Source organism: Fodinibius sediminis, assembly GCF_900182555.1.
Classification (GTDB): domain Bacteria; phylum Bacteroidota; class Rhodothermia; order Balneolales; family Balneolaceae; genus Fodinibius; species Fodinibius sediminis.
Genome location: NZ_FXTH01000003.1, coordinates 230,687 through 288,357, shown reverse-complemented (window position 1 = coordinate 288,357; position 57,671 = coordinate 230,687). Strand labels below are relative to the sequence as shown.

General features: G+C 51.0%; 40 protein-coding genes and 1 pseudogene (2 of these 41 running past the window's edge). 14 read left to right on the top strand and 27 right to left on the bottom strand.

The genetic code is table 11. The annotated features are described in order from the left end of the window. The 27 genes and pseudogenes from FN808_RS05100 to FN808_RS04975 form a co-directional block, all read right to left on the bottom strand. Positions 1-739, bottom strand: partial view of a ThuA domain-containing protein gene (locus FN808_RS05100; RefSeq protein WP_142713472.1) — the 5' portion only. It extends 302 nt beyond the left edge of the window; the window shows 739 of its 1,041 coding nt (coding positions 1-739); the start codon lies at positions 737-739; the stop codon falls past the left edge of the window. A 139-nt stretch (positions 740-878) separates the two neighbouring features. Continuing rightward, complete coding sequence (locus FN808_RS05095; RefSeq protein WP_221929916.1) at positions 879-2,315, bottom strand: sulfatase family protein; 1,437 nt, start codon at positions 2,313-2,315, stop codon at positions 879-881. A gap of 49 nt (positions 2,316-2,364) precedes the next feature. Continuing rightward, complete coding sequence (locus FN808_RS05090; protein WP_221929915.1) at positions 2,365-5,538, bottom strand: PVC-type heme-binding CxxCH protein; 3,174 nt, start codon at positions 5,536-5,538, stop codon at positions 2,365-2,367. Positions 5,539-5,655: 117 nt separating this feature from the next. Then, positions 5,656-6,951, bottom strand: a pseudogene (locus FN808_RS05085) (RagB/SusD family nutrient uptake outer membrane protein). Between the two features lie 252 nt (positions 6,952-7,203). Continuing rightward, positions 7,204-10,314 carry a SusC/RagA family TonB-linked outer membrane protein gene (locus FN808_RS05080; protein WP_142713470.1) on the bottom strand — a complete coding sequence of 1,037 codons (3,111 nt, stop codon included), beginning with the start codon at positions 10,312-10,314 and terminating at the stop codon, positions 7,204-7,206. A 235-nt stretch (positions 10,315-10,549) separates the two neighbouring features. Further along, positions 10,550-13,963, bottom strand: coding sequence for a PVC-type heme-binding CxxCH protein (locus FN808_RS05075; RefSeq protein ID WP_221929912.1), 3,414 nt, complete (start codon positions 13,961-13,963; stop codon positions 10,550-10,552). Between the two features lie 167 nt (positions 13,964-14,130). Beyond that, positions 14,131-15,282, bottom strand: coding sequence for an SGNH/GDSL hydrolase family protein (locus tag FN808_RS05070; RefSeq protein ID WP_185958257.1), 1,152 nt, complete (start codon positions 15,280-15,282; stop codon positions 14,131-14,133). Between the two features lie 175 nt (positions 15,283-15,457). Next, on the bottom strand, positions 15,458-16,642 hold the full coding sequence (locus tag FN808_RS05065) for an FG-GAP repeat domain-containing protein (protein WP_221929911.1): 1,185 nt from the start codon (positions 16,640-16,642) through the stop codon (positions 15,458-15,460). A gap of 169 nt (positions 16,643-16,811) precedes the next feature. After that, positions 16,812-18,587 (bottom strand): RagB/SusD family nutrient uptake outer membrane protein, encoded by a 1,776-nt coding sequence (locus FN808_RS05060; protein WP_142713468.1) that lies wholly within the window; start codon positions 18,585-18,587, stop codon positions 16,812-16,814. A gap of 12 nt (positions 18,588-18,599) precedes the next feature. Beyond that, positions 18,600-21,692 carry a SusC/RagA family TonB-linked outer membrane protein gene (locus FN808_RS05055; RefSeq protein WP_221929910.1) on the bottom strand — a complete coding sequence of 1,031 codons (3,093 nt, stop codon included), beginning with the start codon at positions 21,690-21,692 and terminating at the stop codon, positions 18,600-18,602. 353 nt (positions 21,693-22,045) lie between these two features. Beyond that, positions 22,046-23,494, bottom strand: a complete 1,449-nt coding sequence (locus FN808_RS05050; RefSeq protein WP_142713467.1) for a sulfatase — start codon at positions 23,492-23,494, stop codon at positions 22,046-22,048. Between the two features lie 281 nt (positions 23,495-23,775). Next, entirely contained in the window at positions 23,776-25,185 is a 1,410-nt protein-coding gene (locus FN808_RS05045; RefSeq protein WP_185958256.1) for a sulfatase family protein, read from the bottom strand. Between the two features lie 49 nt (positions 25,186-25,234). Beyond that, positions 25,235-26,623: a sulfatase family protein gene (locus tag FN808_RS05040; protein ID WP_142713465.1), complete on the bottom strand. Its 1,389-nt coding sequence runs from the start codon at positions 26,621-26,623 to the stop codon at positions 25,235-25,237. A gap of 25 nt (positions 26,624-26,648) precedes the next feature. Beyond that, positions 26,649-26,855: a RagB/SusD family nutrient uptake outer membrane protein gene (locus FN808_RS19430; RefSeq protein WP_434084126.1), complete on the bottom strand. Its 207-nt coding sequence runs from the start codon at positions 26,853-26,855 to the stop codon at positions 26,649-26,651. Beyond that, positions 26,819-27,043: a RagB/SusD family nutrient uptake outer membrane protein gene (locus FN808_RS19425; RefSeq protein ID WP_434084127.1), complete on the bottom strand. Its 225-nt coding sequence runs from the start codon at positions 27,041-27,043 to the stop codon at positions 26,819-26,821. The genes FN808_RS19430 and FN808_RS19425 overlap by 37 nt, the downstream gene beginning before the upstream one ends. Positions 27,044-27,391: 348 nt before the next feature. Beyond that, positions 27,392-27,514, bottom strand: a complete 123-nt coding sequence (locus FN808_RS19340; protein ID WP_281280763.1) for a hypothetical protein — start codon at positions 27,512-27,514, stop codon at positions 27,392-27,394. Next, positions 27,514-28,464, bottom strand: coding sequence for an NHL repeat-containing protein (locus FN808_RS05025; protein WP_221929909.1), 951 nt, complete (start codon positions 28,462-28,464; stop codon positions 27,514-27,516). The genes FN808_RS19340 and FN808_RS05025 overlap by 1 nt, the downstream gene beginning before the upstream one ends. A gap of 61 nt (positions 28,465-28,525) precedes the next feature. Continuing rightward, positions 28,526-29,944 carry a DUF1501 domain-containing protein gene (locus tag FN808_RS05020; RefSeq protein WP_142713464.1) on the bottom strand — a complete coding sequence of 473 codons (1,419 nt, stop codon included), beginning with the start codon at positions 29,942-29,944 and terminating at the stop codon, positions 28,526-28,528. Between the two features lie 88 nt (positions 29,945-30,032). After that, positions 30,033-32,930 (bottom strand): DUF1549 domain-containing protein, encoded by a 2,898-nt coding sequence (locus FN808_RS05015; protein WP_142713463.1) that lies wholly within the window; start codon positions 32,928-32,930, stop codon positions 30,033-30,035. Positions 32,931-33,213: 283 nt separating this feature from the next. After that, entirely contained in the window at positions 33,214-35,835 is a 2,622-nt protein-coding gene (locus FN808_RS05010) for a PQQ-dependent sugar dehydrogenase (protein WP_185958255.1), read from the bottom strand. Between the two features lie 85 nt (positions 35,836-35,920). Beyond that, entirely contained in the window at positions 35,921-36,628 is a 708-nt protein-coding gene (locus FN808_RS05005) for a 3-keto-disaccharide hydrolase (protein WP_185958254.1), read from the bottom strand. A 212-nt stretch (positions 36,629-36,840) separates the two neighbouring features. Continuing rightward, positions 36,841-38,058 (bottom strand): cupin domain-containing protein, encoded by a 1,218-nt coding sequence (locus FN808_RS05000; protein ID WP_142713460.1) that lies wholly within the window; start codon positions 38,056-38,058, stop codon positions 36,841-36,843. Positions 38,059-38,152: 94 nt separating this feature from the next. Next, positions 38,153-39,205, bottom strand: a complete 1,053-nt coding sequence (locus tag FN808_RS04995; RefSeq protein WP_221929908.1) for an aldose 1-epimerase family protein — start codon at positions 39,203-39,205, stop codon at positions 38,153-38,155. A gap of 47 nt (positions 39,206-39,252) precedes the next feature. Further along, positions 39,253-40,407 (bottom strand): Gfo/Idh/MocA family protein, encoded by a 1,155-nt coding sequence (locus FN808_RS04990; protein WP_142713459.1) that lies wholly within the window; start codon positions 40,405-40,407, stop codon positions 39,253-39,255. A 43-nt stretch (positions 40,408-40,450) separates the two neighbouring features. Next, complete coding sequence (locus FN808_RS04985; RefSeq protein WP_142713458.1) at positions 40,451-41,497, bottom strand: sugar phosphate isomerase/epimerase family protein; 1,047 nt, start codon at positions 41,495-41,497, stop codon at positions 40,451-40,453. A 409-nt stretch (positions 41,498-41,906) separates the two neighbouring features. Next, entirely contained in the window at positions 41,907-42,497 is a 591-nt protein-coding gene (locus tag FN808_RS04980; RefSeq protein WP_142713457.1) for an RNA polymerase sigma factor, read from the bottom strand. Positions 42,498-42,611: 114 nt separating this feature from the next. Further along, positions 42,612-42,809: a hypothetical protein gene (locus tag FN808_RS04975; RefSeq protein ID WP_142713456.1), complete on the bottom strand. Its 198-nt coding sequence runs from the start codon at positions 42,807-42,809 to the stop codon at positions 42,612-42,614. Positions 42,810-42,966: 157 nt separating this feature from the next. On the opposite strand from FN808_RS04975, the gene FN808_RS04970 reads away from it, so the two are divergent. The 14 genes from FN808_RS04970 to FN808_RS04905 form a co-directional block, all read left to right on the top strand. After that, positions 42,967-43,872, top strand: a complete 906-nt coding sequence (locus FN808_RS04970; protein ID WP_221929922.1) for a sugar-binding transcriptional regulator — start codon at positions 42,967-42,969, stop codon at positions 43,870-43,872. 128 nt (positions 43,873-44,000) lie between these two features. Then, complete coding sequence (locus FN808_RS04965) at positions 44,001-44,453, top strand: RrF2 family transcriptional regulator (protein WP_142713454.1); 453 nt, start codon at positions 44,001-44,003, stop codon at positions 44,451-44,453. Positions 44,454-44,796: 343 nt separating this feature from the next. Next, positions 44,797-45,273 carry a c-type cytochrome gene (locus FN808_RS04960; RefSeq protein ID WP_142713453.1) on the top strand — a complete coding sequence of 159 codons (477 nt, stop codon included), beginning with the start codon at positions 44,797-44,799 and terminating at the stop codon, positions 45,271-45,273. 44 nt (positions 45,274-45,317) lie between these two features. Further along, positions 45,318-47,294, top strand: a complete 1,977-nt coding sequence (gene nosZ / locus FN808_RS04955) for a Sec-dependent nitrous-oxide reductase (protein WP_142713452.1) — start codon at positions 45,318-45,320, stop codon at positions 47,292-47,294. A gap of 83 nt (positions 47,295-47,377) precedes the next feature. After that, a complete protein-coding gene (locus tag FN808_RS04950) occupies positions 47,378-47,947 on the top strand; it encodes a hypothetical protein (protein ID WP_142713451.1) in 570 nt (189 codons plus the stop codon). Positions 47,948-48,003: 56 nt separating this feature from the next. Beyond that, positions 48,004-48,450 (top strand): nitrous oxide reductase accessory protein NosL, encoded by a 447-nt coding sequence (locus FN808_RS04945; RefSeq protein WP_185958253.1) that lies wholly within the window; start codon positions 48,004-48,006, stop codon positions 48,448-48,450. A 31-nt stretch (positions 48,451-48,481) separates the two neighbouring features. Beyond that, positions 48,482-49,726, top strand: coding sequence for a nitrous oxide reductase family maturation protein NosD (locus tag FN808_RS04940; protein ID WP_221929907.1), 1,245 nt, complete (start codon positions 48,482-48,484; stop codon positions 49,724-49,726). Continuing rightward, the gene (locus tag FN808_RS04935; protein ID WP_142713449.1) at positions 49,723-50,433 is read left to right on the top strand and encodes an ABC transporter ATP-binding protein; all 711 of its coding nucleotides are present in this window, start codon (positions 49,723-49,725) and stop codon (positions 50,431-50,433) included. The genes FN808_RS04940 and FN808_RS04935 overlap by 4 nt, the downstream gene beginning before the upstream one ends. Then, on the top strand, positions 50,430-51,221 hold the full coding sequence (locus tag FN808_RS04930; RefSeq protein WP_142713448.1) for an ABC-2 transporter permease: 792 nt from the start codon (positions 50,430-50,432) through the stop codon (positions 51,219-51,221). The genes FN808_RS04935 and FN808_RS04930 overlap by 4 nt, the downstream gene beginning before the upstream one ends. Positions 51,222-51,321: 100 nt before the next feature. Then, a complete protein-coding gene (gene hemN, locus FN808_RS04925; RefSeq protein WP_142713447.1) occupies positions 51,322-52,698 on the top strand; it encodes an oxygen-independent coproporphyrinogen III oxidase in 1,377 nt (458 codons plus the stop codon). An 11-nt stretch (positions 52,699-52,709) separates the two neighbouring features. Next, positions 52,710-55,358: a pyruvate, phosphate dikinase gene (gene ppdK / locus FN808_RS04920; RefSeq protein WP_142713446.1), complete on the top strand. Its 2,649-nt coding sequence runs from the start codon at positions 52,710-52,712 to the stop codon at positions 55,356-55,358. A 35-nt stretch (positions 55,359-55,393) separates the two neighbouring features. Further along, positions 55,394-56,464 (top strand): COX15/CtaA family protein, encoded by a 1,071-nt coding sequence (locus FN808_RS04915; RefSeq protein ID WP_142713445.1) that lies wholly within the window; start codon positions 55,394-55,396, stop codon positions 56,462-56,464. 63 nt (positions 56,465-56,527) lie between these two features. After that, complete coding sequence (gene ric / locus FN808_RS04910; protein WP_142713444.1) at positions 56,528-57,247, top strand: iron-sulfur cluster repair di-iron protein; 720 nt, start codon at positions 56,528-56,530, stop codon at positions 57,245-57,247. A 63-nt stretch (positions 57,248-57,310) separates the two neighbouring features. Continuing rightward, positions 57,311-57,671, top strand: partial view of a hypothetical protein gene (locus FN808_RS04905; protein WP_142713443.1) — the beginning only. The gene runs 1,460 nt beyond the window's last position; only the first 361 of its 1,821 coding nucleotides appear in the window; the start codon lies at positions 57,311-57,313; its stop codon lies beyond the right edge, outside the window.

The following is a 57,671-nucleotide window of genomic DNA, read 5'->3' as shown; positions in this document are numbered from 1 at the left end:
CTGTCGACTGTCCCCAAACCAGTACCTCAGGATCTCCGTCCAATTCCGTAACACCGTAGACGTCCGTGGGGCCCCATATATCGTGCACGCCTTGCAGGATGGGATGCTCCTTCCGCTCCTCAATGCCGTCAATAAGCCCCCTTGTTCCCTCTTCGCCGTGGACACCGTGATGATCGATCCACGTCTCGCCCAGGATCTGGCGGCCGAAACCGCCTTCCCAACCCTCTTTTTCACTTCTAAAATCGTATTTGGCATAGGGACTGTCCGTATTCCGCTTGTAATTAAACGCGTGCGTAGCCGTACGCAGCCCCACAACAGGCTTCCCGGCCGCAATATATTCATGGATGTATTTCATTTGCTCATCCGGCAGCTCCCGGAACCGCGTAAAAAGCACCATCAGGTCTGCCGAACGCAGCTGTGCAAGGCCCGGGATATTCGTCTGGTATTCCGGATCAACATTACCGGTTTCGGGATTTATGGCAAACAGTACGGTTGTCTTGAAGCCATGTTTTTCGGCTAAAATGCTCGCCAGCAGCGGCAGGGCTTCCTCCGACCGGTACTCCTCATCTCCACTGACCAGTACAATATGCTTTCCGTTGCCCGGCCCCGTCCCCGGTTCATAGGAGATCCACTGTTTACCTTCCTGTCCCAGGGCCGTTTCCATATTTACTGAAAGAAAGAAAAAAAATAAACCGCAGCATACTGCAGCCCTTGTGACACTGGCTTTTTTACATTTCATAGATGTAATCTGTTATTCTGTATTAGCATTTCCTGTGAACCGCACATTAGTCTCTCTGGGCAATGAGCCCCTGTTGTCGTTTCTAGGCAAAGCAGGTGCATGCTTTGATATAGCCTATTATTAGGTTTTATTCAAGATCTTATGACCAGCTGCTCAGATTTAAATCATCTCCCGTTTTTTTCTGAAGCTCCTCAAGACAATAGATGAGCCGCCGAACGGTGGATTTCATATCCTCATGCCCGGCCAGATCGTTGGTTTCAAGGGGATCCTCCTCCAGATTATACAACCGTATTTTGGAAATTTCGGGATACAGAATCAATTTATACGGCCATTCGATGACTGCACGCTGCTTGTCCATATAGGCTCCGTAGATGGCGGGGTGCAGCTGTATTTCTTTTCCGCGAATCAGGGGAACTAAAGACCTAAACTGATACGAATCCGGTACCCGGCCGCCGGCAAAGTCTATCGTGGTCGGTACTGCATCCTGCAGGTAGACGGGCGTCGTCCTCTTCTCACCCTCCGGAATCCCCGGTCCCGCTATGATAAGGGGAACCCGCAACGAATGCTCGTACATATTCTGCTTTCCCATTAGCCCGTGCTGTCCAACAGCCAGGCCATGATCAGCTGTAAAAACAAAAATGGTGTTATTATACCTGCCTTCGGACTTCAGCTGATCCAGGATCCTTCCGATCTGTTCATCCATATGTGATATAATCGCATAATATTCCTGTCGATGTACCCGGACGGCATACTCGGTCCGGGGGAAAGGCGCAAGACGCTCATCACGCAGTTTCCGGCCGGAACCCATCGCTTCGTTGTAGGGATACTCGGGAAGAAAATTTTGCGGAAGGGCCAGCTCATCCGGGTCATAGGATTCTACAAACGCTTTCGGTGACTGCCGCGGATCATGGGCTGCATTGAATGCCAGGTACATAAAAAACGGGTTCTGCTTTTCACGAGCATGCTCGATGAACATCTCAGCATCCTGCGCGAGCACTTCCGACCAGTGCGTGCCTCCTTCCCAGAAACCACCGAATTCAGGATCATATGGACTCCATTCATCTTTTTTTTCTTTCCTGGGACGGTCGTAACCGGCCTCGGTCTGCTTCGGCATGCCCGGGCGGACATGAACCACATGGTCAAACAATTTATTGGGATCCAGTCCGGGAACGTGCCACTTCCCGGTGAAATAGGTTTCATACCCCGCCTGCCTGAGCTGCTGGCTCCAGAAATTGCCTTCCTCCTGTATCTCTGCATACCCTTCGTCATAGGCCTCTTTGGCCTTCCACACATAGCGTCCCGTGTTCAACATGGTACGACTGGGCATGCAAACAGCCGGACTCCAGGACCCCATATTGTAGGCCCGGCTAAACATCACGCCCTCCCTGGCAAGGGCATCGATATTGGGCGTTCGAACTTCATGGTTACCATAGATGCCTACGTCGTGGTAACCAAGGTCGTCGGCAAAAATAAATACAATGTTGGGGGGCTGTGACTTTGCCCCTGCGTCAAATGGGAATGCCGAAAAGGCAAAACACGCCAGCACAATCATTGGTGTGGGCAGGTATCTCAGCACGTTATCAGATTATTGTTAAAATTGCTTTCCATCCCTGCATTGACAATTTCTAATCCTCAAAAGGATGTTCCTCAAGCAACTCCGCGGGGGTATACAAGCCTTCCTTGTCCTGAACCGCAGCCCGTATCTTCTTGACTTTATCCGGTGTTACAGGGGAGGCGTCATTACCAAAAGCGTTGCGGACATACGTCAGCACGGCCGCCACTTCTTCATCGTTTAACATCCCTCCAAAAGCGGTCATGGGAACCTGGCCGGGATACTTTTCCCCGCCAACCTCAATCGGCCCCTGCAGACCCTTTAACACAATTTTTGTAAGAAGCTCTTCCTGCCCTGTCACCCATTGGGATCCTTCGAGGGGCGGAAAACCAGAAGCTCCCTTGCCGTCAGGCTGGTGGCAGGTTCCGCAAAAACCATCCTGTTCATAGATAGCTTTACCCTTGATGAAAAGCTCCCTTGCCTCCCCTTCAAGATCAGTTTCTATCTTATTTTCCTCTTCCTCTTCTTCCGTCCGGTAGGCCTTGCCCTGGACGCGGGCTACCGCCGCTTTGAACGGTTCCTCCATCCACTTGTCCAGGGAATGTTTTTTGGCTTCATTCAAAACGGGCATGCCCTCCTCTTCACTCAGCCAGGATGCCGCGACAATAGCTTCCAGCCGAACCCGCCCGTGTTCATCCCGTGCGGCATCAACCAGCAATTTTTGCTGATCGGCAACCTGATGTCCCATGTAGCGGAGAACCCGAACCGCGGCCGCGCGCACCCGATGGTCCTCGGCCTTTAACAGCTGGCGAAGCAACGATTCATCCACCTTGTTGAGCCCCCAGGAGACCCATAATGCTTCAAGAAGATGATGCTCGTACTGCGGATCATTATCATCCAAATTCTGTGTCCACGTTTCAATATGATTGAGCACCTCGTTGGCGTCACGGCCTCTGAGCTCTCGCCGGGTCCGGTATCGGCTACGGTATTCGGGCAATTTCAGATTATCCAGCAGCTGGTCGATACCGGCTCCGGCTATCTCTGCGGGCTCCACCAACGGCCGCTCGGGATAGGTTACACGATAAATCCTTCCGTGCGAGTGATCACGAAGCGGATCCCGGGCATTATGCTGCATGTGTCCGATCAGCTTGTTGTGCCAGTCAACCAGATAGAGGGAGCCATCCGGGGCAAATTCAGAATCAACCGGCCGGAAATTGGGGTCCGACGACTGCACCAGATCCTGCCGATGCTCGGTGGTGTACCCGGTGCCATCGTCTATCACCTTATGCTGCTTGGTTCCCAAAAAACCGATGGTATTGTTGATGAGCAAATCACCCTGCACCTCCTCCGGGAAGTGCCGGCTTGATACAAATTCAAGTCCCGATGTGGGACGCACCATATGTTCGTCCTCGATCAGGTTTTCCGTCATGGGTGAGGCTTCGCCGTATCGCGACTGGATGGTAGACGGCATCATCCAGCGGACATTCGGGCTGGAGGTTTCCGCAAAAAAGTTTTGCCCCCACCGGTCAAAAGCAATGCCCCAGGGATTGGGAATCGAGATCTGGGCTGTCCGCTCGAGTCGTTTTCGGCTAGGGTTATACCGGTAAAATCCTCCATTCGTTGCCCGAACGGTTCCGTAGGATGTTTCAACATTCGTATGCAGGAACACCCCTTCCCCCATGTAGATCGCCCCTGAGGGATCGGCGGTATAGGCACTGTGGGCATGATGCGTATCGTGATCATCAAAGCCACTGAGCACCACTTTTCTCTGGTCGGCTTTATCATCCCCATCAGTATCCTTGAGCAGCACCATATCAGACCCCTGCGAGACATACACTCCCTCGGTCGCCAGCTCAAAACCCACAGGCAGATGCAGACTGTCCGCAAATACGATCTGCTTATCGGCCCGGCCGTCAGCATCCGTATCCTCATATATGAGAATTTTATCATTGGGCTTGTCACTGCCCGGCTTATAGTGGGGGTAACTGGGCATTACGGCCACCCACAGGCGACCTTCATTATCAAAGGATATTTGTACGGGATTGGCAAGCGTATTGAATTGTTTTTCGGAAGCAAAGAGCGATATTTCATAGCCGGGAGCCATATCGAACTTTTCCAGAGCCTCCTCGCCATACAGATATTCCGGATTTCCGTGACCATAGGCATCGGCCCGATAATTCGTTTTAACTTCCGGCAATTCTTTAGTTCTGGCATCCGCTGCCTCAAGGTCCATCTTCTCACCGTCAAGCGCCTTCCAGATGGCTGTGTCGCGAACAGCCGTCATTTCCCGTATCTTGGCAATCTCGTAGGGATAATTGTCAGGACCATACGGCTTGTATCTTCGTCCATAGGCATGAACGCCATTGGGAATCTTATAATCATTTTCCCACATCCAGTTTTTTTCGAGCACGGCATTGTGCACCTGCTTGCGATGCTCTTCAGCCTCCGGCTCTTTATCCCCGAATATGTTATCGGCCAGCAGCCTGGCAAATTGCTTATAGCCCTTCTCATTGAGCTGCGAGCCATCGATCGTCAACGCTTCATCACTGTTTTCCAGCCACTCTTTGGTCGGGGTATAGACATTTACGAAGGGCACGTTTTTCTTTTCAGCAATTTCCTTCATCCCATCCGTATAAAGCGAAAGATTTTTATTTATTTCTTCACCCTCCGGCAGGTCGAGACTGTCGGACAGGTTCTCAAACGCAATAGGGGAAACGATAACAAGCTTCGCCGGATTCTGCCCGTTGTACTCCTGTTTCCTGGTATGATCGATGAAAGCCTCCAATTCAGACTTGTACGTCTCAAGTCCTTCCTGTCCTTCGAAAGATTCGCTGTACCCAAAGAAGGCGATGATGATATCCGCCTTTAGCTCGGTGAGCCAGGCATCCGGCGTGGGATAATGTCCCACGCTGCTCGGCTCGGCCGCCAGCTCATCCTGAAATTTGGCTGCACCCGGAAAAGCCCAGGGAGAGTTGCGGGCCGCGTGGGGCCGGAAGCCTGGTGTATTCCCCGGATCCGCCATATTTCGAATGTACAGGAGGCTGTCGGGGTAGCGAAGGTGCATCTCCGTTTCAAAATGGCCAAAATCCATCATCCGGGACCCCAGATTATTCCCAATCAGGACGATATGGGACCCTTTCTCAACGCTAAGTTTTGGTTTTTCAGATCCCGAACAGCCTGCCAGCAGTGCAAGCACAAACAAGGATCCAATTAACGCGTTTACCGTTCGTGCAAAAGAACATTTCATATAATCCATGTATTAAGTAATAAGAGCCTGCTAATAAGTGTGGACCTTGCCGCAAGACAAGGGAACCCGTCTCATAAGTACTTTATAATTTTCTTTTTTTCCTAAAATCCTTTGTGCTTAATAACCCGGGTTCTGGGTGAGGTTCTCGTTATTCCTGCGCTCAGCTGCCGGTATGGGATACAGCAGTTCCCTTTCCGAGAGGGTGGGACCATAGACAAAGGTGTGCCCCACGTAATCCTCAAAGTCGCCCGTTGTCACGTCATAGGCCTTGCGAAGGCGAACCATGTCGAACCAGGTTTTATTTTAAAAACTGAGTTCATGCCACTTCTCTTCCCAGACGGCCTCCCTGAAATCGGCCTGGGAAAGGCCCGACAATTCATCAATCTCCGCTCTCCTCCGGATCTTATTGACGGCCTCGTAAGCTGAAGCCGTGGGCCCGTTAACTTCATTTTCCGCCTCGGCATAAATAAGCAGGACTTCGGCGTAGCGGAACAGCGGCCAATTGAGACCAGAAACTGCCGTTTCCGTATTGGCCTCGTGATCAAAAAACTTGTACAGGTACCATCCCCCCAGGTTCACCGGCGTGCTGCGATCGGAAACCTTGGTAAATTCATGATAGTAGAACTGTTTCTCCTCTGTCCGTTTGTCACCGGACTCATAGGAATTTACAAATTCCTCCTGGGCGAATATGCCTCCGGTCTCCGCAGAAAAAAGGGAAATATCCTGGTTATAGGGAAGCGTGACATACTGCAGGCCGTTATGGTCAACAATCTCGGCATCATATTGCACCATAAAGATATGTTCGCCCGAATTCTCGGTATCATAGCTGTGCAGATCGGCATAATCATCGAACAGCCGGTATTCCCCGGAATTGATAACCTCTTCTGCCTTATCTCTTGCAAGCTGGTAGTATTCCTCGCCCCCCTGCAGCGGGTGGCCCGCCATGGTCAGATAGACACTTGACAAGAGCGTCTTCACGGCTCCCAGCGTTGCCCGGCCGCTCTGGCTGTTGAACGGCAGCGGTGCATTCTGCTCCACCCAGGTCAAGTCGCTGACGATGGCTTCGTATACCTCCGCCACCGGCGCTCGCTCCGGTTTCAGCTGCTCAGAATTCAGTCCCACGGGCTCCAGTATCAACGGCACGTCGCCAAACAGGCGGACAAGGTTGAAATAATAATACGCCCGTAAAAACCGGGCCTCTCCAAGCAGGCTGTTCTTCCGTTCTTCTGCTATCTGCGGTATGTCCGGGATGTTGGCAAGAGCTTCGTTGGCATTGGCAATGCCGCGATAGTGGCTGTTCCAGTAGGCCTGTCCATAGCCGTTGTCGGCACTGTTGTCGAGTGCCCGGATATCCAGGCTGTTGGTCGCCTGTCCCAGCTCGGTATTGGCAAGCCCGGTCTGGAATTCGGTCATCAGCCAGGCTGCGCCTCCAAAACCGCCGCCCCTGACTGCTCTCAGGTCTTCATATATGGCATTTACGACTGCTTCGGCGTGGGCCGGCTTGGTGTAATAGTTCTGGTCCGTAAAACTGGTGGGGTCCGACTGCGAGAGGAAACCGTCGCATCCGGCTGCCGTACTTACGATAAATGCCCCAAGTAACAGGTAGTGAATGAAATGTCTCATAGGTATGGTGCCAAATATTAATATTAATAGGTTGCGGAAGTCTTAGAAGCCGATATCCAATCCCAATACAAAGGTCCTCGACTTGGGATACTCAAAATATTGAGCCCGTCCACGAGAGAAAGGGGATCCTGACGTTGACACTTCAGGGTCGTAGCCCCTGAATTCCGTAATAACAAATAAATTCTGCGCCGCAGCGTATACCCTGATATTTCGGGCACCCCAGGGCTGGATCGTGGATTGCGGAAGATTGTAGGAAAGGGTGAAATTTCGCCCCCTGATAAAAGATCCATCCTGCATGCGGTGGGTATCATTGTCCGTATCATAACCGGCCTGTGTGGGACGCAGCTGGGCAATGGGGGTGTCCTGGTTCTCGGGAGTCCAGGCGTTCAGCACCGACCCCAGGCTGTTAGCTATCCCCACCCGGTCTTCGGTGGAGTGCACGGCCTCCCACATGACATCGTTACCATACATAAACTGAATATCCGCAGTAGCCTCGAAGTTCCTGTAGGTGAAACTGTTGATAAAGCTGCCGTAGCCATCCGGCACACCATTCCCGATGGGGACCCGGTCATCCTGATTGATGGCCCCGTCGTTATTGACATCCTTGTACTTGATGTCGCCCGGAAGCCGGTTGTACCGGGCCGCCTCTTCCGCTTCATCCGTATTCCAGGTACCCAGGGAAACATACCCCATGAACGTATTTACGGGTAATCCTTCCCGGATGATACTGCCTGCTCCGCCTCCGTGGACGCCACCGCCGGTTTCGATATCAGAGCCTCCATGTAATTTCAACACTTCATTCTCATTGATCGAAATATTGAATTCCGTGGTCCATGAGAAATCGGATTTCCGAATGTTGTTGGTCGTTAAGGCCAGTTCTATGCCCCGGTTTTCCATACTCCCGATGTTCTCGAAGACCGTGGCATAGCCGCTTGTTCTCGGAAGGGGACGCTGCAGCAACATATCCTCAGATTTCCTTCTGTAGACATCCGCTTCCAGGGCCACCCTGTTATTGAAGAGTCCCAGTTCAAGACCGATATCGAACTGCTTGTTGATCTCCCATTTCAAATCCGGGTTAGCCAACCGCTGCACACCCACACCGACATTTCTGGTCCCGTTGAAGATGGCCGTATAGGTACCCAGACCCGCCTCATACTGGTAATTGGCTATTTCGGAATTGCCCGTCAATCCATAGCTTGCGCGCAGTTTCAGGTTTGATATGGTGGCGTTGTCCTGCAGGAACCCCTCTTCGGATACCCGCCATCCGAGGGCCGCCGAAGGGAAAAAGGCGTACCTGTTGTTCGTACCGAAGCGGGATGAGCCGTCAACCCGACCCGTTACGGTTACCAGGTATTTGTCATCATAGGTATAGTTTAACCGACTGAAATAGGAGGACATGGTATACTTGCTCGACGTTGAGTTCGGCGGGCGCGGGTTGTCTGCAATGCCCAGGTTATTGTATTCAAAATAGTCGTCCAGAAAGCCCCAGGCAGAGGCGCTGGAACTTGACCGGCTGGACGTCTGGATGGATTGCCCCAGCAGAGCAGAAATGGAATGAACCTCATTCAGCTCATCGGTATAGTTGAGCAAGTTCTCAAACTGCCAGTTGTCGCTGCGCGAAGGTGAAATGCTGGCAACACCATCCTGGTCGCGCGACAGGAAAGGGAGCGTGCGTCCTGAATACCGGTCCTGCTCCTGGTTAATCACATTCGTACCAAGCATCGTCCGCAGCTCCAGCTTCTCGGAAAACTGTATGGTCGTATGGAGGTTGGCCAGGATATTTTGAGTATCCAGTATATGGATGCTCTCCTCCGATACCCTTCGCTGGTTGGGCCCTCCTTCCATCCCCGGATAATCCTCGTTGCCGGCCCATGTTCCATCCGGGTACTTGACCGGTACGATGGCAATCGATTCATAGAGCATTCGCATGGACCAGGGATGGAGCTCCTTCTGGGACTGGTTACTGTAGGTCATGCTTCCACCGGCGCTCAGCCATTCTGTGACCTGGGTTTCAATATTGAACTTGCCGGAGTAGCGTTCCAGCCAGGAGTCTTTCATCACACCCTCTTCATCGTTGTACGACACATAGACGCCATAGGTGGTCTGCTTGTCGCCCCCGGCAACAGACAAGTTGTGCTTCTGGGTTATCGCCTGCCGGAAAGCCTCATCCTGCCAGTCTGTATCGTAAATGGGATTCCCGTTCTGATCAAAGAGCCGGGGATCCGTTCTCTTCTCCACCGGGTTGGTATATTTGCCCGCCGCAAATCCCGCCGGATCATATTTTTCCGCATTGGAATAGGCAATTTCTTCAACTCTCAGAAATTCTTCGGCATTGAGCACATCAATCTTTTTGGCTACACTGCTGGTGCTCACAGAACCGCTGTAGTTGACGCGGGGCCCCTCCCGGCTGCCCTTTTTGGTTGTGATCAGGACAACGCCGTTTGCTCCCCTGGCCCCGTAGATGGCTGTGGCAGAGGCATCCTTGAGCACTTCAATCGATTCGATACTGCTGGGAGGGATGGAATTGATGGCATGGGTCCCCTGCTGCATGCGTTCAACATTCAGAATCACGCCGTCAACCACATAGAGCGGATCATTGGTATTACTCACCGAGCTGCTTCCCCGTATCCTGATCTGTGGCGAGCCCCCCGGCTCACCGGAGCTCAGCGAAACATCGACCCCCGAAATTTTTCCGGCCAGTGCCTGTGAGACATTCGTAGACGACCGCTCCTGGAGCGATTGTTCATCCACCGTCCCCACCGAGCCGGTCAGGTCAGATTTCTGCTGGGTGCCGTAGCCCACAACCACCACATCCTCGCCCATGATGGCTTCGCTTTCCAGGCTGACATCAACGGTGGTGCGGCCGTTGATGGGGATTTCTGCTATTTCATATCCAACGAAGGAAAACAGTAACGTATCGTTCAGTGAAGGCACCGTCAGTGAATAGGTGCCCTGCCCGTCGGTTGCCACCCCAACCGTCGTCCCTTTGACGGTAACATTCACGCCCGGCAGCGTTTCGCCCGACTCGGCATCCACTACCGTGCCGCTGACTTCCTGGGCAAACCCGGATGAGCAATTGATTCCAAACTGCAGCGCGAAAAACATTATCATCGCCGCAACTATTTTTAACCCACCATAACCTTTTCTTTCCATAACCCTTATCCCTGTTGTTAATATTTGGCTTACTTATTTCGGGGCCCGTTAAAGGCCGCAATCCCCTGCATGCATAAAGAGACATCACCATGAACAATCTACTCGGGAACGGATTAATTTTTTATTCTGAAGTGGCGGGTCGGGGTGGTCTTCAGCTACAGAAATAAGCCGCAACCATGCTACAAACAAATAGTAGGGTCCAGTGAAGCATACACCTCAAATTTGATCCTTACATTTAACGACCCATAAGGAGTTTTATCTGTGCGGGAGATTGATCGGCGTCCTGAACTTCTATGCGAATGCTGTTCTCCTCACGGTTATTATGGTTCACAGCAAGCGTGAATTCATGAATCCCCCTGGACAGGTTAACCTCATATTTATCCCCTGAGCCATCTATTGGTTTTTGGTCTGCCCAAGCCGTGATATCGGCCGTGGAATTGAAAGATAGCGTTGCATTTCCCCCCGACAGTACCTCAAGTTCAAAAGAGATAACGCTATATTTCTCTCCATTCTCCAATTCAACAAAAGACAATTCCTGCAGCAGGAGCCCCCCATCCACTTTACTATAGGCAGGCATCCAGTTCATTTCCTCCTGCCCATTCACGACAGACTCAAGTCCATTGTTACTGATATTCTGGACGGTTTTTGCACTGTCACTCAGTACCTTCCAACTGCGGACATACCTTCTGTTGGGGACGCGAAACTCTCCCTCTTCCCCAATTTTAGAAAGGAATCCTACCAAGTCGATAAACTCCTTGCGTTCCAGGCTGGCTGTCAGGCCTGGTGGCATTAACGAGCCAGGTACCGTCTCATGAACGTCTATCTGGCTTTGGGGAATTGAAACTTTATTTCCGGCTACTTCCTGTATCACGACCTCAGAATTTGATTCATTCACCACGTAGCCGGTTACGACACTGCCGTCATTTCTGACTACGCGGTTGAGCTCATATCCATCTTTAATATCCTCGCTTGGATTCAGAAGACTCTGGATGATATAATCAGTTGGAGCGTTTGCCCCCAAACTACTTACACCAGGGCCTATTGTTCCTCCTGCGCCTCCAATGGTATGGCAACTCATACATTCCAGTTTCCTGAATATTTTTTCTCCTTTTGCGGGATCTGCACTTGCTTTTATGTCGAGTTCCAGCCTGTTCATTTGTCGGTTGCTTAACTGCTGCGGCATGCGATCCGGCGGCAATTCGCCTCCCAATTGCTCAAATACCTCCTGGAGCTTCTTTACATCCTCATCATCCTTGCGGTGGTAGGGTACCTGCTGCTGAATGGCTTTTACCCCTTCCTGGGCTGTCTCTTTGGGGAATTCCTGCCCGGATATTTTTTCTGCGAGTATCCCGGGCCCCTCTGTCTGGGCAAAAAAGGCAGAAAAAAGCTGGGACGCCATTTCCGGTTCCAATGTCTCCTGCAACAGGGTTACAGCAATATGCGCCGCCTTGGTGATATCCAGCGATATCAGGCGTTTGAGTGCCATTATGCGTAGCTCAACCGGCTGGTCATTGCCGGTCAGGTCATCCAGCATTTGCCGGCTTTGCTCATCGCCCAGCAAAGCGAGGGCATCCATGGCCGCTTCTCTTGCCATATCGTTACCACCATGGGTTATATCATCCAGCCTGTCCCGAAATTGCTCCAGCTTCCAATAGCCCATCAATTTTATGGCACTTTGTACGACCTGCTCGTTATCATCATCCACAAAACGGATGATCCGATCCAGGTTATTTGTGGGCTTTTTCTCTTGCTGGCGGGCCGCTTCCTCCAGGGTATTCAGGTAGGACGCGCGGCGATTCTCGTGAACCGCCCGATCACTCAATGCTAAATCCAGGAAAATGTTCAACTCCTCCACCCGCCCCCACTTGGCGACTGCATTAAACAGATCCTGGTTGTATTCTTCAGGTACCTTCCCCTCCAGGTACAACGCTACCAGGTGCTTGGCTGCCTGGGAATTATTCACCGATTTAAGCGCATACGCCTTCATCTTCGGATTACCGAAAAACTCCGGCTCATCCTCTATGGCTTCCATCCAGTGCGGCTCCAGCTCACGGACGGTCTGCCAAAGGGCAAAGTCCAGGAATTCATCCATGGGAGATGCCAGCACCGAGAGTGCCGTTTTTGCGGCTTCTGCCGATTGCTCATTACGGAATGCAATAACAGTCTCCAATCGTACTTTTGGGTCTTCATCGGCTGCAGCATCCTGAAGTAAACGATAGGCATCATCAACGTCATCGTACCAGTAATTCAACACTCTCACGGCTGCCGCCCGCGCCTGGTGTTTTTGGGCATTCAGTACTTTTTTGAGCAGTAACTCATTCACTGCATCGACAGATTGAAAAACCCACAGGGCTTCCAACAACTGATGCTCATAATCGGCATCATTGGGATCCAGATCACTGACCCAGGATTTTAGTTCAGGCACGATTTCTTCGGTACCGCGTTCCTTTAGCATTCGCTTTGCCTGGGAACGGGTCCACTTTTCCGGCTTTTTCAGTGCCTTCAACAACTCCCTGGTCGTTGCCCGGCTAAGATCAGGTTTTTCAACCAACGGGCGATCCTTTGCCGTGATTCGCCAAATGCGTCCATGCTGGTGATCCCGACGCGGATCCCGAAAGTCTACTTCTCCATGCTGGATGATAGGATTGTACCAGTCGGCCACATAAATTGCTCCATCCGGGCCCACCGAAATATCGACCGGGCGGAAGGCGACGTTATCAGACCATATCAAGTCTTCCTGTTGTTTTGATACGTAGCCGCTGCCTTGTTCCTCCAGGACAAACCGGTTAATGCGATTGGCGCGAAAATCATTGGTGATCAAGCTCCCCCTTAACGAGTCAGGAAAGTGCCGCCCCGAAATAATGTCAAGCCCGGAATGTTTAGGCTGCCCCGGGTTCAGACCATGCAAAATTCGTTCTGCCCCCGGTGCCGCGGTAAACGTGGCCCCTGGAAAAGCAAAGTTGATGCCTTCGCGGCCCGCTCCATCGGTTAAAAATGATTGTCCCCATTTGTTAAACTGAAGTCCCCACGGGTTAATGAGTCCCCGCATATAAATGCCCAGCTCCATCGTTTCAGGCTGATATCGCCACGTACCGCCGCCCTTGAGCTCTTTCACCCCGTACGGCGTCTCAAGATAGCTGTGAATGTAAATTGACTGGTTGAAATAAAATCTTCCGGCCGGTCCCCATCGAAACGTATGGACGAGGTGATGGGCATCGCCGGTCCCAAAGCCACTTAACACCCTGCGCCTTTGATCTGCTTTTCCATCACCATTTGTATCTTTGAGGTGCAAAATTTCCGTTGCGTTCGCCACATAGACTCCTCCGTCTCCCGGTAATATTCCAGTGGGGATCTCCAACCCTTCAGCAAATACTGTAGAAACATCTGCCCTGCCGTCTCCCGTGGTATCTTCCAGCACATAGATTTTATCATCAGCTACCTCACCCGGCTTCAGCTGGGGATAATTTTTACTGCCGACCACCCAGAGCCGTCCTTTTTCATCCCAGTTCATCTGGATGGGTTTCACCAGCATCGGTTCCTCGGCAAACAGCTTTATTTCATATCCCTCCGCCACATTCAGCGTCTTCTTTTCAAACTGCGGGTCGGGATTCGGAACATCTCGCAAATTATCCTGTGCCTGAGAACTCATTGGGAGCAACACAACCACATTAAGGAGCAGCATTCCAAAGAAACTACTGCCTAACAAATTGAACCATCGGGGGTAAATGTTCATCTGCTTATCGATCCCAGGTGAATTGATTTCTGTTTCTGCTTCGTATCAATCATTTCATGCAAACTCGAATGTTGATGTGGCTACTATTTAACAGCGTGTACCCGGTACACTTTGGGTTGAGGTTTTCTAAGCTGGAATACCTGATCTTCCATCCGGGTGATAAACAGATCTAGCTGCTCCAATTCCTTGGTATTTTGTCCCTGTTCAAATGACCTAAACCCAACAAGGTACGTCCGATTCACTGGCCGGTACTTGCGGAAGTACAGCTGGTTTTTATTTACGATCAACTCTTGAAGTTCGTTTGCCTGCTCGAATAGCAGGCCCCGCTCAATTTCTACGCCCTCGGACCAGCGTTCGGCCGATGCTGATATTATATCAGCAGGGCCTTCGGACAGGGTATAGCATCCCCGGCCGAGCCCATTTATTGTAAAATCTCTTGTTTGAATTTCTATGACCGTATCAGAATCCGGAGGTGGCAGGGGAAGAAGCTGGCTGCCCAGTGTAAAATTTATTTCTTCATCCCCGAACTGCGCCTCTAAAATTGTGGCCATACCTGTAGCTTTCGCATCCTTTCTAGCACGGTCTATCTCCACCCTCCACTTGCGCGGGGGCAGTCCCAGTCCATCCTCCATCACCGACGCTAAATAATAGTATCCATTCTCATTTAGATGGACACCGTCGGTTGTAAACTGATCGCTGTTATCCAGTCCTTGAAAAGGCTTAAACAAGTTGATGAACCTAATATGGCGGGCAGAAGCCACTTCGGCAATGACCTCTGAATAAAGCTTCAAATTCTTATTGCGGGCGTTAAGTTCTTCTTCCGCGAGCATCTGGGACATATGGGGGATGGGAGACAGCAGGACGGCCCGGGCTTCCATTTTTTCGATATCATCCAGCAACTTGTTTAATCCCTGCCGGAAATCGGGAATTCCTTCTTCTCCTTCATACGCCTCATTGGCACCATACCCGACAAACACCACCGTTGGCTCCACCTCTTTTAGCTGGTCGATCAGCAATTCATACGGGCCCGGTGGTGTGGTGTAATAAGTGCGAGCCTTCCCATGTACCGTGTCGCCCGTCCATCCAAGATTGCGAAAGGTGATATCTTTTTGGGGCCAACGGGTAGTCAGGGCGTATTCAATATACCCATGCTGTTGGTCGTACTGGATAAGCGAATTCCCCAGCAGCACCACCCGATCTTCATTTTCAAGCTCAAAATCGGGGAAATCTTCCACGGATTTAACTTGTTGCGCAGTTGCACAACCACTGATATAAGAAGCAAATAATATGAATAAAGAACTAACAATTACCGCTTTGTACATATGCCCGATGCTGTACGTGCTAACTTTTCCAGTGCTTTTGATCCAAAATAAAACCTAGGCCCATAGAGAATACTGCTGAAATCATTTATTAATAACGGTTACCTTCGTTGAAAAAAACATACAGGCCGTCCTTGCCGGCCACGACGATATCTTTCCATCCGTCCTTTCCAAGATCCACCACCTCAAAATAGATACCCGCCCCCTTGCCTTCTCCCAGCGGTCCGTAGGAGATGGTGTTTTTCACAAAGGCCTCCCCATTCCATTTGTAGTAATAGAGGCCCACCGGATCATCTCCCCCGGGATCATTGCCGTTGTGCGCCCGGTAACGCTTGCCGGTCACCAATTCATTGCGTCCATCCCCGTCGATATCGACCCACTCCATCGTGTGAAACTGGGAATTATGGGGGTCGATGGGATGCCTGACCCATGCTCGTTCTCCTGTCTTTTTTACTTCCTGCTCATACCAGTCAAGTCCGTAGCTGTGGGCCTGTCCCACGATGAGATCGTTCCTGCCGTCCGCATTCACATCCACGACCAGGATAGGAATGCTGGCATCCCCCAGGGAAAACTCCTCGTGCCGGATCCATTTCCCGCTTTCTGGCTCGACCGGGGCCTCGAGCCAGCCGTTGCTGACGATAAAATCGCCCCTTCCATCCCCGTTGATGTCGCCAAAGCCAAGCCCGTGATCCTGCCGGTCTGCTACGGCTACCTTTTTGAACGTCCCAACCGCCTCTCCGCCGTCATCCCTGTTCAAGGTATAAAATTTCAGCGGATCATTCGGGTTGTTAGGGACGATCTCCCGATAACCATCGCCGTCAACATCCCAGCTCCGAATGGTTTCCACATTGCCCGTTTCATCAATGATATGCTCCTTCCATTCGGTGGCTTCGCCCGGGTTCTGGTGCCACTTTATGTTCTTGCCAAACCAGCCCCCCGTAACATAGTCGGTATGCCCGTCGCCGTTGACGTCCATGGGAATCGTGGCAAATTCATCCCAGTACTCACCAACATTGTCGACATCCCGGATATAATGGCGATCCCTGAAATCGGGCCCGCCATACCAGAAAGCCCCGGAGACGATATCCAGGTGGCCGTCATCGTTCACATCAAAAACCCCGGCCGACTCAAAGCTTTCAGAGGCAACCTGCATTTTTCGAAATTGAACAGGGGGTACCTCCCCGGGCGTCTGAAAGGAATAGGCGCCGACCGGGCCGGCGCATACGAAGAGCACCCACAAGCATAGCATCCTGCCCTTACGATAAAATTGATCCATAAGCGTTCCTGTAATTTTTTCTTCCGTTGACCAGAGCACAGCCCCTTCAATACATAAACCACCCCGGAACCAACGCCCCGGGGCAGTAAAGTACCTTTTTTCGGTTCAAGTTGTAAGCTTCACCTAATTAGCCGAAGCCACAGCCGTGGGAACAGCACAACCAGCCGGCCTACTCATAGCCGGGGTTCTGTACCAGCTTGTTGTTTCTGTTCATTTCATCCCGGTTGATGGGAAAGAAATACATTTTGTTCTCCCACTTGCCGTCCATGATTTTAATCGGTGTGATGGTTGGGATCTCAGCGGTCGTGTTATCGTCCTGCAGCTCATATACAATATTGACTCCGTGCACATCATGGTAGGCCTGTGGACCGATCATCCAGCGGCGGACATCGAAAAATCGTTTATTTTCGTACACCAGTTCGATGCGCCGTTCATTTCGGTATTCCTCCATCAGCGCCTCGCCCGAAGCGGTAATATCGGGCATGTGGGCCCGCTGCCTCAACATATTGAGATACTTGCGGGCTTCTGCCTCCTCGCCAAGCTCAATGCAGGCTTCAGCATAGTTCAGCAGAATCTCCCCGTACCGGATATAACGCCACGTCAAATCCTGGTTCGACTGCTGTATATCCACCGATTTATCCAGAAACTTCAGCATGGTGGCTCCCGTCCTGTTGCCGTTCCAGGGATTGGCAATACTGTTCCGGGTGTCCAGCCCGTATTCCCTGTACATCTCATTGTTTTCACTGTCCCAGCGCTCCCAGGTACCGAACTGTCCGACCCCTTCCGGATCATATTTTACCAGGTCGGCCGGCCGTGGCCGATAGGCATTGCCTTCATACAAAATGGATGCCGTCAACCGCGGATCCCGGTTTTCATAGGGCTCCCGGGCGTGGTCCGGATTGCTGCGGTCAAACTCACTTCCGTCCGCCATCCTGTAGGCATCCACCAGTTCACTGATAGCGCCCACCCCGGCGTTGCCATACCAGCCGTTGGGAGCGATCCCCCATCCGTCGTATCCCTCGTTTAGCGCGTTGGACCGGTAGCGCACGAAAATATCCTCCACACTTTTTTGCGAGGTAAAGAGATCCCCGTAATTCCGGGTAGCCTCTTCGTCCGACGCCGGATCGGGCTGGTACAGACTGTAAATACCCAGGTCGATCACTTCTTTGGCTGCTTCTTTAGCCGCCTGCCACCGGGCCGTGGCATCCCCCCCCGTATATCCCAGGAATTCAGGATTCGAATAGCTACCGGTGATGGCACCGTTTTGGGCGGGGTTATACAGATTACTGGCCGCATAGAGCAGCACTCTTGATTTCAGAGCCAGCGCAGCGCCCTTGCTCGCCCGGCCATTGTTGCCGCCCGAATTGGTCAGGGGCAGCAGGTTGGCGGCTTTATCCAGGTCTTCGACAATAAAGTCTATCACGTCGGCAAACGAGTCGCGGGGCACCTCGTATTCCTCGTTCAGCTCGTAGACCTTGGTAATGATCGGCACTCCTCCGAAATGACTTGCCAGGTTGAAATAAAAATAAGCTCTCAAAAAATGGACTTCGCCCGTCATGCGATCTTTCAGAGAAACCCCGTCCGATTCGGCATTTCCAAAATCGATTTTATCGATATTAACCAGGAACTTGTTGGTTTTCCGTATACTGGAATAGTTGCCCCCCCAGTTTCCAAAGCCGGAGTTGTCAGGGGTTATCAGGGCGTTATTGACATTATAGCCATTTCCCGAACGGTTTCTTGATTCATCAACATTACCCGCATTTCTGGCTACCCCCCAGGGCACCTCGTCATAGATTTGATTGACATAGGATTCTGCCAGTGCCGGATCTTTCCATATATCCGACCGGGTAAACTCCGTGACCGGTTTCTTATTAAGAAAATCCGTGCACGAAGCTACCAGCACCACAACCACCGAAAATGTTACAATATGTTTTAAACTTCTCATAATACCTTGATTTTAAAAAGTTAATGATACACCGAAATTGTAGGTCTTGTTCAATGGATAAACCTGGCTGTTCACCCAGATGGAGCTGGGCGATGCACTGGGCGATTCGGGATCGAAATCCTCGAGGCCCGTTATAGTGTACAGGTTTTGTCCACTGACATACACTCTCAGCGATCCGATGCCCAGTCGCTCATTCACCGTTTGAGGGAGAGTGTATCCGATGTTCACGCTTTTAAGTCGCATATAGTCTGTGTCCCGCACCCAGTAGGTATTATTGGGGGCACCGTCGGTCATCCAGTATTCCTTGCTCCTGTTCCAGGCCCTCGGCTTGGAGGCATCCGTATTTTCGGGGGTCCAGCGTCCCTCTACATTATCCATACGGAAGTTGCCGGCCTCTCCCGAGAATTCCCGGAAGGCCCGTGCTGCACCGGCGGCTCCCTGCAGGAGTATTGAAGCATCAAAGCCTTTGTAGCCCAAGTCAATATTAACCCCCCCCGTAAAGGTTGGAATATCCGACTTGTCGTACCGTACCCGGTCCAGTCCGTTGATTTCCCCGTCACCGTTCACATCTTCAAAAATTAGATCGCCGGGCCGGGCACCGTCCCAATGGGGATAAGAATCCACATCTTCCTGGTCATCGAAGACCCCGATAGCATTATAATAGAGCCCGGAGTTCATGGGGTGCCCCGTGGATTTTTGATATTCTGGGGCCCCAGGCGGCTCATCCCAGAATTTGATCTCATTTTTCGAATGCGAGGCATTCACAGAAAATGCATAACTGAAGTCTTTAACCTGGTTATTATATCCCACCTGGAATTCAACCCCGCTGTTGGCAACCTTCGCGATATTTTCCTGGGGGAGTGATAAGCCGGTGGACTGGGGAACCGAGGCATTGCGCCACCAGAGAATATTCGACCGGAGATTATGGAAATAATCGGCCGAGACGGTTACCGATCCGTCAAATAGTTCTCCGTCGAAACCAATATTCTTCTGATTTGCCACCTCCCAGGTAATACTCGGGTTGGGCGTACGAAGCTGGTTTAACGTTTTACTGGGTTCATTGCCGTTGAATACATAGGTTCCACTGTACCCATAGGTCTCAAGAAACTGATAGGGAGCGATCCGATCGTTACCCGTTTCACCCCACGACCCGCGAATTTTGAAATAGTTTACAAGGCCGATGTTGTTGCTCCAGAAATCCTCTTCCGAAATTTGCCATCCCAGTGAGACACCGGGGAAAAAGCCCCACCTGCTGTCTTCAGGAAAAATATAGGAGCCGTCATAGCGGAAAAGGAATTCAACGAGGTATTTGGAGTCATAATCGTAGTTCAAGCGGCCGAAATAACTCATGCGGGCCTCATGGCTGGCACTCCCGCCGTTGTCTTTCTGACGGTCGCCACCTGCCAGCATCTCATCGATAATGGTGGAATTGAAATACCTGCGATAGGCACTGAAATTCATCCATTCGCCTTCGATCCGCTCCCAGCCGAGCAGCGCTTTGATGTTATTGCGCTGTCCTATGCTCGTTTCATAGTTAAGAAGCGCCTTGAGGGTCGTGCGGGTGCCATCCGACATGCTTTGCGACAGCCGGGGCTCCGAAACGCCGCGCTTCCCGCGTTCAAGTACGGGGACCCCCTCTTCATCCCGGGTTTGTCCGTCCCACGTATACACATACCAGGGTTTGGTAAACTGCTTGTTGTTGTTGACGTTTTTGTCCGCATTCACATTGGCCGTCAGCGACAGTCCCTCGACCCAGGGGATGGTCACATCAAACTTCAGGTTCGTCTGCAGTATATACGTTTTGTTGTTGACATATCCTGTTGCATCTGTGGTGGTGAGTACAGGATTCTGCCCATACTCTACATCGGGCCCCGGCTCGCCGGTGGGCCAGTAATCGGGCAAGTACGGATACTGGCGGTTCAACGCCCACCAAGTATCCAGGGCCCCTCCGCCCACTCCTCTTTTGCCGGGATAGTTGCGATCTTCCTGCCGGGCTGCCACATCGAGACTGATCCTGATATTGTCGGTAACATCGGCATCCAGGTTGCTCCGTAAATTCAGCTGATCATAGTTCGTGGCACTATTATAGAAAATCCCATCCTGGTAGCTGTAGCCGAGTGAGGTGAAATATTGTATGCGATCCGAGCCTCCGCTCAACGATATATTGGCATTCCGCTGCGGCGACCAGGGTTTGATGACCGCATCAAACCAATCCGTATTGGGATGGGTCCACGGGTTGGATCCTGTTCGATATTTCTCGATGTCTTCCTCCGAATATCGGGGCGGCTCATCATTGTACATTTTAATTTCATTGATCATCTGCGCGTAACTTGCCGCATCCGCCATGTCGGGAAGCACCGTTGGTGTATTCCATCCCTGGTTAAGATTGATTCTGATCTGCGGCTTGCCTTCCGAGCCCCGCTTGGTCGTCACCAGTATAACCCCGTTGGCAGCCTGGGATCCATAGATAGCAGCGGAAGCATCTTTCAACACCGTGATATCCTCGATTGTAGCCGGATCAATACGGCTCAAACTGCGATTTGGAATACCATCAACCACGATGAGCGGCGAATTGTCGCCCAGCGTATTTACACCACGGATCCGCAGAGTGGAATTATCGTTGCCAGGCTCTCCCATGGGCGTTACCGCAACCAGGCCCGGCATTCGGCCCTGTAGCGAGTTTGTGGTATTCACCGTCGGCATCTTGTCTATATCTTCCCCCCCCACGGCACTTATCGACCCGGTGCTTGTCGCCTTGTCCTGGGTGCCATAACCTACGACCACGAGATCCTCGCCCATAATGGCCTGCATGGACAGCTCGACATCAACGGTCGTACGGCCGCCAATGGGGACCTGCTGTTCCTGGTAGCCCACAAAAGAAAACACCAGCGTGTCGCTCAGGGAGGGTACTGCCAGCACATAACCCCCCGTACCGTCTGTGGCCGTACCGGCCGTCGTTCCCTTTACCGTTACATTTACGCCCGGAAGCGTCTCGCCCGACTCGGCATCAACCACCGTGCCGCTAACCTCCTGGGCCATTAGTGGCGATGATGCCACCAGCAACTGTATCCCTAGCAGCCCTGTAATGGCTATCATCGCTTTCATCACACTACAACATTTTTTTCCCATAACCTGTATCTCCGTAATTATGTTTTAATTGCCCTGCATGTTATTCGTTCAGGGGATCCCTTTTCCCCTTTCAACTATAAAGAGACACCGCGACTATTGATCTACTCTCATTAACTACTCAGGCTTTAACGGATGGCTATGGAAACCAGATCAGGGGAGGGGAGAAGGGGGGGATCCCTATTACTAAGGGATCGATACAATAATAATGGATCCGATTATCTGGAAACATTTTTACATACCGTAAAAAATAATGTTAACAGTTCTGTTTCCTGATACCTGCCAAATATTGCCTTTCGAAAAGTTGAAATGAGAAATAATACTTTACATTTTCATTTGATCAGTTTGTCAAAATTGATGGGTTCCCCCTCCCAATACCATACTCCATTCTCTTCCCACAGGATCCGGGCTTTACTGCCTGAGACATGGGGTGCACTTCTCTCTGGTAACCACTTTGCCAGCTTTTCCTTTATATCGGCATATTCTGGATTATTAGCCAGGTTTGACCATTCATGGGGGTCGCGATGATGATCATACAACTCCTCTGAGCCATTAGCATACCGTATGTAGCGCCATCTTTCTGTCCTTACTGCATGATTCCCGGGATTAGCAGTTGTCAGAGCCGGACGTTCTCGCGGAGTGTGAGCATTTTCGAGTTGCGGTACAAGCGACAGCCCCTCAATATTTTCTTTGGGAGGCAAACCTGCCAGTTCAACTAATGTTGGATACATATCCAGAAGCTCGACAGCTTCCGGTGATTGTGCTCCGGCAGAAACACCCGGCCCTGCAAAGATCAATGGCACATGAGTGGTTCTTTCCCAGAGGGTATTTTTTCCAGTAATTGCTTTTTCCCCAAGGTGATATCCGTGATCTGACCAGAATACGACAATCGTATTTTCAGCTAACCCCTCTTTTTCAAGCGTGTCAAGAAGACGACCAACCTGGGCATCCATAAAGCTGACAGTGGCTAAATATGATTTTCCTTTAGAATGCCACTCCTCATTTTCAATAACCCAGGATAGACGCGGCTCCGGAAGAAACCAATGGGTGTACCATGCAAAATCGGGAATATCATCCCGATCTCCCTCGGGAGCTGAAGGTAATACTACTTTTTCCTTCGCTGGATACAGGTCAAACCATTTTTTCGTTGAATACAAGGGGACATGAGGAGAGACAAATCCCACTGCCAGGAAAAATGGTTCCTCATCTGTTTCTTGACCAAGCTCTTCCAATTGGTTCACAGCCCAATTGGCTACTTTATAATCACCCATTGCAGAATCCTCTTCCGGAAAAATACCCCAGTCCACCAATGGATGATCAACCATGTCAAGAGGTTTATCAACAAGTTTATTTTCAGGAAATGGACCGAAACTACCACCGGGGCCCCATTCCTCAAAATCGGTTTCCTTGGTGACATCCGATACATTGTGAAATATTTTGCCGGTTGAGTAGGTATGGTACCCGTGTTGTGCAAAATATTGAGGAAGCGTGACTACTTCTTTTGTAGGCTCGGCTTCTCGATGTCCGGGAGCAAGTCCATAAATGCCCGTTGTTGAGGGACGAAGACCCGTCAATAAACTGACCCGTGAAGGATTGCAAACAGGAGCCTGCACATGAGCATTCGTGAAAAGGGTCCCCCTCTCGGCAAGGCGGTCAATATTGGGTGTTATAACCTGCGGATGAGTTTCAAGAACACCGGCCCAATCATTATAATCATCTATGCCAATAAACAGGATATTGGGCCGATCAACTGAGTTTTGAGCGTGTACAGGCCGTAACATACAGCATAAAATTATGCCCAAGCTCAGAAAAAACAATATAGAAGAGGTGGTGATATTTATATTGGGATATACATTAGCTCTCATTTTACAGGACTTAGATTTATATCTCTCATGAATGGTTATCTCTACTTAGCAGTTATCAAGTTTGTAAGCTTCTCCATTTTTTAAACCATTCTAAAAGTTAGGTTAACAGTTCCAGTGGTGTTTAGTACCCCAGTGATACCGTATTAAACCCAAAACCCACTTTTTGTTTTATCCATTTAACCGGTCTGCCAAAGATATTACTGAACATCTTTCTTCCATTGCTTCCATTTGTCACGCATTTGCTGAAGCAATTCTTCATATTCCGACTCATCAGCTAAATTGTTGGATTCATCCGGGTCTTTTTTTAAGTCGTAAAGTTCCTCGTAGAGCGGATCGCTGTCCAGATATCGCAGATATTTATACCGCTCGGTACGAACGCCTTCCGAAGGCGGAATCCGGTCCGGGAAGCTGTGATGCTCGTAAAAGAATTCGGTTCGCCAGTTCTCGGGTCTTTGCCCATCAACAATCGGGGCGAAGGACTGCCCCTGGACGCCATCCTTCGGGGTGAGGCCGGCCCAGTCAAGAAATGTGGGCATAAAATCGATCATCAGCACCATCTGCTCTCGCCGGGTACCGCGCTCGGCCCCTGCAATTCCCGGGTGGCGTACGATAAGAGGAACGCGGATGGAAGTTTCATGACCCAGCCACTTGCCGGCCAGTCCCCGGTCTCCCAGATACAAGCCGTGATCACCCGTTAACACAATAATCGTATTGTCGTGGCGGCCGGTCTCACGCAATGCATCAAGCATTTTGCCAACCTGGTTATCGACCCCCGTAACCATTCGGTAGTAACGCCGCATAGACCGCTGGAAATTCAGAGACTCAGGTGGGCCCAGCCGGTAATCCCAGCGCACCCGTCCCAGGGACTTTCGTATGAGTTCTGGCTGGCTATTAAAAAATGTGGAATCCGACAGCGGAGGAGCCGGTATTTCATCTTCTTCGTAGAGCACCGCTGTTGAAGGAGACGGCGGATACGGCTCAACCGGATGAAATCCGTCCTGTACATGGGGGGCTTTAAAACCGACGGTCAGCGCAAACGGCTTGCCATCGGGAGCTTCCCGGATCATGTCGACGGCCTTGTTACCCAGGTGATCTGTTAAATGGGTGCCGCCATCAGAAGGTCGCTCTTCCGACCAGAACTGTCCCTGCCCCGAATAGCGCCGATCGTCATCAAATACTCCCTCCGGTACCCGACCCAGATGCCACTTGCCGACATAGCCCGTGTAATAACCCGACTCTCGTAGCTGGGCCGGGTAACTCATCTGTACCTGCTCTTCGGTGAGCTCATCAAACTGGTCGAAATAGATCCCCGTACGTGCGGCATAGCGCCCGGTCATCAGGTTTCCCCGGCTGGTGATACAGGTGGCGGTAACGGCAAATGCATTGCTGAAAACGATCCCGTCACCGGCCAGCTGATCAATATTCGGTGTTTGTATGATCTCATTCCCCATGAAGCCAAACGGTTCATGATCCAGATCATCAACATAAACCATGAGGATGTTGGGACGGTCATCTGTATTATCTTGAGCATAAACAACCGTCCAGCCCATAATAACGACTAAAAGTATTGGAAGCATATAAAGGTACAGGTATTGTAATCGTCGCATTTTCAGATCCATCTGTTGTTAGAAATAAACTCCGGCTTTTGTTGAAGACCTAAAATTCAGGGTTCCACCAGCTGTCCAGTTGTTGCGTCAGCTCCTCAACGACCGCCGGATGCCCGGAAGCTACATTCTGCTGTTCATGGGGATCATTCACAATATGATAAAGTTTCGGTTCTTCAACCATATCTATAAACCGGCCGCCGCCCGAAAGTTCGGCTTCCTGCGGACTGCCCTGCCGGTTGGGCAGGATCAGTTTCCAGGGCCGCTTCAGAATCACCCGGTGCTCCACACTCTTCGTGGGCTCATGCACATCGGCAATGTCATGGTTATAATCCTCACTATATACCGCCTCCCGGGCCTGAAGTTTTTCCCGGTCCAACACATTGATCCCCGGCAGGGCATCTTTCGGTGCAATATCAAGGAGACTCAGTACTGTTGCAGCGATGTCGTTACTGCTGACAAAAGTGGTTGTATCCATCCGGGCCGGTATTTCTCCCGGCCATTTGTAGGTGATGGGCGTCCGTATGCCGTCGTCATAGGGCGACTGCTTGGAAGGCCAGATAAACTGGTTATCCGTATCCGGGTTTTGCACCCATCCATTATCTGTTACATATACCACCAGGGTATTTTCCTCCAGCCCCCGCTGTTCAATCGATCCCAGGAGCTTCCCGACCGTCATATCAAACCAATCGATCATCGCCCAGTACTTGGCAATGGATTCACTTGGGGCATCAGGCAGATATTTGTTTAACAGCGAATCGGGGGGCGTATGCGGGGTATGAGGCATAAAGGGAGCATACCAGAGAAAGAATGGTTTTTCCCGGGCCCGGGCCTCGTCCATAAAGTCTTCAATAGGCTCCATCCCCTCTCGGCCTATCTTCAGGCCTTCATCTCCATGTCGGCCTCCCCGCGATGGATCGCCGTGGGTCATCCCATGGGTAAATCCCCCGTCCTTCCAGCTGCCTTCCCACCATTTGCCGGTCTGCAGGGAGAGGTATCCCAAATCCGACAGGTAATCGGTAAGGGAAGGCAACGCATTAAACCGGTTGGTGACCACACCATTTACCTCTTTTCGCGCCTCAAGCCACTCCGCCCGGGAACGCGATTGCCGGTCAAATTCGAATGCCGGATCATTGCCGGTGACCCCGTGCTGGTGCGGATACAGACCGGTGATCAAAGAGGCAAGAGACGGCCTGCACACCGGGGCCGTCAGATACCCCCGGGTGAACGTCAGGCCCTCCGAGGCCAGCTCATCAATATGGGGCGTCTCTATATGAGGATGCCCCATAAAGCTATAATCGGTCCAGGCCTGGTCATCCGAAATAATGAATACGATGTTGGGAGACTCTTGACTTGCATTCGCCTGCTCCCCTTCACCAGAAGCCGAACAACCAACAAGTAAAACAAAAATTAAGAGATAACTTCGACTGATATATTTCATAAATTATTATTCAAGTAAAATTCTCCTACCAGCCCGGATTTTGTGTTACGTCTGCGTTTAGTGTCCATTCCCTTTCCGGTATTGGGTAGAGTAGTTTGTACTCTTCAATGTTATATACAGGTTCAGTAAAGTGCGGCTGAATATCCTTGACATCCGTCGCATGCTGCTGCATAACCTCCAGAGCTCTTCCCTGTCTTAACAGATTATACCATCGATGATTCTCAAACGCCAATTCAAGGCGCTGCTCATGGTAGACGGCCTCCCTGAAATCAGCTTTTGAAAACCGGCTGTCAGCGGATCAAGACCCGCTCTCAGGCGAACCTCATTGATATAACCGTAAGCCTCAGTAGTGGGACCCTCAATTTCATTAATGACTTCAGCCATCATCAACAACACATGGGCATAACGGTAAACCGGTATGTTGTCATTGGTCCTCCCAAGAACCGAATGATCGGAGGCATATTTTTTTACATAAAGTTTTGTTCAAGAGATCCCTGCCCCCTTTCAACTATAAAGAGACACTGTGACTTTTGATATACTTACATTGACTATGTGTGTTTTACCATTCGGCCATTGAGGATTATATCCGGGGAGGAAAAATGAACAGCTATAGGGTTCATAAGACTATTGGCAAAGAGCAGGGAGCACACACTCGGTATGTTCGATATATACTGCATGGACCGTGAAAATAAGAAAGACCTTTACTTGGCAGACCAGCAGCCGCAAGCAACCAGTCACAGCAAGCAATAACAAGCCGGAGATATGCTTTTACACCCGGTGCAATTTGACGGGATAGGTATTGCCGGCATTCCACTGGCAGACATACATATTCTTCTCATCATCAATACAAACGTCATGGCAGTGTTTAAAAACCGGTTCTTGCTGAACCATCAGCTGCAGCTCGCCCTCCTGATATTCCGGGGCAGTCCCTCCCGGGTTGGATCCACACGGTTTTCTCCATTCAGGATGGTAACGAAGCCGGATTCCCCGGTCAGGTTTAAATAACGCAGTCGCGACCAGCATACTCCGGCATATACATTTTCCCCATCCACCACCGGCCGGCACACATAAGCTCCCGGCAGAAATATCGTTTCCAGGTACTGCCCGTCAAGCGTGAACCGCTTGAAACTGTTATGCCGGCGTGAAGTAACAAGAAGGGTTGCCTCCGCACCCCGGTTATCTATCGCCACCCCGTGCGGTTCATTCAGCTGGTGATCCGCATTGCCCCGGCCACCAAATTTGTCGATATATTTTCCCTCGGAACTATACCTGAGGATGTGATGGGAACCGTAACCGTCGGCCACATAAATAGTTCCGTCCGGGCCTATCGCCGTTTCCGTCGGCCGGTAATCGGCATCTTCGGCATAGCCCCCCGCCAACCGGGGATCTTCCAGCGTCAATAAGACCCGGCCATCCAGCGTCGTCTTTTGAACACGTGCTGACTCGGACTGTGCATCTGTAATAAAGAGAAATTCCTCGCTGCCCGCCCTCCAGAGGGTCAACCCGTGGCCACCCGGGTAATCAGTGCCCCAGCTGTCGAGCAGCCGCCCGTCCTTGCTAAAGATCAGAATATTATTTTGCACTTCATCTGTTATCATAATAAGGCGTCCGCGGCGATCCATCACCATTTCATGGCAGTTCCTGACCGGATGGCGGGCCGGATCGAGATCGGCCCAATCCTGCTCGATACGGTAACGAAAATTGCCGTGCCCAATAACCCTGTCGCTCAAACGAGGTTGCCGTACATTGATGTTGACACCGGCAGCAAATGCCGGGGCAGCCAGGGTGGCCCCGGCCGTTGTCAGGAGCTGCTTGAGAAACCGTCGGCGGCTATTATTCATGATAGCGGTAATTTAAATAATGAGTGTTGATCGAACCGGTCATTACAATACCCAGCACCGTTTATGCAAATAATTCAGGAATGGCTTTCCCTTCTCCATCCGGTGTGGTGTAGACCGGTCGGCCCTCAATGACATAATGCGTATCAGCTGGGATGCCCAGGGCCTGGTAAACGGTCTGGTGGATGTTATCAATTCTGACCGGTTTCTCAACCGTAGAACAGGGACGCTCATCCGCCGTTTTGCCGTACACATTCCCCTTCTTAATTCCGCCTCCGAACATCAGTATGGAACAGCCGTCCGTAAAATGCTTGTGCATCCCATACTGTGATTTTTTCTGCATGACCTCCGGCTGCCTGGCCTGCTCCTTGACGGTTTTTCCGGGGCGGCCTTCAACCATCATATCACGGCTGAACTCGCTGGCCAGAATGACCAGGGTGCGATCCAGCCGGCCCGTCTTGTCGAGATCCCGGATGAGCTGCGCTATGGGCCGGTTGATCTGCTGTTTCATCTTCACGGTGCGGCTGTGCCCATTCTCGTGCGTATCCCACCCCATAAACGGGACATATTCCGTGGACACGCTGATGAAGCGGGCCCCCGCTTCCGTGAGGCGTTTGGCCAGCAGGCAACCCAGGCCAAAACGGCCAGTATCATATTCCCTGTAGCTCTCCTCCGGTTCCTTTTCAAGATTAAACGCTTCCGACTCCGGCGACTTGAGCAGCGCGTAGGATTTCTCCATGGCCCGGACCATCGATTCCTTGTGGTAGGCACTTCCATGCTTTCCCAGCGTACTTTGCTCCACCAGATCACGATACAGCTGATGTCTTTTCTCAAAACGGTTGATATTCATTCCAACAGGAGGACGTACACTCTCCAGTCCGCTGGAAGGATCAGGAATCAGGAACGGACCGTATTCACTGCCAAGAAACCCCGCCGAATGGTACGCCTTCAGCTCTTCCCCTTCTCCAACATCAAAGCGCTGCCCAATACTAATAAATGGAGGGATCACGGGGTTCACAGGCCCCCGCTCATGCGCAATCCAGGCCCCCAGATGCGGCATCTGTATCGTCTGGGGAGGCTCATAGCAGGTATGCCAGTGATACTGGTGCCGGGTATGCAGAATGTGTCCCAAATCCGCAGCGCGATAGGAACGGATGACCGTCCCCCGGTCCATCACCGAACCGATGGCCTCAAGACCCTCTGAAAAGAACAGATCATCTACTACTGTGGGACTTTGGGGGAAGGTACTCAATACCCGGTTGCTTTCCAGACCCGGCTCATACGGTGTATAGGCTTTCGGATCGAACGTTTCAGTATGCGCCATACCCCCGGCCATCCATAACAGGATCACCGTATCAGCCGTTGATTCCATCTGTTTGCCGGCCCGTTTACAGCTGCTGAGAAAAGAAGTGCCCGGGATCGTTGCTCCCATGGCAGCCAAGGTGGCTGCTGACGTCTTTTTAAGAAATTCACGTCTTTTCATAATACTAATTAACCTCCAAGTTGCCTGGTATCAGATTCCAGTTGTCATCCAGTGTGGTGATGCTATATCCATGCCCCCTTGCCGACCGCTAATCAATCAGCTGAAACTCAGGATTCATGACAATGGCCCACAGGATATCCTCAATTTGTTCTTTCCCGGGCTTGTCTGCTGCCAGCCTGCTGTTCAATATTTCTTGTTCATGATCTCCGGGTTCGCGTCCGTAGGCGGTCAGATAGAGATCCGTCATCATCCTTTCCGTAGCCTGTCCGTATTCATTGACCAGCCGTTCGGCGCCCCGGGCCATCACTTCATTCAATTTATCCCCGTTGGTCAGTTCCAAAGCCTGCAGCAGCGTGGCCTCCGTCTCGCGGTTGGTAGTCACATTTTCGCGGGTGGGACGGCCCATCTCTTTCAGGAAATCATCATTTTCAACCAGCGACGCCCGGGCAAAATTAAACTGATTTCCCATATCATGAGTAAATTTCAGCAGCTGTCCCCAGTGCTTGCTGCTGCGGCTGCTCCCGAAAGTACGCACCTCGCCCCAGCTGCTGTCATCAAAATCGGCCGTTTGCCATCCAGTCTTGGGTTGACGGTCCAGCGCTTTCCACCCTTCCTTGCCTGACTTCACGATCAGTGCTGTCCCATCCTTCAACTTGATCCTGAGGTTAAGCAGCATACCCGCCGGATTTGGTATGGAGCCCCCATTCCTGCCCGCTGCTGCTATGAGGTTTGTGCCCTGACTGAGCTGTTCGGTCACATCGATACGTTCAATTTTCCGCCAGTCGGCGCCCTGGCCCACCAGCGTGCCGTTCAGATACAGCTTATAGGCTTCATCCGCCGTCACCAGCAGCTGTGCTTTTTCTATTTCCCGGGCGGCGGGCAGATCAAAACTGTGACGAAAATAGTATGTTCCCGGGTCCGGCTGACTCACACGATCGTTCTCCATCGTGTTGAACCAGATCCATGCCCCTTCCGCCGGCGGTTTTTCGTAGGGATCATAAGCTACGGAGTAATAGAAGGGGGCCGCCACTTTTGAAACTGCGTCGGCAAACTGCTCGGCCGTCATCCTTTTTCTCAGCGGTCCCCGGAATACATACTCTTCTGAACCTGCTTCTTCCCCGCTCATTCCAATCGAGGGAAGCTGATACGTTTTTGATCGGACAATAACAGAAATAAGGCGCTTGAGATCATAATCGTGGCGGATAAGATCGGATGCAAGCCAGTCGAGCAGCTCCTGGTTCCAGGGGATGTTATCCATTTCATCCACCGGCTCTACAAGACTCCGGCCCATGAACAGCTCCCAGTATCTATTGGCGATCGTTCGGTACAGGCGACCATTCTGTTTCTGTGTCAGGATATCCGCCAGCCGTTCCAACCGCTCATCCCGGGACAGGCTTTCATCGATATCGCCCAGTTCCTCGCTGTAGATAAAACTTGCCTCTGCCGTATCACCTGTTGCTACCTCACAACGCTGGATGGCCAGGGGGTCCTCTGAGAACACCTGCGCAAAACCATAGGCCTCTTCCAGCGTTAAATTGCTGACAAAACTGTCGTGGCAGGATGCACACTTCAAATTGACCCCCAGCAACGACTGGGATATATTCTGTGCCGCCTGCATTTCCGTAGTCTGACTGGCGTTAACGGCTCCCCGCCACTTGATTCCCTTGATGAAGCCGTCGGACCGTTCGCCGGGGTTGGTCAGCTCCCGCACCATCCGATTATAGGACATATTCTGGTACAGGGCCTCATACAGCCAGTCCGTAATCTGCTCCCTGCCTCCGGTGATAAAACCCGTTCCGGTATAATCATTTCTCAGCAGGTCATTCCAGAAAGTCAGCCAATGCTGTGTATAGTCATGCCTGCGGCTAAGCAGGGAATCTACCAGGCGGTCTCTTTTATCCGGCGAGGGATCCCTCACAAAGGCCCTGAGCTCGACGGGATCCGGCACCAGCCCGATCACATCCAGGTATACCCTTCGCATGAACGTTGCATCATCTACCGGTTCGGGCCAGCTGATACCATGCTCCTTGAAATAGGCCGCCGTAAATTTATCTACGGGGTTATCGAAATCAGATTCCGTATCCGGAGGCGCAGGAGCACGAAGGGCCATCGGCGCTTCCCTGAACGTTTTTACCTCCTCGTCAGACCACGGAGCGCCGACCTCTATCCATAAGCGGATAAGCTCGACTTGGTCCGGACTCAGGGAACTTCCTTTCTGTGGCATCACATCCTCGTGACCAGCCGGCAATGTGAGGCGATGGATTAATTCGCTTTCTTCCGGTTTCCCCGGCACAATGACCGGCCCACTGTCTCCTCCCTTCATCACGGCTTCTTCGCTGTTGAGTACCAGGCCGCCCTCTGCTTCATTTGAATCGTGACAACGATAACAGGTTTGAGCAAAGATTCTTCGAACACCTACATTTAATTCCGTTTTATGGGTTTCTGAAAGAGTCCCCATTTTTCTATGCTGGTTGACTTCCTGTACCAGTTCATTAAACTCCCCGTCTGATAGTGACTCATAATTCCATGGTAACACGGAGGTCAGGTAATCGTCTCCATGCGTCAAATTAGCCCCGAAATGGCCGGTAACCGTCAACACAAGAATGGCGACGGAAAGCATCCACCGGTACATATTCAGCTTTTTCTTTTCACCACTTTGGCTTGCGCGATATAAAAGCCAGGCTGTAATCAGCGAAAGGATAACCGTTAAAATACCGCCCCATTGATGGTAAAAAATGGTCGATTCTGAATAATTCCCTCCATATGCCAGCATCAGTCCCACCCCGGCTGCCACAGAGGCCGATCCGGCACCTATATAGACAAGCCACCTGATACCCGATCGCAACTCGGTCCTCTTGCCGCCCATCGTCAGCATTTCAAGAAAGAAGGCAATAACTAAAGCCCCTATTGGAAAATGGATAACCAAGGGATGCAACCTTGCCACAAACTGCCAGATCCATAACTCTGAGAGGCTGTCAAGAATCATAACAACTATAATTAAACGTTTCCCTGCGGATATAGACTTCCATCTGCACGTCCCATACCCCCAGTATAATCCCTTATGCTATATCTATTAGATGCGAAACACATTGGTCAATGTCAATAGTCCCGATCCCGGGTTAACCTTTCCATAATTCAAGTCTGTCCGGCCCATCGCTTTTCTCCGCCAAACCACGGTTTGGACCTTTGCCCTCAAATAAAAAACCCCCGCCCGGCCACCGAATCGGTGAACACAGGCAAGGGTGTTAGGGGACAATACATACGGTGTCCTACTTATTTTCCTCCTGCACAAACATTTCGTTTTCCTCATCCCCGCCCGACTTCAAGTACGCCACGAGGTCACGCAGTTCTTCAGCGCTGAGGGAGTTTACCAGTCCCGGTGGCATCTGGGATACTTCTACCGGCTCGATCGAAGCGACCTCTTCACTCGGGATGATAGTGGGACCTTCATCGGGATCACGACCGTACACTTTTACATATTCTTCCTCTTCCACAACCAGGCCGGAGATGGTATCCCCGTCTTTTAGCTTGACTTCTGAACTGTTATACTGACTTGAAATGACCGCACTGGGAGTAATAATATCCTCAAGCAGGCCCTGTGTCGACAAGTTTTGGCCAACCGTGCTCAGGTTCGGTCCAATAGCCCCCCCGTAGCTATCAAACTGGTGACAGGAGGCACAGCTGATGGCAAAGAAGGCGTTGCGGCCATTCTCAAAATTTCGATTCTCGAGGTTGCCCTCTACAGCTTCCACGGCTTCCTTCACCGTCCATTCACGCCCCGGACCTTCAGGCGGTTTTATCTCAAAGGGCGGCTCATGAGCCAGGCTTTGTGCCGTCAGATCTTCCACAGCTTCCCGTTCTTCTTCGGATGCATTGACAAGCGCCTCGTCGCGCACCCGCTCCAGGAAACCGGTATAGCTGGCTCCGCCCATGGCATCTGCGGCATTATTAATAAAGGTAAAGTATTCGCGCCGCTGATCGATGGTCCATCCCTCACTCATATTGCGCAGCATAAAAGCGTACTCCAGCTTATTGGTGGGAGGGGGATTATCGATCATATCCTGTATGGTACCACCATAGTTTTCGTTACGGGCAAGCAGGCCTCCCCAGTCCGGGGTCCCCGGTTTCTCTTCACTTCGCATTAAAGCAAGCGCTTTATCAATAACCCGTTCATCCTTCAGATAAACCAGCAGGCGGACAAGCTCCACATTTACCCGGTCATCCTCATGGGGCAACAGTTTCTGAAGGGTATCCGTAATCTGCTCCCTGCTGTCTTCTGCGGGATCTCCAAGACGCATGAACACGAGGGCCATCGCACGCAAATACCCAAGCTTCTGTTCAGGTGAAAGAGCCTCCAGATCCATCGCGAGCAGCGCTTCTATTGCTTCCTCCCGATATTTTTCAGGCGCTTTGCGGGCAAGAGCAATCATTCCGGTAATCCGGGCCTGCGGATCTTTTTCCGCGAGCACCTTTTCTGCCCAGGATTCTACCGGCTGCCACTCGACAGCCACCCGGGCAGCGTGACGCAAAAACCGGTCGTTGCTATTAAGGTAGGGCCAGGCCGTTTCAACGGCTTCCGGGTCCTGGCGTCCGTGAAAAGCCTCCAGTTCATGGCGTTCCGCACGCGCCTTTTCCGCCTCGGCATTTTCTACCGGTTCGGCAGGAGCCGTAGATTCATCACCGGTGTAGGTGACGCGGTACAGCTTGGACTCTTTGTCCCGGCCACCGGTGAGAAAATACATGGCACCGTCCTTCCCGATCACGGCATCGGTCAACGGCAGCGGACTGCCCGATAAAAACTCTTCAGCCTCCGCAGTATAACTGGCCCCTTCAGGCGTCAGGTGGAAAGCATACATCGTTCCAAAAGTCCAGTCCAGGCCAAAAAGGGCGCGCTGGTACTTGGCGGGAAATTGAGCGCCCGTCCCAAACAGGACTCCCGTGGGTGAGCCCGGACCCACATTAAATACCGGCGGCAGGCTGTCCTCAAAATACTGTTTCCATTTGCCACTGCCGCTGCGCCAGCCATAGTCACTTCCGCTTACCGAATGCACGATGCGCGTCGGACGGTACCATGGCATGCCCATATCCCACTCCATATCCGCATCGTAGGTGAACAGTTCACCATCCTGGTTGATAGCCGCATCATAGGTGTTTCGATAACCGATACTTATGATATCCCATTGAGTAGCCATAGGATTGATGCGGGCGATATAGCCCCCGGGCGCCAGGATTCCGCGGGCATGTCCGCGGGCATCCCATTGGCGGGGAAGCAAAATATCCTCTTCCCAGTTGGTTACACGGGTGGACGTAAAATCAGGAGGTGCCGTATGGTTGCCGTTGACTACATAAAGTTCCTTGTTATTCTCCGTCGGGAATACAGCATGGTTGCCGTGCTCACCGCGCCCCTGCGGTCCTCCAAGGTACTCCATAACATTAAACTGGTCATTGCCCTTGGTATCTTTCAGTCGGAACAGCCCTTTTCCATTTACATTGGCATAAAGCTGGCCAAAGGCCCACGCCATCCCCTGTGCTCCCGAAGCAGGCATAATAATCTCTTCGACATCCACCTTGAGGCTGTCCGGATTGTCATCATTTACCCTAATGCGATACATTCCTTTGGCCTGCTGATCGGAAGCAATCAGCCTTCCTTTCGGGTCAACCGTCAGTCCAACCCAGGAACCCTGCTCCTCTCGGGGTACACGGTATACCAGCTGTACTTCAAATCCCGGGAGGGTTTGAATGGAATCGCTCGTATCCTCCGGTACTGCGCTGTGAAGATTGACCGGCGAATGTTCTTCAGGTAGTGAAACTTCATAAGCTACCATGAGCAGGGGCACCAGCAATACCATCAAAAAAGGACCGATTCCCATTTCCGTTCTGTCTGTATTCATTCCCATTCGTTTGTTCATTTAATATTTAAAAAATGTATCACTGGCTGTAAGGCTAAGGTACCCAGCGCTCTTTCCTGCTGTTTCTTTAGAATTCTTTAAAGCGCATATTGCGAAATTCCACCTTCATGGGTGGTCCCTGGTGGATCTGTACCCCCAGAAGTCCCTTCATTGCCCGCTGTTCTCCGTCATCGATGACCACGGCCATCACCTGGCCGTTGAGCATATGAATGAGCGTGTTACCACGGGCAATCAGGTGGTATTCATTCCAGCCGTCACGAACTACGCCGGCAAGCTCGTCCTCCTCCCCGACAGAGCCAATTTCCCGGGGTGTATCGTCTTTTCTCACGTGTGTTATCTGTCCGCGCACGGCCAGAAATTCACGACCTCTCTCCTCATAGAGCTGGCCGCTCCACCTGTTCGCCCCATCAAGATCTGCCTGGTAGCCGCGAAGGGCATACTTCACCCCATCCACAGTCTCACTTCGATAGTTGATGCCGCTGTTTCCCTCGTCCGAGACCCGGTACTCCACCTTGAATTCAAAGTCCTCAACCTCCTTGTCCCATATGTAAAAGGTGTTCTCTTCCAGCAGCTTATCTTCCGTGACCTCGCCGATCAGGACTCCATCCTCAAAACGCCAGTAGTCGGCATCTCCAGACCACTGGTCCAGGGTCTGTTGAGTCAGGATCTGTTTAAAACCTGCATCCTCATTTTCTGCGGGTACCGGAAACTGGGCCTGAAGCGCCGAGGTCGCCGCCAATGTCATTCCCAAAAGGGACAGTAAAAATGTTTTCATGTTATTCGCGTGTAAATAGGGCATAGGCACCTTTGTCGTATTTATTCTTATAAGAGACGGCCGAATCACGAATCTACTCCGATTTCTCTGCTTCCCCAAATTAATCAGGAAAGAATACTGTACTATCATGAAGCCTGCCGGCACGGTCCACTGGTCCAGCGGCCGCACCAACAGCTTTTTGAATGCTGGTGCTCGTGGCACCGCTCGCCAGCCTAGATGTCCAGGTCCGGGTTGCCTGGTCCGAAGTGCTTGAGCATCACAATGGGGTCAGATTTGGAATGGTTGACGATCTGCACCCCTTCCCTTGCTGCCTGCTCACTCACAAAGTATTCATCATGGGTCAGCTGGCCAAACCGAATCAGGGACGGCGTCTCAATATTCCACTCTCCCATCGTACCGTGCCCCTGCATCATGATCATACCGTAGGCACCGGAATCTTTGATTGTTACCGACTCGCCGGGCAGCACCGTCAGCTCCTTGGCACTGAAGGCCTCCGATTTATAGCAAATCCATTTTTCAATATAGCCTTCCGACTCCATCTGCTCCCTGCTTTTTACGGGAAGGGGCTCCATGAAGCATTTTTCCTGCAGATTCCCATCCACGTTCAGCTCCCAGTCCAGCACTTCGATCAGGAAATCATAATCTCCAACGCGATCTTCGGGCGTATCTTTCCACAGGAGTTCCTCCGGTACAATAGCATCTCCAACCAGCGACTGATACATGGCAAAGACATCCGAGGCTTTCTGCGGCTCATAAGTACACAGACTACCGGGGGCATGGAGCAGCCCCGGCGGCACATTCCAGCCCGTGCCGGGCTGCAACCGCTGAGCACTGGAGAGATTCGTAATCTTGTTATCGCCTTCGGTAAAGTTCTTCAGGCATTCCAGCAGCTGTTCCTTGGTCGTGCCCGGGTTAAGTCCAAAAAAGGTGTAAGGGAAATCGCCGCCGTGGTTATTGACCTGGGGCGGAAAATAGTAGGCCTCGGGCTTCCCATTCTGCCCGGTAAGCTGTGCATGCTCATCGCGGTGATGCACATGGTGAGGCAGTGCCCCCTTGTTATCAAAAAATTTCGAATACATCGGCCATGAGCCGTGTTCATCCCAAATACGATCGCCAATCAGCTCGCCCTTGAGCTCCTGCACCGCATCCCGGAGCAGAATACGCTCTGTCGATCCGTTATCTTCAAAGATGACCTCACTCAGCCCTTCAATTTCACCAGTCAGCGGGCCGTTGTCCGCCGGCGTAGTTGAAGAGAACCACCGTTCGTCGATCCCGCCGCGCTCTCCACCCAGCGCATAGTAGTCATCGGGATGCAGTTTAATACGGCGTCCGGGCACGCAGAACGACCGCGGCACCCAGTTGGGGGCCAACCTTAGAATTCCCTTCCCCTGTTCAAAAGCTTGTTGTGCAATCGTAGAATTATTACTCATGTTCTTGTTCCTTTATTTTTATATTTATCAAATTCCTGTTCGGCTTGCAGGCCCTGAGACAGAGCCGCTGCCTCCTTCTTCGGGCCGGCAGCCTTCAGCTTCCCACCGTCAGACTGACATCGTAAGACCGCGTTTCCCCCACCTCCAGCTGCATCAGCACCCCCTCTTTTCGCGCGGCCGACTGCCCGATAGGGGGATTGGTGCAGGGTTCCAGCGCCATCACATATTCATGCTCGCCCCAGTGCTGCCAGTTGGTCAGCCACGGAAGCTGCGACTTGGAAAACGCCACTTCCAATCCCAGATCAATGGCAGAATTGACCACCCCGCAGCGGCACCGTCCGGCGGAATCCGGTGTGATATCAATAAATGCTACGGCTTCGCCGCCCCCCCGGTGATCGTCGATCGGCGGGCTGCATTTTTTAAAATCATTCTGGGAATTAAATATTCGACTGCTTTGCCCGTTCGGGGCCTTCCAGTCTCCATCCCAGAAAATTTCCGCTTCCTCATCTACCAGGGGCCAGCCGAAATTCAAGTGATACAGCAGCATGTGGGGGGCGGGCCTGTTGCCGATATTTGTGACTTCATCATGAATGCGGATAACCGGTTCACCGAGAGTTGCAGCAATGGTTCTTTTTAACTCCAGATGGGGACCAAAAACAGAACTCTGTATCATCCTGCCGGTCAGGCTCATCTGCTTATCATCCGACCGGAGATCCGGCTGCTGAATGGATTCCACCTGTGCGGGAATATGACTGATTCTGTCGTGCAGCCCCCGGGCCCCGAATTTATCCTCTTCGGGCCCGCCCACATGGGTCAGGCCGCAGGTAGTCAACAGCCCCCCTCCAAAAGAATCGAGCCAGGTTGCCCCCTCCACCGCTGCTGGATTGGGAGGGGATATACCGCCGTGGCTTATCCAGGCCAGGTTATACTGGTCGTAACAGGCCCCGGCAATATCCATCCCCCGGTCAATGACCACCTTAAAACGCAGCCCGCTGCCGGTATCTATCCACGCTACTCTAGTGCCGTTGCCGGCACCATTATCGAGCACGGCCGTTTCAATGCCTCCCAACTGCTGATAATTTGATACTTTACCCTTCCAGCTTCCGGGAAGCAGGTGCGAGCTTCTTTTTGTTATTGAGTCTGCCATCAAACGTTATCATTTAATGTCTATTCCCGTTCCGCTTTGCACAGCGCTCACCATTCCACGCCTGTTTCTTTCCAGCTGCCAGAAGAAGCAGAATCCAGAATGGCCTCGCACACTTTTTGCGTTTCCTGGGCCTCCTTGAACGTTGGAGAACAGGGCTCATCGTTATCCAGACTCTTGAGGAAATCGGCCACCTGGTGGACAAACGTATGCTCATAGCCAATAGAAAGTCCGGGCACCCACCACTTATCCATAAAAGGGTGTTCCCCTTCAGTGACATGGATGGAACTCCAGCCCCGCACTTCGGGCTCATCAGCATAATCAAAAAACTCAAGACGATTCATGTCATGCAGGTCCCAGCGGAGCGAGGCATTTTCGCCATTAATTTCGAGCGTATACAACGCCTTGTGCCCCCGGGCGTAGCGGGTTGCTTCAAAAAGGCCCAGAGAACCATTGTCAAAATGACAATGGAAAATACAGGCGTCATCGATCTCTACTTTTTCCTCTTCTCCCGTTTCCTGATGCACCCGTTCCTTTACAAATGTTTCAGCGACGGCAGAAACATCCTTGATGCCACCATTCAGCCACATAGCCGTATCGATGCAGTGGGCAAGCAGATCGCCGGTGACACCCGACCCAGCCACCTCCTTGTCCAGCCTCCACAGTGCTTCTCCGCCCTGGGGAACATCCGGATTAATGGTAAAATCCTGGAGGAAGTTTGCCCGGTAGTGAAAAATGCGGCCGAGCTTACCCGAATCAATGATATGCTTGATTAAAGAGACGGCCGGTACCCGCCGGTAGTTATACCAGACTGTGTTTGGAACACCTGCCTTCTCAATGGCATCAACCATCCGCTGTCCCTCTTCCACATTGCGCGCCAGCGGCTTTTCACAAAGTACCATTTTACCTGCTTCGGCCGCGGCCACTGCAATTTCCTCATGCGTACTGTTCGGTGTGCAGATGTCAACTGCGTCAATGTCGTCACGGGCAATTACATCCCGCCAGTCCGTCTCTATAGACTCATAGCCCCATTGGTCGGCGAAGGCCTGCACTTTTTCTTCCGTTCGGGAACATACTGTCTTCAACACCGGTCGATAACCGACTTCCGGGAAAAAATCATTGACCCGCTTATAGCCATTTGTATGAGTTCGGCCCATAAAGCCACAGCCGATCAATCCAATTCTCAATTCCTTCTTATCTGCCATAATCCTATGATAATTTATATGTTTAAATAGATTATTTTAACAACTACGATTCCGACCAGCCATGCTGATTGCGTACCTCTATCATCGCAGCAAGAATGTCGTTCCAGGTTTGCTGTTTGGTCATGACCTCATTCGGAAACATGCAGCCATCCCAGCATATGTGCTTGAATGCCTTGGTCAGCTCTCCATTTTCATCGCGCAGCCAGTGGCCGGCATCCTGAGCTATATCAAGCTTTCCCTTGGGATCATTCGGCAGGCAGTGGCGCCCCGTTTTATCGTGCGTACCCGAACCAAAGACCGAGCCATCATTTTGTGCAACATGAAAATCGATAGTCCATGGTCGCAACGCAGCCGTCATCTCTTCGAGTCCCCGGGTGAGCGCTTCCCGGTCTCCCCACTCAAAGTCCTCGGGCAGGATGCGGTCTTCGGGAGCGTTATAGCCCAGCAAATACAGCAACGTATGGGCCATATCAGCCTGGAATCCAATATTGGGACGATCCACGGCTTCCAGTGTATCAACCATGGTTTTCCAGCTGTGCATGCCGCCCCAGCAGATCTCTCCCTCTGCCGCAAGATCCTCATCATAGTCGGCGGCCACATCACAGGCCTCGCGCCAGGTTTGGGCGATAAGCTTGGTATTTTCCGCTGGATTTTCAGCCCAGCTTGCCGGATCCACGGACGAATCAATTCGTATAACGCCGTAGGGACGCACCCCTTCTTCGCGCAGCACTTTCCCGATTTCACAGGACTTTCGGACCTGTTTAACGAAATTTTTTCGATCCTCTTGGCTGCCCATGGCTGAACCGCCGCCGATGTCGGGCCAGACCGGTGCTACCAGGCTGCCTGCCTTGAGATCGTGGCCTTTCAGTTTTTCAGCCAGTGCTTTAATGTCATCTTCCGAACTGTCAATGTCGATGTGTGGATCGTATAAAAAGAGGTCAATACCGTCGAAGCCCGTGCCGTCGACCTCGGCTGCAGCAGTCATCTCAAGCATCGAATCGAGATCAATGGTAGGTTCAGAGTCCGGTCCTTTTCCCACAACTCCCGGCCACGCTGCATTATGTAGTTTTGGATAATTGTTTTCCTGCATAGCTTTATATTTTAATTAGAAATTGATGATGAATATGACGCTAAATGTCAAGCAGGCGGAAGTGGATAGCCGCTGATGCCACATGACTTGCTTCCATACCCGCCGGAATTTAAAGCCGGGCTATTTATGGAATGGATAATCTCCTGTGATATCAGCTGTATTTTCCCTTATCCTGGGTTCCCCCCGGCTATCTAATTATCTCATTTAAAAAATAATTTGCAAAAACTTTTATTACAAAGAGACAACCACATTAAAATTATACTCTTATTTTACTCAATGTTGAGTTCTGCAAGCATTATCACCCTTGTTGTCAGCGATAACAAACCAAAGTTACTTTAGATATGCTACTTCTGACATGCAGCGTGAGCATAACTGAGCAAATTTCAAGACCTTCGGGCTGAGTTGCTAGCTACTCCTGTACAAAATTCTGCATTTTACTGATGGCCTTTGATACGTGATTGTATACGCTTTGCTTGTTTATATCCATAATCTTTGCAATCTCTGTATTGGAAAAGCCATCATAATACTTAAGGTGAATGGCTTCCTTTTGTCGCTTGCTCAGGGTCCGGATGGCAAGAGCCAGTCGTTTTTTTCGTTCCTCGTCGAGCTCAAAACCGATAATGAGCTCCTCCATGTTTCTCAACTCAACATCATGCTCCTGCCCATAGTCGTGATTGCGCCGGGTACGATTATTCTGCTTTCGCATCCGCCGGAAGATAAGTCGCCGCAGCGCGGATCGAAGATAGGATCGGACAGAACGTGCCTTGTTGATGCGGTTTCTTTTTTCCCACAAAATCAGGAAAAGATCCTGCATTGCATCCTTTACAAAGGCCTCCTGCGGCACAATCCGGTACCCATAGCTGAATAGCCACGCATAGGAAACACAATACAATTCTGACAGTGCCCTTTCATCCCCCCTTCTCAGATGCGACCATAACTCATCAATGTCTGTCGTCCCACTGCCTCTGTCATACTCCGGTTTATCAATATGTACAAACATACACCATCCTCATTATTTATAAATTTCCCATTATCCAAAACCCATCCCCTGCCGGGCAGCGCATGATCCGCTGAGCCCGGTACTTTTATAATCAACACACCTACGAAGGGAAGGTCAGTCCGACAAAATGAACATTTGTTCAGTAGTGAATAAATGTTCTTCTCTCAAATTAAAAGAAATATTTTCAATGTCAACTAAAAATTTTTTATCTATTTTTTTATTTACTGCAAATTTATTGGCGGTCGCTCTTCTTGGCCCGCTGCCGACCTGCCCTGCCGGCGTCGGCGGCAGGCGTAGCGTGCTTCCCTTCACAGGAAATTTCTGTTTTACGATGGTTTGTTTATCTTTGGCAGGAACAATAACCGCTATATAAATCCCGTTGGTCCGTTATAGCTGTATTTAGATTTTTATTTATATGGTAAGAGGCGACAAGTCTATTAAAAACCGGTTGCTGAGCAAAGTCAGCTCTATGTACTACGATCAAAACCTGAATCAGCAGGAAATAGCAAACCGGCTTCACCTTTCACGTCCCAAGGTTTCACGGCTCCTGAAGCAGGCGAGGGAAGAAGGCATCGTGCGCATATCGGTTATTTCTCCCAGTGACAGCTTCATGGAACTGGAGAAAGCCTTGGAAAAGAAATTTGGACTCAGAGAGGCGTTGATTGTTGATGCAGATGCTCAGATTTCCGAACCTTCTCTCAAACGGGAAGTCGGTTCCGCAGCCGCAAACTACCTGCACCGCACCATCGCAAAAGGGGATGTTATCGGGGTATCATGGGGAACTACGCTGCAGGCCATGATCGATGCCATGCCGGCCAAAAAAGTGGATGATGTACATGTCGTGCAGGCTTTGGGCGGGGTTGGTCCCCCCGAGGCGAAAGCACATGCCACCGACATCTCCAGGAGACTTTCCCAGCTTCTCCACAGCCGGCTGACCCTGCTCCCTGCACCGGGTATTGTGAGCAGCACCGAGGCCAAGAAAGTGTTGCTATCAGACCGGCAGGTGAACGGTGCTCTGGATATGTTTTCGGAAATCAACACCCTGTGCGTTGGCATAGGAGCCCTTGAAACAAATCCCGTTCTGGATCATACGAATGAAGAACTACCGCCCGAGCTGTATGAGGAGATCATAAACTCGAAGGCAGTAGGAGATATTGCCCTTCGCTTTTTCGATACGGACGGCAAAGAAATCGATTCGAGTCTCAAAGACCTGGTTATCGGCATTTCCCTGGAGGAAATGAAGCAGGTCGACACCGTCGTAGGCATTGCAGGCGGAACCCAAAAGGCCAATGTTATACGGGGGGCTTTAAATGGGGGACTCATTGACGTTTTGATTACCGACAACCAAACAGTGGAACTGTTGCTTTCCGACTGAATGCCCAAACACCATACTTGCTCATGAGCGCCCTGCAGATCTTTTCACACTATTCTGGCAAAAATTATTTGACGGCAATCAAAAATTAGAATATATTTAAGACAAATTACTCTTAAATAGATTGTCGCATGTTATTATCAAAGTCGTGTGTTTATGGATTGCGGGCCACTCTGCTGCTCGCTTCTAATCAGAATGGAAACTACACCTCTATCAAGGAACTGAGCGAAAAGCTGGATATCTCTTTTCACTTTCTCACTAAAATCCTTCAGCAACTAACGGCTGTGGATCTGATGGAATCCCTGAAGGGCCCCAAGGGGGGCGTACGTCTTTCCAAATCCGGTGAGGAAATAACACTGCTGGATATTGTCATTGCCATTGACGGGGAGGACCTATTAACAGAATGTGCGCTGGGCCTGCCGGGCTGTGGAATTGAAAAGCCCTGCCCGCTCCATGATATGTGGGCCAGCACGCGGGATGAAATTCGGGAAATGCTCGAGTCTACAAGCCTGACACAGATGGCCAATAAAGGAAAGAAAATGAACCTGAGGATTACAGCCGATGGCAAATTTACCTGGGAATAATTCTGCAAGACCCTTGCAGAAGTTCAAAAACGGATGAACCGATGTCTTGCAGAACTGCAATACCCATTGACGATTTATCAAGAGCGATACTTACAAATCACTTGAATCAACATTTTATCGCCGCTCATCGGCTGCAATCGCGATATTAAATCAAATACTGTAAAATTGGCACGTAAATTGTTCACTTATAAATATAAATCATACAAAATACTCTTAATTATGAATTTATGCGATCAGCACAGAATACAACCCAACCACTCATGCCGCTGGTGTCATCACTGACCGCAATACTAGGAATTACAACACTCTTATCAGATAACAAATAGACTGAGGATTGAAATCAATGAAAAACCAAATCAGCAAACTGCTCCCCGTCATCATTATTATAAGTTTAGCAACCATGGTTGGTTGTGGTGGACAAGAATCTGGCAGTAACTCGGAAACCGAAGACTCCGCCAACGGCACTGAGCTGACAGACTTCCAACTCGAACACGGTATCGGACCGGTAACAGAACCCATTAAGCTCGAAGATATTGATCCCGCCCTGGCAGAAAAAGGTGCCCAATTATTTGAAACCAAATGTTCGGCCTGCCACAAAATGGACAGCCGCTATGTAGGTCCTCCTCTGGGGGGAATAACGGATACGCGCACCCCCGCATTCATCATGAACATGATATTGAATCCGGAAGAGATGGTTGATAAGCATCCAATCGGGCAGGCCCTTTTGCAGGAATATATGACGCCCATGGCGAATCAAAATTTGAGCCGGGAAGAAGCGCGGGCCATCGTGGCCTATCTCGCATCGGACATGGCGGAATAACAATGACTAATAAATCACATCAAAAATACATAAAGAGGAATACCATGAAGACTACAACAACAAAACATTGGCTTTGGTCACTGCCTGTCGTTGCCTTGCTTGGCTTGCTGTCGTATGGATGTTCGTCAAACGGCGAACTCGGATCCAGTGCAGAAGCGGCTCAACAGGTATACGTGGCACCGGGCGAACACGATGAATTCTACGGATTCTTTTCCGGCGGATACAATGGTCAGCTCGGCGTTTACGGGCTTCCATCAGGGCGACACCTGTTTACCATCCCGGTTTTTTCCCAGGCGGCCGTGAACGGATATGGCTACAGTGAAGAAACAAAAGCCATGTTCCAGACCACCGATGGCTTTGTACCCTGGGGCGATGCCCACCATCCGGAACTATCACAGACAAACGGAGAAACCGATGGGCGGTGGGTGTTTATCAATGAAAACAATACCCCACGTATTGCACGTATTGGCCTCGACGATTTCAAAACACAGGAAATTATCGAAATTCCAAACTCGGCCGGTAACCATGCATCCTCCTTTGTAACCCCCAACACCGAATATGTGTCGGCGGCGACGCGTTTCAGCATCCCCATGGATGAAGAGGACCTGAGCAACATGGATGTCTCTATTGATACCTACAAGGAGAACTTCAAGGGAACCATCTCCTTTATCAAAGTGAATGAGGAAGGAAAAATGAACATCGACTTCCAAATCATGATGCCGGGTTTCAATTATGACCTGTCACATGCCGGCAAAGGCCCCTCCGACGGCTGGTCATTCTTTACCAGCTACAACAGCGAACAGGCCAATACACTCCTGGAAATCAACGCTTCCAAGAATGACAAAGACTTTATCGCTGCCATTAACTGGGAGAAAGCCGCTGAATATGCGCGGGAAGGCGAAGGAAAGGTAATTCCCGGCAAGCACTATCGGAATTATATCGACCATGAAGAGGGCGGCATCGCCAAAAGCGAGCTTATTGAGGAGGTTCGCGTACTCGATCCTCGTGAACTGGAAGGCCTTGTCTATTTTCTGCCTACCCCCAAATCGCCCCACGGAGTCGATGTAGACCCCACCGGGCAGTACATTGTGGCCGGCGGCAAGCTCTCTACGGTCATTCCGGTACACTCATTTGCCAAAATGGAGGAAGCCATAGCTAACGAAAATTTTGAAGGCGAAGTAATGGGCATTCCGGTCCTCAATTACGACTCCATCCTGCACGGCGAGGTCCAAAACCCGGGCCTGGGACCGCTGCACACCGAGTTTGACGGAAACGGATATGCCTATACCACGGCGTTCATCTCCTCTGAAATCGTAAAATGGGACATTGAAAAAACCGAAGTAGTCGACCGCATCGATGTCTACTACTCACCCGGTCACCTGATGATTCCCGGCGGCGATAGCCAGAACCCGGACGGCAAATACCTGGTAGCGCTCAATAAGATTACCAAAGACCGCTACCTGCCGACCGGACCCGAAATGTTCCACTCTGCACAGCTGATTGACATTTCCGGGGACAAGATGAAGCTGCTGCTGGACTTCCCCACGGAGGGCGAACCACACTATGCCCAGGGAATAACCGCCGACAAGGTCATCAAGGAACAGAAACGCTACTACGATCTCAGCGAAAACGGTCACCCGCGGGCTACCACCAGCGAAAAGCAGACCCGGGTGGAACGCGACGGCAATGAAGTACATGTATACATGACGACCATCCGAAGCCACTTCACCCCGGATAATATTGAAGGCATCAAGGTAGGCGACGAAGTCTATTTCCATGTTACCAATCTGGAACAGGACTGGGACGTACCACACGGCTTTGCCATCAAGGGAGCCAACAATGCCGAACTGCTGATCATGCCCGGCGAAACGCTGACCCTCAAATGGGAGCCCAAAAAAGTAGGGGTCTTTCCGTTCTACTGCACCGACTTCTGCTCGGCACTCCACCAGGAGATGTCCGGCTACATACGCGTTTCTCCCGCAAATTCAAGTACAGAAATCACCTACGGAACAGGTCAATGACACACGACCTCAATCCTCGTGGAAGGGAGGGTGAAATCTCCCTTCTTCTTTGACGTTAATAACTAATTGCAACAGAGGAAATCATGAAATCAAACCACCGAATAGCAATGGCCGTTGCGTCCCTGATACTCATCCTGGTGTATTTCTTCCCCATATGGAGTATCAGCATGGAGGCCCCGCAGTACCCCGAGGGCATGGGCATGAATATTTCTGTCAATAACATTGAAGGCAAGGAACCCCAGCACCTTCAAAACATCAACGGACTGAACCATTATATCGGCATGAAGGAGATCACCCCAGAGTCGATCCCGGAGCTAAAGATCATGCCCTATATTTTCGGCTTCCTGATCGTTTCGGGCCTGGGAATTGCCCTTTGGGGCAACCGCACCTGGGTATTGATCTGGCTGGGACTGTTTGTACTTTTCGCCATCGGGGGACTGGTCGACTTCTATCTCTGGGGGTACGACTACGGTCATAATCTGGACCCCAATGCCCCTATTAAAGTCCCTGGTATGACCTATCAGCCCCCACTGATCGGCAGTAAACAGCTGTTGAACATTAATGCCACTTCACTGCCACACATAGGATTTTATATTGCACTAGTGTCGATGTCCATTGCCACAACGGTCTGGTGGACCAGTTCCAAGAAGTAAAGTAACAAAAGGCATCATTGGATTGGATGCCCAAAAAAAGGATTGAGGTAATCATTATGGAAAAAATATCAACCATGCGCATCCTGCTGCTGACCATCACCAGCGTGCTATTCGTGGCTTGTAGCCAGGAGCCGGCAGAAATTCATTACGGCAGTGATGAATGTGTTCACTGCAAAATGATGATCACGGATAATCAGTTTGCTTCCCAGCTGGTCACTGAAAAGGGAAAAGCCTACAAGTTCGACGCTATTGAATGCATGGTGGCCTACCGGCAGCAAAACCAGGAAGAACTTTCCGGTGCCCTATTCTATGTCAGTAATTACGACCAACCCGGTCAATGGCTGAATGCCAGGGAGGCCCAATTTGTAAAAAGCGAGGTTGTCAGAAGTCCCATGGGAGAATCTCTGCTGGCCTTTCCCTCCAAAGCTGAAGCAGAAAATCATGTGTCAGAAAAGCCCGGTAACCTCCTGACCTGGCAGGAGGTATCCCGGATCCAACTGTAACAGAGTCGGCATCTAAAAAGGAATTGAGGATATGAGAGCGTTTTTAAATATAGCAGCATTAATACTATGGATGGTGTCACAGGTCCAGCTTGTTTCGGCCCGGCAGCTAACGGTCGCACCCAATGGTCCGGTTTCTTCGGTCAAAGAAGGAATTGCCCTGGCCAGTTCCGGCGACACGCTGGTCCTCAAGGAAGGGCACTACGATGAATATGATATCACGGTAGACAAGCCCCTGACGATCATCGGTGAGGGGCAGGTCGTAATTGACGGAAACCGTAAAGGATTTGTGCTTGTCATCACTGCTGATGATGTGACCGTAAAAAATATAGAAGTACGACATGCCAGCACCAGCTTTATGGAAGATTATGCCGGTATCCTGGTTGAAAACACCAATAACACCGTCATAGAGAACGTCACACTGACAGATAATTTCTTTGGAATATACCTGGCAAAATCATCCAATGCATTGATCAAAGACAACCATATAACCGCCTCCGGAGGACGCGAAACTTCCTCCGGCAATGGCATTCATCTCTGGTACTCCAAAGACATAGATATTCAAGGCAACTATGTGGAGGGGCACCGCGACGGTCTCTACTTTGAATTTGTGGAAGGCGCTACCATTTCCGGCAACGTCAGTGAACACAATATCCGGTATGGCATCCACTTTATGTATTCCGACAACTGTCGCTACGAGGGCAACACCTTCCGTGACAATGGAGGAGGCGTCGCCGTAATGTATACCCAGAACGTTGAAATCATCAACAATCGATTTGAAGACAACTGGGGATCCTCGGCCTACGGCATGCTACTGAAAGAAATAAACCGCAGCCAAATCGAGGGAAATGAATTTGTCAATAACTCCGTCGGCCTGTATATCGAGGCAACAAGCCGAAACAGCATCAAAAAGAACAGCTTTCGACAAAATGGATGGGCTATAAAACTGATGGCCAACTCCACCGATAACCGCTTCACTGAAAACAATTTCATTGCGAACTCCTTTGAGATATCGACCAACAGTCGTCAAAATTACAACGCCTTTGATAACAACTACTGGAGTCAGTATGAAGGATATGACCTCGACAAAGACGGCATAGGCGATGTGCCTCACCGGCCTGTCCGGCTTTTCTCCATTATCGTGGAAAAACATCCGCCGTCACTGCTTCTGCTGCGAAGTTTGCTTATCGACATACTGGATGCGGCGGAAAAATTTATGCCGGTGCTTACCCCGGAAACCCTTATTGACTCCCAACCCAAAATGACCAAAATACTATGATTACCATAAAAGGATTGAGGAAAGATTTTGGTCCCCGTACCGTACTTGATAATATACATCTTGAACTCCCTTCCGGCCGGGCCACCGGCATTGTGGGGCCCAACGGATCTGGAAAAACCACCACCATCAAAGCGCTGCTCGGACTGGTTAAGCCAACGGAAGGGGCTATTTATATTGACGGTGAATCGGTACAGGGACAGTGGCAGTACAGGCAAAATATTGGCTATATGCCACAAACTGCCCGATATCCAGAAAACATGTCTGTCAATGAGCTCTTTGAATTTATCAGTGAGGTCCGCGGAAATCCGACTGACAACAAAGCAAAACTCATCGAATATTTCGACCTGGAACCCGAGCTGGACAAAAGAATGCGTACACTCTCTGGTGGGACCCGTCAGAAAGTGGGAGCTGTGCTGGCTATGATGTTTGATCCCCGGATTTTGATTTTCGATGAGCCAACGGCAGGCCTGGACCCCAGGGCGAGCGTTCAATTCAAAAAACTGGTCCATAGAGAAAAGGAAGCAGGAAAAACGATTCTTCTCACTTCGCATATCATGAGCGAAATTGAGGAGTTGGCTGATTACCTGATCTTTATCGTGGAAGGCAGGATCAGATATCACGGCCCCATGAAAGAACTTATCGAAAAACAGAAAGAGCAACGACTCGAAGAAGCTGTAGCTAAAATGATGGAAGAGGTAACGGCATGAAAACACTGACCATTTTAAAATACCAATGGAAGGACCTCTTTCGTGGAAAGTGGATTATTGGTTACGGGCTCATCTACCTGTTAGTTGCTGATGCCATGATCCGCTTTGGAGGCACGGGCCCCAAAGCAATGCTCAGTATTGCTAATGTGATGTTGCTTTTGATCCCGCTGGTTGGCATGATTTACGGGGCTTTGTATCTGTATCAATCGCGCGAATTTACGGAACTGCTGCTGGCGCAGCCCCTCAACCGCAGGACCCTGTTCTGGGGACTGTTCGGCGGCGTAGCCATGCCCCTGGCCCTGGCATTCAGCCTGGGTGTTGGACTTCCCATGCTCTACAGCGGCATCATAGCCACTTCTCCGATAGTGTCCGTTCTCCTGGTACTGGTACTCGGCAATGTTTTAACCCTGCTGTTTACCGGGCTTGGTTTCTGGCTCGCACTTGCATTCTTCAATGACCGTATCAAAGGCCTTGGATTTGCCCTTGTCAGCTGGCTTTTCCTGGCTATACTCTACGACGGGCTTGTCCTGCTGACCATCGTCACCTTTGGCGATTACCCTATTGAAAAACCCATGCTTGCTCTCGCCTTGATCAACCCAATCGATCTGGCCCGTATAACGGTATTGCTCAATTTTGATGTTTCGGCCCTCATGGGATATACCGGAGCCGTATTTAGCCGCTTCTTCGGAAGCATGCTCGGCATGAGCGTAGCGGCAGGCTGCCTGATGATATGGCTGGGGCTGCCCCTGTGGCGAAGCGTTCAGCTTTTCAAGAAAAAGGATTTCTAAGAAATGCATCATCAATCGGTGAAGCCAACCCGGCATGATGCAGCGTTTATAATGACGGGATCGCACTTTTGTTATGCGACCCATCTAACTTCTTTGTGTTATGGATAATATTGACTTAAACCTCATAAAAAAATACAACATCCAGGGCCCGCGCTATACCTCCTATCCAACGGCGGTGCAATTTGGCGAAGCGGATGACGGAGAGGTCGAAGCCCTGCACCGGTACCTGCGGGATCGCAATCAACGGCCCCGTCCGGTATCCCTTTATTTTCATATCCCGTTCTGTTTTTCACTGTGTTGGTACTGCGGCTGTACCAAAATAATAACCAAAGACCAGGACCGGGGCGATGCATACCTCGATTATCTGGAAAAGGAAATGGATCTCATTGCTGATATGCTGTACCCGGATTCACCGGTAACCCAAATTCATTTCGGCGGCGGTACCCCCACCTTTCTGAAACCCCGGCAGCTTCGCCGGCTGGGTGCAGCCATTGCCAGCCGGTTTCGACTCACCCCCTCAACAGAATTCGGGGTGGAGATCGACCCGCGCCGCTGTACCCGGGACCATATCACCGCACTCAGTGAAATTGGATGCAACCGGGCTTCCCTGGGCGTCCAGGATACCAATCCCGAGGTGCAGGAGGCCATTCACCGGATCCAGCCGTTTGAACAGACGCGTCAGGTAGCCCACTGGCTGGACGAAGCCGGCATCAACTCTGTCAACTTTGATCTCATTTACGGCTTGCCCCGGCAAACACTTCACACATTCAAGCAAACCATGGACGACGTACTTCAGCTTCAACCTGACAGGCTGGCCGTGTACAGTTACGCCCATATTCCCAGTGTCATGCCGGCCCAGAAGCTGCTGAAGGAAGAAGAAATGCCTTCTACCGACCAAAAGCTGGGCATGCTGCAACAGTCCATTTCTTACCTGACCGAAAGGGGCTACCGTTTCATCGGCATGGACCACTTTTCAAGAGAAGACGAAGAACTCAGCCGGGCGATGGATGAAAACACGCTTCAGCGAAACTTCCAGGGATACAGTACCCATTCCGGAGCCGATCTTTATGCCTTCGGCATGTCCGGCATTTCAAATGTAGGCCGCTACTACTGGCAGAATACCAAAGAGCTCGGCGACTACTACCGGTACCTTGATGCGGGTGATTCCCCCATTTTTAAAACATTGGCCCTGAAAAGGGAGGATCTTATTCGCAAAGATGTTATAATGAATATCATGTGCCGGATGGGTATTGATTATAACCGGATGTCCAAAAAGTGGACTATAGATTTTCAGGATTACTTCGCCTCTGAACGGGCACAACTGTTAACCTTCGAAGAGGATGGTTTAATCATGGAATCAGCTGACCGACTTCAAATCACCGAAAAGGGGCGGCTTTTCCTGCGGAATATTGCCATGTGCTTCGATCAATACCTGAATACTTCCAGTACCAAACAACAATTCTCAAAAACTGTGTGAGGGAGCCTCTTATGAAACCAAAAAAATACGTTTACACCTTTGGCGGCGGCAAAGCGGAAGGAGACAAATCCATGAAAAATTTACTGGGCGGCAAAGGGGCCAACCTGGCTGAAATGAGCGCCATTGATTTGCCCATCCCCCCGGGATTTACCCTTTCAGCTGAGATCTGCGATTATTACAATACCTACAACGGCGAATGGCCCGTCGGATTGGAGGAACAAGTCCAGGAAAGCGTGCGTCATGTGGAAGGTTTGATGGACCTTTCCTTCGGCGATGCCTCTGATCCCCTGCTGGTCTCGGTACGATCGGGGGCGGCTATTTCCATGCCCGGCATGATGGATACGGTACTTAACCTCGGACTTAATGATCAGTCGGTTCAGGGATTAGCCCAAAAAACGAATAACGAACGTTTTGCCTACGACTGCTACCGCCGCTTCATCGATATGTTTGGCAATGTGGTTATGGGAATCAACCACGAAGAATTTGAAGAGGTCCTGCAAAAACTCAAGGACGAACACGGGGCCGATCTCGATACGGAACTGGGTGTTGAGGAGCTGAAAGAGCTGGTAGATCGTTATCAGACCGTGTACCGCGAAAATACCGGCGATCATTTCCCGCAGGATCCCAATAAACAGCTTCACCTGGCGATTGATGCTGTTTTTGGATCCTGGAGCAGCAAAAGGGCACAGACCTATCGCAAGATCAACCGCATTACCGGGCTCCTTGGAACGGCCGTAAACGTACAGGCAATGGTCTACGGCAATATGGGACAAGATTGCGCCACCGGAGTCTGTTTCACACGAAATCCCGCCGACGGTACCAAAGAACTCTACGGCGAGTTCCTGGTCAATGCCCAGGGCGAAGACGTTGTGGCCGGCATACGCACGCCCCGCAACATCAACGAACTCCAGGCGGATATGTCGCAAAGCTATGAAGAACTGCTGGAGGTGACTGAAAAGCTGGAGCAGCATTACCAGGATATGCAGGATATTGAGTTTACCATCCAGCAGGGCACCCTCTATATCCTTCAAACCCGCAACGGCAAGCGAACGGGAACTGCTGCGCTTAAAATAGCAACCGACATGGTCGAAGAGGGACTGATATCCAGGAAGGGAGCGGTGTTGAATCTGGTGGAACCCCGGCACCTCGATCAGCTCCTTCATCCCCAGCTGAGCCAGTCCGACATTGATAACGATTCCATCATCGGACACGGCCTGCCCGCCTCCCCCGGGGCCGCCGTGGGCAAGGTTGTCTTCAGCTCCGAGAAGGCGGAGCAGGAACACAAAAAAGGAGAGCCGGTTATTTTGGTTCGCATTGAAACCAGTCCCGAAGATGTAGGCGGCATGTCGGCCGCAGAGGGGATTTTAACCTCTCGGGGCGGCATGACCAGCCATGCAGCCGTAGTGGCCCGGGGCTGGGGCAAGCCCTGTGTAGCCGGCTGCGATGATATTGTGATCAACTACCAGAAACAGCTTTTCAAAAATGGCAGTACTGTAATCAGGGAAGGCGACTGGATTTCCATTGACGGCGCCAGGGGCATCGTCATCAAGGGGAGAAAACCGGTTGAAGAGCCCTCCTTCAGTGACAATTATCATACGTTTATGAGCTGGGTGGACGACATCCGAGACATGGAGGTGCGGACAAATGCCGATACCCCCGAGGATGCAACCAAGGCGCGGGAATTCGGTGCGGAGGGCATCGGGCTGGCCCGGACCGAACACATGTTTTTTGGCGAGGAACGGATCAAGGAAATGCGCCGCATGATCCTCTCGGAAAGCAGCGAGGAACGCAAAAAAGCGCTCCAGGGCCTGCTGCCATACCAGCGGGAGGATTTTATCGAAATATTCGGCGCCATGGAAGGACTGCCCGTAACCGTGCGGCTGCTTGACCCGCCCCTGCACGAATTCCTGCCGGATGAAGAGCCGGAAATCAAAGCCCTCGCCCGCGAGCTGGACATAGCTGTCCAGGAGCTCAGACAAAAAATCAGAATGCTCAGGGAATTTAACCCCATGCTCGGCCACCGTGGCTGCCGACTCGGTATCACCTATCCCGAAATTACCGAAATGCAAACCCGGGCCATACTGCAGGCGGCCATCAAGCTTAAAAAGGAAGGAAGGCATGTGGAACCGGAACTCATGATCCCCCTGGTAGGAACCTCCGAGGAGTTCATTCATCAACATGAGGTCATCGATCACGTTGCCCTTCAGGTTTTCGAGGAGGAGCAGGAGACCGTGGACTATAAAGTGGGAACCATGATTGAAGTGCCCAGGGCCGCTCTTGTCGCTGATAAAATTGCCGAGGAGGCAGAGTTTTTCTCTTTTGGCACCAACGACCTGACCCAGATGACTTTCGGATACAGCCGCGATGATGCCGGCAAGTTCCTGGAATCTTATCTCCAGGAAGGTATACTCGAGAATGACCCTTTCCAGGTGCTTGATGAGGAGGGGGTCGGATCACTGGTCAGAATGGCCACAGAAAAAGCACACAGCGTCAAAAGAAACCTGAAGGTGGGCATTTGCGGAGAACACGGGGGGGATCCCGTCAGTGTCCGCTTCTGCTATAACCTGGGCCTTAACTACGTTTCCTGTTCCCCTTACCGCGTGCCGGTAGCACGGCTCGCCGCGGCGCAGGCGCGTCTTAGTGCGGTCGGACGTCACTAACAATCATTGATCAACTATAATTTTAATAATTATTAATGCAACCACCGAACAATCAAACAGACCGATACGTTGCCGTTTGGCTGTGGACAGGAGTTGCGCTTATTTTTATGATACTCATCATAGGGGGGATCACCAGGCTTACAGACTCGGGGCTTTCGATGTCTGACTGGAGCCTTGTCATGGGAGCCTTCCCCCCGATGAATGAGTCTGAATGGCTGGCTACCTTTGAACAATACCGGCAATTTCCACAGTACCAGCAGCTTAATGCCGGGATGTCGCTCACAGAATTCAAAGCGATTTTTTTCTGGGAGTATCTTCACCGCCTTCTGGGACGAGTAATTGGCCTCGTATTTCTGCTCCCTTTTCTTTTCTTCTGGCTGAAAGGCTATTTTAGCCGGCGCATGCTCCGCCGCGCCGCTGTTCTGTTCGGCATGGGAGCCCTGCAGGGAATCATGGGCTGGATTATGGTCAAAAGCGGACTTGTCGATGTTCCCTATGTTAGTCATTACCGATTGGCTGTGCACCTGTTACTGGCCATCGTCCTCATATCCCTTTGTGCCTGGTATGCCCTCGACCTGAACAGGGAAGGGGCCTTACAGCAAAGACCAGAAACCGCAGGAGTGCTGAAAAACTGGGCTCTTCTTGTTGGAGTGGCCTTTTTCCTCCAGATCGTCTGGGGCGGCTTCACAGCCGGGCTTGACGCAGGCTATATTTACAACACTTTTCCACTTATGAATGGCCAGTGGCTGCCCCTGAATGCCTGGGCATTGCAACCGGCGGTCATCAATTTCCTGGAAAATCCGGGAATGGTGCAATTTACACACCGCCTGCTGGGAACCCTCCTGAGCCTGCTGGTTATTGTACTTTGGTGGCGAACGCGATCCTTTGAATCCCTGATCCCATCCCTCAAGCGCAAGGCCGACCTGCTGCTCATTTTGCTGGTCCTTCAATACCTGCTGGGCATTGCGACCGTTCTCTGGCATGTACCGCTGGTCCTGGGGGTCATGCACCAGGCAGGAGCCGTACTCTTTTGGATCGGCTGGCTTTTTTACTATCACCATCTCCAAAAAAAGACTATACACTCAGCAAAATTGACCGTATATTAAGACAAAATAGTCTTAATTAATAAATAACCATTTTCAATAACCGAAAACCACACAATCTACACTATGGAAACTTTGCAAACACAAACTGTTGGACAAATTGTAGCCAATGACTACCGCGCGGCTCAGGTCTTCCGAAACTTTGGCCTCGATTTCTGCTGCGGGGGAAATAAAACCATTGAAGAAGCCGCCGTCGACAAAAACATTGACCCGCTGGACGTAAAAAAAGCACTGCAGGGACTGAAGAAAAATGGTGTCGAACAGCACAATTACAATCAATGGTCCCTGGATTTTCTGATCGATTATATTGTCAATAACCACCATAAATTTACGAGGAACAAACTACCCGAGATAGCGGCTTATGCCCATAAAGTGGCCAAGGTACATGGACAGCGTCACCCTGAGCTGCTGCAGATCAACCAGGAATTTTCAATCATGCATTCCGAAATTCTGAATCACCTTGAGAAAGAGGAGCGTATTCTTTTTCCCTACATTAACAAGCTGTTGGAAGCCAAGGAAAAAGGCACAAAAGCCGATATAGACAACTTCGGAATGGCGGCTGATCCCATCTCGATGATGGAGGAAGAACATGACGAAGCCGGAGCTTCCATGGCGAAAATCCGTCGCCTCAGCAATAACTTCACGCCCCCCGAGGATGCCTGTGCCACCTACCGGGTCCTGTTCGAAAACCTTGCCGGTTTTGAAAAAGACCTGCACAAGCATGTGCATCTCGAAAATAACATCCTCTTTCCAAAAGCTTTGGAACTGGAACGAACACTGCACTAATTCATTCAGCGCCGGGAATTCATTCCCGGCCGCTGTATTATATTTCAACTAACTTCATGCCTTATGCTAAACTTTCTCCACGATTTTTCCATTCCCGTCATGGGGACCGGCCATTCTATCGACTCACCGATCCGGGTGGGGCCCTATGGCATTAATTCGGTCATTTCCGTGGTCGACGATCTCCTGGTAGAACGGATCCGCAAGCACTACTGCCGGAAATTTGATTTCCCCTACAAGAATATTGCGCGCAATGCCGAGGACGGGCGGGCCCGGCGTATCACCGCCTACCTGGATACAGTTCAAAAGATTGTCCAGAACAAGTTTGAACGCATCAGAAACCAGCCGTTCTTTGAGAAAAATGACAAGACCAAATATTTCGAACTCCTGCCCGATAGTCATGAGCTCAAGAAGAAATACAATCAGC

Coding starts and splice junctions, on each gene's coding strand:
- FN808_RS05065 (WP_221929911.1), bottom strand. CDS start 16,642: ATGGATCAATTTTATCGTAAGGGCAGGATGCTATGCTTGTGGGTGCTC.
- FN808_RS05020 (WP_142713464.1), bottom strand. CDS start 29,944: ATGAAAAGACGTGAATTTCTTAAAAAGACGTCAGCAGCCACCTTGGCT.
- nosZ (WP_142713452.1), top strand. CDS start 45,318: ATGAAGACTACAACAACAAAACATTGGCTTTGGTCACTGCCTGTCGTT.
- FN808_RS05005 (WP_185958254.1), bottom strand. CDS start 36,628: ATGAAAACATTTTTACTGTCCCTTTTGGGAATGACATTGGCGGCGACC.
- FN808_RS05045 (WP_185958256.1), bottom strand. CDS start 25,185: ATGCGACGATTACAATACCTGTACCTTTATATGCTTCCAATACTTTTA.
- FN808_RS04950 (WP_142713451.1), top strand. CDS start 47,378: ATGAAATCAAACCACCGAATAGCAATGGCCGTTGCGTCCCTGATACTC.
- FN808_RS05040 (WP_142713465.1), bottom strand. CDS start 26,623: ATGAAATATATCAGTCGAAGTTATCTCTTAATTTTTGTTTTACTTGTT.
- hemN (WP_142713447.1), top strand. CDS start 51,322: ATGGATAATATTGACTTAAACCTCATAAAAAAATACAACATCCAGGGC.
- FN808_RS04995 (WP_221929908.1), bottom strand. CDS start 39,205: ATGGCAGACTCAATAACAAAAAGAAGCTCGCACCTGCTTCCCGGAAGC.
- FN808_RS04935 (WP_142713449.1), top strand. CDS start 49,723: ATGATTACCATAAAAGGATTGAGGAAAGATTTTGGTCCCCGTACCGTA.
- FN808_RS05055 (WP_221929910.1), bottom strand. CDS start 21,692: ATGAAAGCGATGATAGCCATTACAGGGCTGCTAGGGATACAGTTGCTG.
- FN808_RS05060 (WP_142713468.1), bottom strand. CDS start 18,587: ATGAGAAGTTTAAAACATATTGTAACATTTTCGGTGGTTGTGGTGCTG.
- FN808_RS04965 (WP_142713454.1), top strand. CDS start 44,001: ATGTTATTATCAAAGTCGTGTGTTTATGGATTGCGGGCCACTCTGCTG.
- FN808_RS04940 (WP_221929907.1), top strand. CDS start 48,482: ATGAGAGCGTTTTTAAATATAGCAGCATTAATACTATGGATGGTGTCA.
- FN808_RS04990 (WP_142713459.1), bottom strand. CDS start 40,407: ATGGCAGATAAGAAGGAATTGAGAATTGGATTGATCGGCTGTGGCTTT.
- FN808_RS05010 (WP_185958255.1), bottom strand. CDS start 35,835: ATGAATACAGACAGAACGGAAATGGGAATCGGTCCTTTTTTGATGGTA.
- FN808_RS04970 (WP_221929922.1), top strand. CDS start 42,967: ATGTACTACGATCAAAACCTGAATCAGCAGGAAATAGCAAACCGGCTT.
- FN808_RS04945 (WP_185958253.1), top strand. CDS start 48,004: ATGGAAAAAATATCAACCATGCGCATCCTGCTGCTGACCATCACCAGC.
- FN808_RS05090 (WP_221929915.1), bottom strand. CDS start 5,538: ATGAAATGTTCTTTTGCACGAACGGTAAACGCGTTAATTGGATCCTTG.
- FN808_RS04930 (WP_142713448.1), top strand. CDS start 50,430: ATGAAAACACTGACCATTTTAAAATACCAATGGAAGGACCTCTTTCGT.
- FN808_RS05000 (WP_142713460.1), bottom strand. CDS start 38,058: ATGAGTAATAATTCTACGATTGCACAACAAGCTTTTGAACAGGGGAAG.
- FN808_RS04960 (WP_142713453.1), top strand. CDS start 44,797: ATGAAAAACCAAATCAGCAAACTGCTCCCCGTCATCATTATTATAAGT.
- FN808_RS04915 (WP_142713445.1), top strand. CDS start 55,394: ATGCAACCACCGAACAATCAAACAGACCGATACGTTGCCGTTTGGCTG.
- FN808_RS05015 (WP_142713463.1), bottom strand. CDS start 32,930: ATGATTCTTGACAGCCTCTCAGAGTTATGGATCTGGCAGTTTGTGGCA.
- FN808_RS19340 (WP_281280763.1), bottom strand. CDS start 27,514: ATGGTTCAGCAAGAACCGGTTTTTAAACACTGCCATGACGTTTGTATT.
- FN808_RS05075 (WP_221929912.1), bottom strand. CDS start 13,963: ATGAGTTCTCAGGCACAGGATAATTTGCGAGATGTTCCGAATCCCGAC.
- ric (WP_142713444.1), top strand. CDS start 56,528: ATGGAAACTTTGCAAACACAAACTGTTGGACAAATTGTAGCCAATGAC.
- FN808_RS04985 (WP_142713458.1), bottom strand. CDS start 41,497: ATGCAGGAAAACAATTATCCAAAACTACATAATGCAGCGTGGCCGGGA.
- ppdK (WP_142713446.1), top strand. CDS start 52,710: ATGAAACCAAAAAAATACGTTTACACCTTTGGCGGCGGCAAAGCGGAA.
- FN808_RS04980 (WP_142713457.1), bottom strand. CDS start 42,497: ATGTTTGTACATATTGATAAACCGGAGTATGACAGAGGCAGTGGGACG.
- FN808_RS05080 (WP_142713470.1), bottom strand. CDS start 10,314: ATGGAAAGAAAAGGTTATGGTGGGTTAAAAATAGTTGCGGCGATGATA.
- FN808_RS05050 (WP_142713467.1), bottom strand. CDS start 23,494: ATGTTACGGCCTGTACACGCTCAAAACTCAGTTGATCGGCCCAATATC.
- FN808_RS05025 (WP_221929909.1), bottom strand. CDS start 28,464: ATGAATAATAGCCGCCGACGGTTTCTCAAGCAGCTCCTGACAACGGCC.